58 protein-coding genes and 1 riboswitch (2 of these 59 only partly in view) are annotated in these 55,384 nt (G+C 66.5%); of the genes, 49 read left to right on the top strand and 9 right to left on the bottom strand.

Annotation, left to right across the window (positions count from 1 at the left end):
- The 18 genes from rplE to dsbD form a co-directional block, all read left to right on the top strand.
- On the top strand, positions 1–117 hold the 3' end of the coding sequence (gene rplE / locus ABFO07_RS00840) for a 50S ribosomal protein L5 (RefSeq protein WP_006482882.1). The gene continues 423 nt to the left of window position 1, outside the view; the window shows 117 of its 540 coding nt (coding positions 424–540); its start codon lies beyond the left edge, outside the window; its stop codon occupies positions 115–117.
- Between the two features lie 7 nt (positions 118–124).
- Positions 125–430, top strand: coding sequence for a 30S ribosomal protein S14 (gene rpsN, locus ABFO07_RS00835; protein ID WP_059558293.1), 306 nt, complete (start codon positions 125–127; stop codon positions 428–430).
- Positions 431–444: 14 nt separating this feature from the next.
- Entirely contained in the window at positions 445–840 is a 396-nt protein-coding gene (gene rpsH, locus ABFO07_RS00830; protein ID WP_012734366.1) for a 30S ribosomal protein S8, read from the top strand.
- A gap of 18 nt (positions 841–858) precedes the next feature.
- Positions 859–1,389 (top strand): 50S ribosomal protein L6, encoded by a 531-nt coding sequence (gene rplF, locus ABFO07_RS00825; protein WP_059558296.1) that lies wholly within the window; start codon positions 859–861, stop codon positions 1,387–1,389.
- A gap of 12 nt (positions 1,390–1,401) precedes the next feature.
- A complete protein-coding gene (rplR, locus tag ABFO07_RS00820) occupies positions 1,402–1,767 on the top strand; it encodes a 50S ribosomal protein L18 (RefSeq protein ID WP_006400645.1) in 366 nt (121 codons plus the stop codon).
- Positions 1,768–1,781: 14 nt separating this feature from the next.
- On the top strand, positions 1,782–2,300 hold the full coding sequence (gene rpsE / locus ABFO07_RS00815; protein WP_006482895.1) for a 30S ribosomal protein S5: 519 nt from the start codon (positions 1,782–1,784) through the stop codon (positions 2,298–2,300).
- A 15-nt stretch (positions 2,301–2,315) separates the two neighbouring features.
- A complete protein-coding gene (gene rpmD / locus ABFO07_RS00810) occupies positions 2,316–2,498 on the top strand; it encodes a 50S ribosomal protein L30 (protein WP_006400644.1) in 183 nt (60 codons plus the stop codon).
- A gap of 26 nt (positions 2,499–2,524) precedes the next feature.
- A complete protein-coding gene (gene rplO / locus ABFO07_RS00805) occupies positions 2,525–2,959 on the top strand; it encodes a 50S ribosomal protein L15 (RefSeq protein WP_006482880.1) in 435 nt (144 codons plus the stop codon).
- 44 nt (positions 2,960–3,003) lie between these two features.
- The gene (gene secY / locus ABFO07_RS00800) at positions 3,004–4,353 is read left to right on the top strand and encodes a preprotein translocase subunit SecY (RefSeq protein ID WP_026045042.1); all 1,350 of its coding nucleotides are present in this window, start codon (positions 3,004–3,006) and stop codon (positions 4,351–4,353) included.
- Positions 4,354–4,362: 9 nt separating this feature from the next.
- Entirely contained in the window at positions 4,363–4,581 is a 219-nt protein-coding gene (gene infA / locus ABFO07_RS00795; protein ID WP_004521905.1) for a translation initiation factor IF-1, read from the top strand.
- Positions 4,582–4,602: 21 nt separating this feature from the next.
- Entirely contained in the window at positions 4,603–4,719 is a 117-nt protein-coding gene (gene rpmJ / locus ABFO07_RS00790) for a 50S ribosomal protein L36 (RefSeq protein WP_004199844.1), read from the top strand.
- Between the two features lie 38 nt (positions 4,720–4,757).
- Complete coding sequence (gene rpsM / locus ABFO07_RS00785; RefSeq protein WP_006400641.1) at positions 4,758–5,123, top strand: 30S ribosomal protein S13; 366 nt, start codon at positions 4,758–4,760, stop codon at positions 5,121–5,123.
- Between the two features lie 28 nt (positions 5,124–5,151).
- On the top strand, positions 5,152–5,553 hold the full coding sequence (gene rpsK, locus ABFO07_RS00780; protein ID WP_010092939.1) for a 30S ribosomal protein S11: 402 nt from the start codon (positions 5,152–5,154) through the stop codon (positions 5,551–5,553).
- A 140-nt stretch (positions 5,554–5,693) separates the two neighbouring features.
- Positions 5,694–6,317, top strand: a complete 624-nt coding sequence (rpsD, locus tag ABFO07_RS00775) for a 30S ribosomal protein S4 (RefSeq protein ID WP_012362893.1) — start codon at positions 5,694–5,696, stop codon at positions 6,315–6,317.
- A gap of 124 nt (positions 6,318–6,441) precedes the next feature.
- On the top strand, positions 6,442–7,419 hold the full coding sequence (locus ABFO07_RS00770; protein WP_006765411.1) for a DNA-directed RNA polymerase subunit alpha: 978 nt from the start codon (positions 6,442–6,444) through the stop codon (positions 7,417–7,419).
- 137 nt (positions 7,420–7,556) lie between these two features.
- The gene (gene rplQ, locus ABFO07_RS00765; protein ID WP_059558298.1) at positions 7,557–7,952 is read left to right on the top strand and encodes a 50S ribosomal protein L17; all 396 of its coding nucleotides are present in this window, start codon (positions 7,557–7,559) and stop codon (positions 7,950–7,952) included.
- Between the two features lie 173 nt (positions 7,953–8,125).
- The gene (gene cutA, locus ABFO07_RS00760; protein WP_059558301.1) at positions 8,126–8,452 is read left to right on the top strand and encodes a divalent-cation tolerance protein CutA; all 327 of its coding nucleotides are present in this window, start codon (positions 8,126–8,128) and stop codon (positions 8,450–8,452) included.
- Positions 8,445–10,307, top strand: coding sequence for a protein-disulfide reductase DsbD (gene dsbD / locus ABFO07_RS00755; protein ID WP_347468056.1), 1,863 nt, complete (start codon positions 8,445–8,447; stop codon positions 10,305–10,307). The genes cutA and dsbD overlap by 8 nt, the downstream gene beginning before the upstream one ends.
- 90 nt (positions 10,308–10,397) lie before the next feature.
- Here dsbD and hemB read toward each other — a convergent pair whose 3' ends face one another.
- Both hemB and yihA read right to left on the bottom strand, forming a co-directional pair.
- A complete protein-coding gene (hemB, locus tag ABFO07_RS00750; protein WP_059883744.1) occupies positions 10,398–11,396 on the bottom strand; it encodes a porphobilinogen synthase in 999 nt (332 codons plus the stop codon).
- 252 nt (positions 11,397–11,648) lie between these two features.
- Positions 11,649–12,308, bottom strand: coding sequence for a ribosome biogenesis GTP-binding protein YihA/YsxC (gene yihA / locus ABFO07_RS00745; protein WP_059883743.1), 660 nt, complete (start codon positions 12,306–12,308; stop codon positions 11,649–11,651).
- A 214-nt stretch (positions 12,309–12,522) separates the two neighbouring features.
- On the opposite strand from yihA, the gene ABFO07_RS00740 reads away from it, so the two are divergent.
- The 3 genes from ABFO07_RS00740 (at position 12,523) to ccsB (ending at position 16,702) form a co-directional block, all read left to right on the top strand.
- Positions 12,523–13,176 carry a c-type cytochrome gene (locus tag ABFO07_RS00740; RefSeq protein ID WP_060027752.1) on the top strand — a complete coding sequence of 218 codons (654 nt, stop codon included), beginning with the start codon at positions 12,523–12,525 and terminating at the stop codon, positions 13,174–13,176.
- A gap of 120 nt (positions 13,177–13,296) precedes the next feature.
- The gene (locus tag ABFO07_RS00735) at positions 13,297–15,507 is read left to right on the top strand and encodes a cytochrome c biogenesis protein ResB (protein WP_059996445.1); all 2,211 of its coding nucleotides are present in this window, start codon (positions 13,297–13,299) and stop codon (positions 15,505–15,507) included.
- A gap of 4 nt (positions 15,508–15,511) precedes the next feature.
- Complete coding sequence (gene ccsB / locus ABFO07_RS00730) at positions 15,512–16,702, top strand: c-type cytochrome biogenesis protein CcsB (protein WP_059907793.1); 1,191 nt, start codon at positions 15,512–15,514, stop codon at positions 16,700–16,702.
- Positions 16,703–16,723: 21 nt separating this feature from the next.
- Here the strand turns inward: ccsB and ABFO07_RS00725 are convergent, their stop codons facing one another.
- The gene (locus ABFO07_RS00725) at positions 16,724–16,867 is read right to left on the bottom strand and encodes a hypothetical protein (protein WP_155636129.1); all 144 of its coding nucleotides are present in this window, start codon (positions 16,865–16,867) and stop codon (positions 16,724–16,726) included.
- On the opposite strand from ABFO07_RS00725, the gene msrP reads away from it, so the two are divergent.
- Both msrP and msrQ read left to right on the top strand, forming a co-directional pair.
- The gene (gene msrP, locus ABFO07_RS00720; protein ID WP_060016991.1) at positions 16,866–17,861 is read left to right on the top strand and encodes a protein-methionine-sulfoxide reductase catalytic subunit MsrP; all 996 of its coding nucleotides are present in this window, start codon (positions 16,866–16,868) and stop codon (positions 17,859–17,861) included. The two genes, ABFO07_RS00725 and msrP, sit on opposite strands and share 2 nt — an antisense overlap.
- A gap of 19 nt (positions 17,862–17,880) precedes the next feature.
- A complete protein-coding gene (gene msrQ / locus ABFO07_RS00715) occupies positions 17,881–18,555 on the top strand; it encodes a protein-methionine-sulfoxide reductase heme-binding subunit MsrQ (protein ID WP_059883738.1) in 675 nt (224 codons plus the stop codon).
- Between the two features lie 76 nt (positions 18,556–18,631).
- Here the strand turns inward: msrQ and lptM are convergent, their stop codons facing one another.
- Positions 18,632–18,925 carry an LPS translocon maturation chaperone LptM gene (gene lptM, locus ABFO07_RS00710; RefSeq protein ID WP_059883737.1) on the bottom strand — a complete coding sequence of 98 codons (294 nt, stop codon included), beginning with the start codon at positions 18,923–18,925 and terminating at the stop codon, positions 18,632–18,634.
- Between the two features lie 36 nt (positions 18,926–18,961).
- On the opposite strand from lptM, the gene cyaY reads away from it, so the two are divergent.
- Complete coding sequence (gene cyaY / locus ABFO07_RS00705; protein WP_059803082.1) at positions 18,962–19,288, top strand: iron donor protein CyaY; 327 nt, start codon at positions 18,962–18,964, stop codon at positions 19,286–19,288.
- 67 nt (positions 19,289–19,355) lie between these two features.
- Here cyaY and ABFO07_RS00700 read toward each other — a convergent pair whose 3' ends face one another.
- Positions 19,356–21,746 carry a penicillin-binding protein 1A gene (locus ABFO07_RS00700; RefSeq protein WP_124482771.1) on the bottom strand — a complete coding sequence of 797 codons (2,391 nt, stop codon included), beginning with the start codon at positions 21,744–21,746 and terminating at the stop codon, positions 19,356–19,358.
- 225 nt (positions 21,747–21,971) lie between these two features.
- Here ABFO07_RS00700 and ABFO07_RS00695 point away from each other — a divergent pair, with 225 nt between their 5' ends.
- The 12 genes from ABFO07_RS00695 to ugpQ all read left to right on the top strand — a co-directional run bounded on the left by ABFO07_RS00695 (position 21,972) and on the right by ugpQ (position 34,095).
- The gene (locus ABFO07_RS00695) at positions 21,972–22,898 is read left to right on the top strand and encodes a competence protein ComA (protein WP_347468051.1); all 927 of its coding nucleotides are present in this window, start codon (positions 21,972–21,974) and stop codon (positions 22,896–22,898) included.
- Positions 22,895–23,545 (top strand): hypothetical protein, encoded by a 651-nt coding sequence (locus tag ABFO07_RS00690; protein ID WP_059883735.1) that lies wholly within the window; start codon positions 22,895–22,897, stop codon positions 23,543–23,545. The genes ABFO07_RS00695 and ABFO07_RS00690 overlap by 4 nt, the downstream gene beginning before the upstream one ends.
- Positions 23,542–24,387: a hypothetical protein gene (locus tag ABFO07_RS00685; RefSeq protein WP_060288856.1), complete on the top strand. Its 846-nt coding sequence runs from the start codon at positions 23,542–23,544 to the stop codon at positions 24,385–24,387. Before ABFO07_RS00690 ends, ABFO07_RS00685 begins: the two co-directional genes overlap by 4 nt.
- Complete coding sequence (locus ABFO07_RS00680; RefSeq protein ID WP_375861556.1) at positions 24,384–26,015, top strand: type IV pilus secretin PilQ; 1,632 nt, start codon at positions 24,384–24,386, stop codon at positions 26,013–26,015. Before ABFO07_RS00685 ends, ABFO07_RS00680 begins: the two co-directional genes overlap by 4 nt.
- A gap of 41 nt (positions 26,016–26,056) precedes the next feature.
- The gene (gene aroK, locus ABFO07_RS00675) at positions 26,057–26,611 is read left to right on the top strand and encodes a shikimate kinase AroK (protein ID WP_059558441.1); all 555 of its coding nucleotides are present in this window, start codon (positions 26,057–26,059) and stop codon (positions 26,609–26,611) included.
- The gene (gene aroB, locus ABFO07_RS00670; RefSeq protein WP_347468048.1) at positions 26,608–27,687 is read left to right on the top strand and encodes a 3-dehydroquinate synthase; all 1,080 of its coding nucleotides are present in this window, start codon (positions 26,608–26,610) and stop codon (positions 27,685–27,687) included. Before aroK ends, aroB begins: the two co-directional genes overlap by 4 nt.
- A 41-nt stretch (positions 27,688–27,728) precedes the next feature.
- The gene (locus ABFO07_RS00665; RefSeq protein ID WP_059803106.1) at positions 27,729–28,937 is read left to right on the top strand and encodes a deoxyguanosinetriphosphate triphosphohydrolase; all 1,209 of its coding nucleotides are present in this window, start codon (positions 27,729–27,731) and stop codon (positions 28,935–28,937) included.
- Positions 28,938–29,025: 88 nt separating this feature from the next.
- Positions 29,026–30,360: a sn-glycerol-3-phosphate ABC transporter substrate-binding protein UgpB gene (gene ugpB, locus ABFO07_RS00660; RefSeq protein ID WP_059920550.1), complete on the top strand. Its 1,335-nt coding sequence runs from the start codon at positions 29,026–29,028 to the stop codon at positions 30,358–30,360.
- Between the two features lie 96 nt (positions 30,361–30,456).
- On the top strand, positions 30,457–31,341 hold the full coding sequence (gene ugpA, locus ABFO07_RS00655) for a sn-glycerol-3-phosphate ABC transporter permease UgpA (RefSeq protein ID WP_059803071.1): 885 nt from the start codon (positions 30,457–30,459) through the stop codon (positions 31,339–31,341).
- Positions 31,338–32,183 (top strand): sn-glycerol-3-phosphate ABC transporter permease UgpE, encoded by an 846-nt coding sequence (gene ugpE / locus ABFO07_RS00650; protein WP_059883732.1) that lies wholly within the window; start codon positions 31,338–31,340, stop codon positions 32,181–32,183. The genes ugpA and ugpE overlap by 4 nt, the downstream gene beginning before the upstream one ends.
- A gap of 32 nt (positions 32,184–32,215) precedes the next feature.
- Positions 32,216–33,301 carry a sn-glycerol-3-phosphate import ATP-binding protein UgpC gene (locus ABFO07_RS00645; RefSeq protein ID WP_059803067.1) on the top strand — a complete coding sequence of 362 codons (1,086 nt, stop codon included), beginning with the start codon at positions 32,216–32,218 and terminating at the stop codon, positions 33,299–33,301.
- Between the two features lie 20 nt (positions 33,302–33,321).
- Positions 33,322–34,095 (top strand): glycerophosphodiester phosphodiesterase, encoded by a 774-nt coding sequence (gene ugpQ, locus ABFO07_RS00640; protein WP_060027746.1) that lies wholly within the window; start codon positions 33,322–33,324, stop codon positions 34,093–34,095.
- 154 nt (positions 34,096–34,249) lie between these two features.
- On the opposite strand, the gene ABFO07_RS00635 is transcribed toward ugpQ, so the two are convergent.
- Positions 34,250–34,981 carry an OmpW/AlkL family protein gene (locus ABFO07_RS00635; protein WP_059558345.1) on the bottom strand — a complete coding sequence of 244 codons (732 nt, stop codon included), beginning with the start codon at positions 34,979–34,981 and terminating at the stop codon, positions 34,250–34,252.
- 191 nt (positions 34,982–35,172) lie between these two features.
- Between ABFO07_RS00635 and ABFO07_RS00630 the strand changes: the two genes are divergently transcribed.
- From ABFO07_RS00630 to ABFO07_RS00620, 3 genes are all read left to right on the top strand, one after another.
- Positions 35,173–35,886, top strand: coding sequence for a transposase (locus ABFO07_RS00630; RefSeq protein WP_059558347.1), 714 nt, complete (start codon positions 35,173–35,175; stop codon positions 35,884–35,886).
- A 290-nt stretch (positions 35,887–36,176) separates the two neighbouring features.
- The gene (locus ABFO07_RS00625) at positions 36,177–40,880 is read left to right on the top strand and encodes a glutamate synthase-related protein (RefSeq protein ID WP_059883731.1); all 4,704 of its coding nucleotides are present in this window, start codon (positions 36,177–36,179) and stop codon (positions 40,878–40,880) included.
- A gap of 89 nt (positions 40,881–40,969) precedes the next feature.
- The gene (locus ABFO07_RS00620) at positions 40,970–42,436 is read left to right on the top strand and encodes a glutamate synthase subunit beta (protein WP_059558351.1); all 1,467 of its coding nucleotides are present in this window, start codon (positions 40,970–40,972) and stop codon (positions 42,434–42,436) included.
- Between the two features lie 148 nt (positions 42,437–42,584).
- Here the strand turns inward: ABFO07_RS00620 and ABFO07_RS00615 are convergent, their stop codons facing one another.
- A complete protein-coding gene (locus ABFO07_RS00615; protein WP_347468042.1) occupies positions 42,585–42,959 on the bottom strand; it encodes a hypothetical protein in 375 nt (124 codons plus the stop codon).
- Between the two features lie 58 nt (positions 42,960–43,017).
- Entirely contained in the window at positions 43,018–44,157 is a 1,140-nt protein-coding gene (locus tag ABFO07_RS00610) for a lipid II-degrading bacteriocin (protein WP_230951404.1), read from the bottom strand.
- A 415-nt stretch (positions 44,158–44,572) separates the two neighbouring features.
- Here ABFO07_RS00610 and ABFO07_RS00605 point away from each other — a divergent pair, with 415 nt between their 5' ends.
- Positions 44,573–46,060, top strand: a complete 1,488-nt coding sequence (locus ABFO07_RS00605; protein WP_059803059.1) for an alanine/glycine:cation symporter family protein — start codon at positions 44,573–44,575, stop codon at positions 46,058–46,060.
- 2 nt (positions 46,061–46,062) lie between these two features.
- Positions 46,063–46,629, top strand: a complete 567-nt coding sequence (gene thpR / locus ABFO07_RS00600) for an RNA 2',3'-cyclic phosphodiesterase (protein WP_059883728.1) — start codon at positions 46,063–46,065, stop codon at positions 46,627–46,629.
- A 175-nt stretch (positions 46,630–46,804) separates the two neighbouring features.
- Here thpR and ABFO07_RS00595 read toward each other — a convergent pair whose 3' ends face one another.
- Positions 46,805–48,565, bottom strand: a complete 1,761-nt coding sequence (locus ABFO07_RS00595; RefSeq protein WP_059558446.1) for an ABC transporter ATP-binding protein/permease — start codon at positions 48,563–48,565, stop codon at positions 46,805–46,807.
- A 273-nt stretch (positions 48,566–48,838) separates the two neighbouring features.
- A riboswitch (TPP riboswitch) is annotated at positions 48,839–48,960 on the top strand.
- Positions 48,961–49,179: 219 nt separating this feature from the next.
- Here ABFO07_RS00595 and ABFO07_RS00590 point away from each other — a divergent pair.
- The 8 genes from ABFO07_RS00590 to ABFO07_RS00555 form a co-directional block, all read left to right on the top strand.
- Positions 49,180–50,316 carry an FAD-dependent oxidoreductase gene (locus ABFO07_RS00590; protein ID WP_059892593.1) on the top strand — a complete coding sequence of 379 codons (1,137 nt, stop codon included), beginning with the start codon at positions 49,180–49,182 and terminating at the stop codon, positions 50,314–50,316.
- A 35-nt stretch (positions 50,317–50,351) separates the two neighbouring features.
- Positions 50,352–50,549, top strand: a complete 198-nt coding sequence (gene thiS / locus ABFO07_RS00585) for a sulfur carrier protein ThiS (protein WP_017333584.1) — start codon at positions 50,352–50,354, stop codon at positions 50,547–50,549.
- A gap of 38 nt (positions 50,550–50,587) precedes the next feature.
- Positions 50,588–51,403 (top strand): thiazole synthase, encoded by an 816-nt coding sequence (locus ABFO07_RS00580; RefSeq protein WP_059883725.1) that lies wholly within the window; start codon positions 50,588–50,590, stop codon positions 51,401–51,403.
- Entirely contained in the window at positions 51,400–52,506 is a 1,107-nt protein-coding gene (gene thiE / locus ABFO07_RS00575) for a thiamine phosphate synthase (RefSeq protein WP_347468038.1), read from the top strand. The genes ABFO07_RS00580 and thiE overlap by 4 nt, the downstream gene beginning before the upstream one ends.
- Positions 52,507–52,605: 99 nt before the next feature.
- Positions 52,606–53,427, top strand: coding sequence for an ABC transporter ATP-binding protein (locus tag ABFO07_RS00570; RefSeq protein ID WP_059558363.1), 822 nt, complete (start codon positions 52,606–52,608; stop codon positions 53,425–53,427).
- Positions 53,424–54,191, top strand: coding sequence for a lipid asymmetry maintenance ABC transporter permease subunit MlaE (mlaE, locus tag ABFO07_RS00565; RefSeq protein WP_059558366.1), 768 nt, complete (start codon positions 53,424–53,426; stop codon positions 54,189–54,191). The genes ABFO07_RS00570 and mlaE overlap by 4 nt, the downstream gene beginning before the upstream one ends.
- Positions 54,192–54,202: 11 nt before the next feature.
- On the top strand, positions 54,203–54,730 hold the full coding sequence (mlaD, locus tag ABFO07_RS00560) for an outer membrane lipid asymmetry maintenance protein MlaD (protein ID WP_059907782.1): 528 nt from the start codon (positions 54,203–54,205) through the stop codon (positions 54,728–54,730).
- Positions 54,731–54,763: 33 nt separating this feature from the next.
- Positions 54,764–55,384, top strand: partial view of an MlaA family lipoprotein gene (locus ABFO07_RS00555; RefSeq protein ID WP_059803053.1) — the 5' portion only. It continues 303 nt past the right edge of the window; 621 of the gene's 924 nt are visible here — the first part of the coding sequence; its start codon is at positions 54,764–54,766; the stop codon falls past the right edge of the window.

Genomic DNA, 55,384 nt, shown 5'->3' with positions numbered 1-55,384 from the left:
GATTACGACAAGATCGACGCGCTGCGTGGGCTGAACATCAGCATCACGACGACCGCGAAGACCGACGACGAAGCAAAGGCACTGCTCGCCAGCTTCAAGTTCCCGTTCAGAAACTGAGGTTACCGTGGCTAAACTGGCACTGATCGAACGTGAAAAGAAGCGCGCCCGCCTGGTCGCGAAGTTCGCAGCAAAGCGCGAAGCGCTGAAGGCGATCATCGAAGACCAAAGCAAGTCGGACGAAGAGCGCTACGAAGCACGCCTTGAGCTGCAGCAACTGCCCCGCAACGCAAACCCGACCCGCCAGCGCAACCGCTGCGCGATCACGGGCCGTCCGCGTGGCACGTTCCGTAAATTCGGCCTCGCGCGTAACAAGATTCGTGAAATCGCATTCCGTGGCGAGATTCCTGGCCTGACCAAGGCGAGCTGGTAATAGGAGAAACGTAAATGAGCATGAGTGATCCTATCGCCGATATGCTGACTCGCATCCGCAACGCGCAGATGGTCGAGAAGGTATCGGTCGCGATGCCCTCGTCGAAGGTCAAGGTTGCAATCGCGCAAGTCCTGAAGGACGAAGGTTATATCGACGATTTCGCGGTGAAGACCGAAGGCGCGAAGGCTGAGCTGAACATCGCGCTGAAGTACTACGCTGGTCGTCCGGTCATCGAGCGCCTCGAGCGCGTGTCGAAGCCGGGCCTGCGCGTGTACCGCGGCCGTAACGACATTCCGCAGGTCATGAACGGCCTCGGCGTGGCAATCGTGTCGACGCCGAAGGGCGTGATGACCGACCGCAAGGCGCGCGCTACGGGCGTCGGCGGTGAAGTCATCTGCTACGTCGCTTAAAGCCGAGGAGAGAGAAACATGTCTCGAGTAGGTAAGAGCCCGATCGCGCTGCAAGGCGCGGAAGTCAAGCTGGCCGACGGTGCGATCACCGTCAAGGGCCCGCTGGGCACCATCACGCAAGCGATCAATCCGCTCGTGAACGTGGCGAACAACGACGGCACGCTGAACCTGTCGCCGGCGGACGAAAGCCGCGAAGCAAATGCACTGTCGGGCACGATGCGCGCGATCATCGCGAATGCCGTGCACGGCGTGACCAAGGGTTTCGAGCGCAAGCTGACGCTGGTTGGCGTCGGTTATCGTGCGCAAGCGCAAGGCGACAAGCTGAACCTGTCGCTGGGTTTCTCGCACCCGGTGGTGCACCAGATGCCGGAAGGCGTCAAGGCCGAAACCCCGACGCAAACCGAAATCGTGATCAAGGGGATCAACAAGCAACAAGTCGGTCAAGTGGCTGCGGAAGTCCGCGGTTACCGTCCGCCGGAGCCCTACAAGGGCAAGGGCGTGCGCTATTCCGACGAGGTTGTGATCCTCAAAGAAACGAAGAAGAAGTAAGGGTGCGCAATCATGGATAAGACTCAATCTCGCCTGCGCCGCGCTCGCCAGACGCGTATCAAGATCGCTGAGCTGCAGGTCGCGCGTCTCGCCGTGCATCGCACGAATACGCACATCTACGCTCAAGTGTTCTCGCCCTGCGGCACCAAGGTGCTCGCCAGCGCGTCGACGCTCGAGGCGGAAGTGCGCGCTGAGCTCGCCGACAAGTCGGGCAAGGGTGGCAACGTTGCTGCTGCGACGCTGATCGGCAAGCGTATTGCCGAGAAGGCCAAGGCCGCCGGCATCGAATCCGTCGCCTTCGACCGCTCGGGCTTCCGCTACCACGGCCGCGTGAAGGCGCTGGCTGAGGCAGCTCGCGAAGCTGGGCTCAAGTTCTAAGGAAGGAATTCGTCATGGCAAAGATGCAAGCGAAAGTTCAGGCTGACGAGCGCGACGACGGCCTTCGTGAAAAGATGATTTCGGTCAACCGCGTGACCAAGGTCGTGAAGGGTGGCCGTATTCTCGGCTTCGCCGCACTGACCGTGGTTGGCGATGGTGATGGCCGCATCGGTATGGGCAAGGGCAAGGCGAAGGAAGTGCCGGTCGCTGTCCAGAAGGCAATGGAACAAGCTCGCCGCAACATGTTCAAGGTGCCGCTCAAGAACGGTACGCTGCAACACGAAGTGCACGGCAAGCACGGCGCATCGGCAGTCCTCCTCGCTCCGGCGAAGGCAGGTACCGGTGTGATCGCCGGCGGCCCGATGCGCGCAGTGTTCGACGTGATGGGCGTTCAGAACGTCGTGGCGAAGAGCCACGGTTCGACGAACCCGTACAACCTCGTTCGCGCCACGCTGGACGGCCTGCGCAAGCAGTCGACCCCGGCAGACATCGCGGCGAAGCGCGGCAAGTCCGTCGAAGAAATTTTGGGCTAAGCCCGGGTGGTCACCATGTCTGAAAAAACTGTCAAGGTTCAGCTCGTCAAGAGCCTGATCGGGACCCGCGAATCGCACCGCGCGACCGTGCGTGGCCTGGGCCTGCGCCGACTCAACTCGGTCAGCGAGCTGCAGGACACGCCGGCGGTCCGCGGCATGATCAACAAGGTCTCGTACCTCGTTAAGGTCATCGCGTAAGCGGCCCTACGGATCAAGGAGTTGATATGGAATTGAATAACCTGAAGCCGGCAGCCGGCGCCAAGCACGCCAAGCGTCGCGTCGGCCGTGGCATCGGTTCGGGCCTCGGCAAGACGGCTGGCCGTGGTCACAAGGGTCAGAAATCGCGTTCGGGCGGCTTCCACAAAGTCGGTTTCGAAGGCGGTCAGATGCCGCTGCAACGTCGTCTGCCGAAGCGCGGCTTCACGTCGCTGACGAAGGAATTCGTCGGTGAAGTGCGCCTGGGCGACCTCGAGAAGCTGCCGGTCGACGAAATCGATCTGCTCGCACTGAAGCAAGCCGGCCTGGTCGGCGAGCTGACGAAGAGCGCGAAGATCATCGCGACGGGCGAACTGAAGCGCAAGATCGTCGTGAAGGGTCTCGGCGCCACCAAGGGTGCGCGCGCAGCGATCGAAGCGGCTGGCGGTTCGTTTGCCGAGTGACACGCCTAGCGCGTCGTCACTAGCATTTGCATCGGAGAAGGTACTTGGCTAACAGCCCGAGTCTTGCAAAACCCGGTCGAAGCACGGCGAAGTTCGGCGATCTGCGCCGGCGAGCGATGTTCTTGCTCCTGGCGCTGATCGTCTATCGCATCGGCGCGCACATCCCCGTGCCGGGCATCGATCCGGATCAACTGGCGAAGCTGTTCCAGAGCCAGGCGGGCGGCATCCTTGGCATGTTCAACATGTTCTCGGGTGGCGCGCTTTCCCGCTTCACGATCTTCGCGCTGGGGATCATGCCGTACATCTCGGCGTCGATCATCATGCAGCTGTTGGCGATCGTCTCGCCGCAGCTCGAGGCGCTGAAGAAGGAAGGGCAGGCAGGGCAACGGAAGATCACGCAGTACACGCGGTATTTCACCGTGGTGCTCGCGACCTTCCAGGCGTTCGGTATCGCGGCTGCGCTGGAAAACCAGCCGGGCCTCGTCACCGATCCCGGCATGCTGTTCCGGCTGACCACGGTCGTGACGCTGGTGACCGGCACGATGTTCCTGATGTGGCTGGGTGAGCAGATCACCGAGCGCGGTCTGGGCAACGGTATCTCGATCATCATCTTCGGCGGGATTGCAGCAGGGTTCCCGAATGCCGTCGGTGGGTTGTTCGAGCTGGTGCGTACGGGTTCGATGAGCATCATTTCGGCGATCATCATCGTCGTTCTGATTGCCGCGGTGACTTACCTGGTCGTGTTCATCGAACGCGGTCAGCGCAAGATCCTCGTGAACTATGCAAAGCGTCAGGTCGGCAACAAGATCTACGGCGGGCAGTCGTCCCACCTGCCGCTGAAGCTGAACATGTCGGGCGTGATTCCGCCGATCTTCGCATCGTCGATCATCCTGTTCCCGGCAACGATTCTCGGCTGGTTCAGCACGGGGCAGCCGTCGGGGAGCTGGTTCTCCAACACGCTGCATAACGTGGCGGAGGCGCTGAAGCCGGGTCAGCCGGTCTACGTGCTGCTGTACACGCTGGCAATCGTGTTTTTCTGCTTCTTCTACACCGCGCTGGTGTTCAACAGCAGGGAAACGGCGGACAACCTGAAGAAGAGCGGCGCGTTCGTGCCGGGCATCCGTCCGGGTGAGCAGACCGCACGATATATCGACCGCATCCTCACGCGTCTGACGCTGGCCGGTGCGATCTACATCGTCTTCGTGTGTCTGCTGCCGGAATTCCTGGTGCTGCGCTGGAATGTGCCGTTTTATTTTGGTGGAACGTCGCTGCTGATCATTGTCGTCGTCACGATGGACTTCATGGCGCAGGTGCAGTCGTACGTTATGTCGCAACAGTATGAGTCGCTGCTCAAGAAGGCAAACTTCAAGGGCGGCAACATCCCAATGCGTTAAAAAGGACCTATGGCCAAGGACGATGTAATCCAGATGCAGGGTGAGGTGATCGAAAACCTTCCGAATGCGACCTTCCGCGTGAAGCTGGAAAACGGCCATGTCGTGTTGGGGCATATCTCCGGAAAGATGCGGATGCACTACATCCGCATCCTCCCGGGCGACAAGGTGACGGTTGAATTGACGCCTTACGATCTGTCGCGTGCGCGGATCGTGTTCCGGGCGAAGTGATTTGGAAAAAAGGGTAATATCATGAAAGTGATGGCATCGGTTAAGCGCATTTGCCGCAATTGCAAGATCATCAAGCGCAAAGGCGTCGTTCGCGTGATCTGCAGCTCGGATCCGCGCCACAAGCAGCGCCAAGGCTGACCGCGCGTTTGTTTGCGCTTTTTGTTTGAGGAAAAACAATGGCTCGTATCGCAGGGGTTAACATCCCGAATCACCAGCATACCGAGATCGGCCTGACGGCTATCTTTGGTATCGGCCGCACCCGTTCGCGCAGCATCTGCGTGGCAGCTGGCGTCGATTTTTCGAAGAAGGTCAAGGATCTGACCGACGCAGACCTGGAAAAGCTGCGTGAAGAAGTGGGCAAGTTTGTCGTCGAAGGCGATCTGCGCCGTGAAGTGACGATGAACATCAAGCGCCTGATGGATCTCGGCTGCTACCGCGGCGTTCGTCATCGCAAGGGTCTGCCGATGCGCGGTCAGCGTACGCGTACGAACGCACGTACTCGCAAGGGTCCGCGTCGTGCAGCGCAAGCGCTGAAGAAGTAAGCGGAACTGACAGTTACAGGAAAACGTAATGGCTAAGGCTTCGAACACCGCGGCGCAACGCGTTCGCAAGAAGGTCAAGAAGAACGTCGCTGAAGGCGTGGTTCACGTTCACGCGTCGTTCAACAACACGATCATCACGATCACCGATCGCCAAGGCAATGCCCTGGCGTGGGCGACGTCGGGCGGCCAGGGCTTCAAGGGCTCGCGCAAGTCGACGCCGTTCGCTGCTCAGGTTGCTGCTGAGTCGGCCGGTCGCGTGGCGATGGAATACGGCGTGAAGAATCTGGAAGTGCGGATCAAGGGCCCGGGCCCGGGTCGCGAGTCGGCAGTGCGCGCACTGCACGGCCTCGGCATCAAGATCACCGCGATTTCGGACGTCACTCCGGTTCCGCACAACGGCTGCCGTCCGCCGAAGCGTCGCCGCATCTAACGATGCGTTGGCGCAATGCCTGTCGCCGCTTAGCGTCGACGGGCTGTGCTTTTTTGATTGACTAAGCCCACCGTTCGCCCCAAAGGGCGCGAACTAGCGCGGATTTCGGTTCGCGTGACTGATTGATAAAGGAATGCAAAGTGGCACGTTATATCGGCCCTAAGGCCAAGCTGTCCCGCCGTGAAGGCACCGACCTCTTCCTGAAGAGCGCGCGTCGCTCGCTCGCAGACAAGTGCAAGCTCGACAGCAAGCCGGGCCAGCACGGCCGTACCTCGGGCGCCCGTACGTCCGACTACGGCACGCAGCTGCGTGAGAAGCAGAAGGTCAAGCGCATCTATGGCGTGCTGGAGCGTCAGTTCCGCCGCTACTTCGCTGAAGCCGACCGCCGCAAGGGCAACACGGGTGAAAACCTGCTGCAACTGCTTGAGTCGCGCCTCGACAACGTCGTGTACCGCATGGGCTTCGGCTCGACCCGCGCTGAAGCGCGTCAGCTGGTGAGCCACAAGTCGATCACCGTGAACGGCGTCGTCGCAAACGTCCCGTCGCAGCAAGTGAAGGCTGGCGACGTGGTCGCGATCCGTGAAAAGGCGAAGAAGCAGGCGCGTATCGTCGAAGCGCTGTCGCTGGCCGAGCAAGGCGGCATGCCGAGCTGGGTTGCAGTCGATGCGAAGAAGTTCGAAGGTACGTTCAAGCAAATGCCGGAGCGCGCCGACATCGCCGGCGACATCAACGAAAGCCTGATCGTCGAATTGTACTCGCGTTAATCCGATTGACAGCCGAGGTACCCCGATTGCGTTCCGCAAGGAGGGGCCTCGGCTGTTTATTTTCAGGGTGTTACCGGTCAGCCTTATCGGTGTAACGAGCCGAGGGTATTGAAAAGGAAAACCTATGCAAACCAGTTTGTTGAAACCCAAGATCATCGCCGTGGAATCGCTGGGCGAGAACCACGCGAAGGTGGTCATGGAGCCGTTCGAGCGCGGCTACGGCCACACCTTGGGCAATGCGCTCCGCCGCGTGCTGCTGTCGTCGATGGTGGGCTACGCGCCGACCGAAGTGACGATCGCGGGCGTGGTGCACGAGTATTCGACGCTTGATGGTGTGCAAGAGGACGTCGTCAACCTGCTGCTGAACCTGAAGGGCGTGGTGTTCAAGCTGCACAACCGCGACGAAGTGACGGTGACCCTGCGCAAGGAAGGCGAAGGCGTCGTCACGGCCGGCGATATCGAGCTGGCGCACGATTGCGAAGTCATCAACCCGAATCACGTGATCGCGCATCTGTCGAAGGGCGGCAAGCTCGACGTTCAGATCAAGATCGAGAAGGGCCGTGGCTACGTGCCGGGCAACGTTCGCCGCTACGGCGAAGATACGGCCAAGATCATCGGCCGCATCGTGCTCGACGCATCGTTCTCGCCGGTTCGCCGCGTGAGCTACGCAGTCGAAAGCGCACGTGTCGAGCAGCGTACCGACCTCGACAAGCTCGTGATGAACATCGAAACGAGCGGCGTGATCACGCCGGAAGAAGCGATCCGCCAGTCGGCACGCATCCTGGTCGACCAGCTGTCCGTGTTCGCGGCGCTGGAAGGCACGGAAACGGCTGCCGAGGCTCCGTCGCGCGCGCCGCAGATCGACCCGATCCTGCTGCGTCCGGTGGACGATCTCGAGCTGACGGTCCGTTCGGCGAACTGCCTGAAGGCCGAGAACATCTACTACATCGGCGACCTGATCCAGCGCACGGAAAACGAGCTGCTGAAGACGCCGAACCTCGGTCGCAAGTCGCTCAACGAGATCAAGGAAGTGCTCGCTTCGCGCGGTCTCACGCTGGGCATGAAGCTCGAGAACTGGCCGCCGGCTGGTCTCGACAAGTAAGCCCGGCTGTAGCTGAAGTTGGCAAAGATGCGGATTTTCCTTTAAAATCCGCATCTTGCTTTTTTCGTTACCGGCCCGTGCGCCCCTTCGGGTGCGATAGAAGAGCTGGATCAAAACTTTGAATCAAGGAAACTGAAATGCGCCATCGTCATGGTCTGCGGAAACTGAACCGCACGAGCAGCCACCGTCTGGCAATGCTCCGTAACATGTCCAACTCGCTGATCGAGCACGAAGTCATCAAGACGACGCTGCCGAAGGCGAAGGAACTCCGTAAGGTCGTCGAGCCGCTGATCACGCTCGGCAAGAAGCCGTCGCTCGCAAACCGTCGCCTGGCATTCAACCGCCTGCGCGATCGTGACTCGGTCACGAAGCTGTTCGACGTGCTCGGCCCGCGTTTCGCGAATCGTCCGGGCGGCTACCTGCGCATCCTGAAGTTCGGCTTCCGCGTCGGCGACAACGCACCGATGGCACTGGTCGAGCTGCTGGATCGTCCGGAAGTCGAGGAAACGGAAAACGTGCAAGAAGCTGAATAAGCTTCCCCGTACGTGGCAGTAACAAGAAGGGCTAAGCGAATGCTTGGCCCTTTTTGCTTTTGGGGTGCCATCGGGATGCGATCGATTGTCGCAGTCCGGCTCGCCGGCACCGTCTCACAGGGTGCGCTACGATACGAGGCAACACGCCGGTGAACGAATCTGGGGGGACGCGTATGGTCGTGGTGCTGATGCTGACGACGGTGCCGGATGCGGCGACCGCCGACGCGCTCGCCGACGGCGCGCTGGCCGCGCGGCTCGCCGCCTGCGTGTCGGAACTCGGTGCGATCAAGTCGCGCTATCACTGGCAGGGCAAGGTCGAAACGGCCCGCGAGATCCAGCTCCTGTTCAAGACGAGCCCGATGCGCGCGCTCGAGCTGGAGCGATTCATTCAGTCGCATCACCCGTACGACACGCCGGAAATCGTCTCCTGGCAGGCCGCGGCGTCGCCGGCATACGGCCAGTGGGTGACCGGCGAAACTCAACGTCTATTTCATGTTTAACGGTATGGCTCCTCGCTTGCGCTTCCCCGTGCTGCGGTTCCTCGCGTTCCTGCTGTCGCTCGCGTTCGCGCTCGGCGGCATGTCGCTCGCCCGGGCGGCGGACGATTTCCTCGATCCGTCGGTCGCGTTCAAGTTCAGCGCCAGCGAGTCGCCGGGGCGGGTCGACGTGCGCTTCAAGGTCGCGGACGGCTATTACCTGTACCGCGAGCGGTTCGCGTTCGCAGTCAAGAGCGGCCAGGCGACGCTCGGCGAGCCGCAGTTGCCGGCCGGCCATGTGAAATTCGACCAGACCTTCCAGAAGAACCTCGAGACCTACCGCGGCGAGGTCGTGATCCACGTGCCCGTCAAGCAGGCGTCCGGGCCATTTGAGCTCGCGGTGACGTCGCAAGGCTGCGCGGACGAAGGCATCTGCTATCCGCCCGCCGAGCATGTCGTGAAAGTCAGCGGCGACGCGCTGGGTGCGGCGACCTCGACGGCGGCGCCGTCCCGCGGCGAGGCGGCGGCCGGCAGCTGGTTCGACAAGGTCACCAGCGCCGACTACGCGCAATCCTTGCTCGAAGGCCAGGGCTTCCTCACGATCGTCGCGCTGTATTTCGTGGCGGGCGTTGTGCTGAGCCTGCTGCCCTGCTCCTATCCGATGATTCCGATCGTGTCGGCGATCATCATCGGCCAGGGCACCCGCGCGACGCACACGCGCGGCTTCGCGCTGTCGCTGACCTACGTGCTCGGCATGGCGCTCGTCTATACCGTGCTCGGCATCGCCGCGGCACTGGTCGGGCAGGGTCTCGGGGCATGGCTGCAGAACCCGTGGGTGCTGGGCAGCTTCGGCGTGCTGTTGACGGTGTTCGCGGCATCGTTGATTTCCGGCATCGACATCGCCTTGCCGCAGCGCTGGCAAAACGGCGCGGCCAGCGCGTCGAGCGGCCGCAAGGGCGGCCACTTCGCGGCAGTTGCCGCGATGGGCGCACTGTCCGCGCTCGTCGTCGGCGCTTGCATGACGGCGCCGCTGTTCGCGGTGCTCGCGTTCATCGCGCATACCGGCAACGCGCTGCTCGGCGGCGCGGCGTTGTTCGCGATGGGGCTGGGGCTCGGCGTGCCGCTGCTGGTCGTCGGCGTCGGCGCGGGCGCGCTGCTGCCGCGCGCGGGCATGTGGATGGACGGCGTGAAGGTGTTCTTCGGCATCGTGCTGCTTGCGGCCGCGCTGTGGATCGTCTGGCCGGTGCTCGGCGGTGCGTTCAGGATGATGCTGGCGGCGTTGTGGCTGCTCGTCGCGGCTGCCGCGCTTGGCCTGTTCTCGCCGCATGCGGGCGCACCGTCGATCTGGCGGCGCCTCGGGCGCGGGCTCGGCGCCGCGCTGGCGATCTGGGCGGCGACGCTGCTGGTTGGGCTCGCGGCGGGGTCGACCGACCCGGTCAAGCCGCTCGCGGTGCTCGCCGCGCGCACGACCGCATCCGTCGCGGGTTCGGCCGCCGCCGGCGCGCCGGCCACGCAGGAAGGCCCGGTATTTGCCTCGGTGGGGTCAAATGCCGAGCTCGATACGCTGCTGAAGACGGCGAGCCGGCCCGTGATGCTCGATTTCTACGCCGACTGGTGCGTGAGCTGCAAGGAGATGGAGCATCTGACCTTTACCGATGCGCGCGTACAGGCGAGGCTGGCGCAGCTGCACCTGGTGCGCGCGGACGTCACCGCGAACAACCCGGCTGACCAGGCGCTGCTCAAGCGCTTCAACCTGTTTGGCCCGCCCGGGATCATCTTCTTCGACCGCAACGGCAACGAAATCGGCCGCGTGGTCGGTTACCAGGCCGCTGAGACGTTCCTGCGCAGCCTCGATCGCGCGGCGGTGCCGACGGTCTGAGCGCACGCCGGTCGCGCAACCAACCTGCAAGAAAAAACGGCGACGCACCGAAGTGCGTCGCCGTTTTGCTTTGCGCGCAGGGGGCGCGGATCAGCGCTGCGCTTTCAGCAGGCGCGCGGCATCGAGCGCGAAATACGTCAGCACGCCGTCGGCGCCGGCCCGCTTGAACGCGAGCAGCGATTCGAGCACGACCTTGTCGTGATCGAGCCAGCCGTTCATCGCGGCGGCCTTCAGCATCGCGTATTCGCCGCTCACCTGGTACACGTAGGTCGGGAAGCGGAACTCGTCCTTCACGCGGCGCACGATATCGAGGTACGGCATGCCGGGCTTGACCATCACCATATCCGCGCCTTCGTCGATGTCGAGGCGCACTTCGCGCAGCGCCTCGTCGCTGTTCGCCGGATCCATCTGGTAGGTCATCTTGTTGCTCTTGCCCAGATTGGCCGCCGAGCCGACCGCGTCGCGGAACGGGCCGTAGAACGCCGACGCGAACTTGGCCGAATAAGCCATGATGCGCGTGTGGATGTGGCCGTCGCTTTCGAGCATCTCGCGGATCGCGCCGATGCGGCCGTCCATCATGTCCGACGGCGCGACGATGTCGACGCCGGCCTCGGCCTGCGCACGCGCCTGCTCGATCAGGATCTCGATGGTGTCGTCGTTGATCACGTAGCCGTTTTCGTCGAGCACGCCGTCCTGGCCATGGCTCGTGTACGGATCCAGCGCGACGTCGGTCAGCACGCCGAGCTCCGGGAAGCGCTTCTTCAGCTCGCGCACCGCGCGCGGGATCAGGCCTTCGGGGTTGGCCGCCTCGCGGCCGTCGGGCGTCTTCAGCGACGGATCGATGGCCGGGAACAGCGACAGCACGGGCACGCCCAGCTCGACGCACTGCTCGGCGACGTGCATCAGCAGGTCGACCGACACGCGCTCGACGCCCGGCATCGACGGCACCGGCTGGCGCTCGTTCGTGCCGTCGACGACGAAGACCGGGTAGATCAGGTCGTCGGTGGTCAGATGGTTTTCGCGCATCAGGCGGCGGGAGAAGTCGTCGCGGCGCATCCGGCGCGGACGATGAAGCGGATGGAAGCTCATGGCAATTTGGCAGAAATCAGGGCAGTAAGGGCCTTACGGAACCCTTAGGTTATTTTCTGGAGCGTTGGTATATGATAGCGATCGAGTGTCGCGCCTGGCGCGATGCTCCCCGCTTCTCCTCCCTGAGCGGGTGCCTGTCGTTATTCGATTAGGCTGTTTGACCCGCCGTTAAACGGCGGGTTTTTTTATGAGCCGGCCGAATCGCAGGCGCCGTCAGGTGCGCGCCGCCGATCCCGGCCGCGCGTTGCCCGATCATTTTGCTACAGGCTCGTCTTTCGCGTCGGCGACGGACGGCCGCACCCAGCTCTCGATCAGCGCATGGGCCTCGTCGAGCCCCGTGCGCTTGAGCGCCGAGAACAGCTGGACGGTCAGCTTGCCTTCCACGCCCGAGTCGCGATACGCATCGAGCCCCTTTTGCGTCGTCCGCAGTGCATTGATGCTTTCCTGCCGCGTCAATTTGTCGCATTTGGTCAGCAGCGTGTGGATCGGCTTGCCGGTCGGCGCGAACCACTCGATCATGCGGCGGTCGAGGTCGGTCAGCGGGCGGCGCGAATCCATCATCAGGATCAGGCCGCAGAGCTGCGAACGGGTCGCGAGGTAGCTCGACAGCAGCATCTCCCAGTGCGCCTTGGCGGCGCCGGGCACTTCCGCGTAGCCGTAGCCGGGCAGGTCGACGAGATTCGCGACGGGTTCGTCGGCCGGGCCGACCGAAAAATAGTTGATGTGCTGCGTGCGGCCGGGCGTCTTTGACGCGAACGCGAGCCGCTTCTGGTTGCACAGCACGTTGATCGCCGTCGATTTGCCGGCGTTCGAGCGGCCCGCGAACGCGACTTCCGGCTGCACCGTCGGCGGCAGGTCGCGCAGGTGGTTGACGGTCGTGTAGAAGCGGGCTTGATGGAGCAGAAAGGCCATGGGAACCGATGGGACGGGCGGCGCGAGCCGCTTGGTGGAGGCGGGGTAGCCCCGATAGGCGCGGGGGCTTTCAGCGCGATATTGTACAATACGGCGGTTTTGCCGAAGGCCTCCGGGCGCCTGCCTCGCGCGCTAGTGCGGCTTCTGCGGTAGACTGATCGCCGTCGTTTTTTGCAGAACCTCAAATTCCCACAAGACGAAACAGGGTGTGCGAATGAATCGACTGTGCAAGTCTCTGATGGTGCTTCAGGTTGCAGCAGGGTTCGTAGGTTTCGTAGCAGAGGCAAGGGCGGCGGATGCGGCAAAGCCGGATCTCGACCGCGGCAAGGCGATCGCGGCGCAAGTCTGCGCATCGTGTCACGGTGCCGACGGCAACAGCGCATCGGGCGGTTTCCCGAAGCTCGCCGGCCAGCATCCCGAGTATCTGGTCAAGCAGCTGAACGATTTCAAGGCGCAGCCGGGCGCGAAGGGGCCGGCGCGCAACAACCCCGTGATGGTCGGGTTCGCGAGCGCGTTGAGCACGGACGACATGCGCAACGTCGCGGCGTATTACGGTTCGCAGGCGACGAAGCCCGGCACCGCGCACGTCGCGGCCACCGTGCCGCTCGGCCAGAAGATCTACCGCGGCGGCGTCGCGGAGAAGGGCGTGCCGGCCTGCGCGAGCTGCCACGGGCCGACGGGGCAGGGGTTGCCGATCCAGTATCCGCGCCTGTCCGGGCAATGGTCGGATTACACCGTCGCCCAGTTGACGGCGTTCCAGCAGGGAGCGGGCGCCCGCAACAACAACGAGGCGATGCGTCAGATCGCGGTGCGTCTGTCGGACAGCGAGATCAAGGCCGTGGCGGACTACATCGCCGGGCTGCGCTGAGCGCCAGTCGCGAACGGAGTGACCGGGCGCCCGCAGGGCGGCCGGAGTCAGAACAAGAAAAGGGTGGGGCGCCGCAGCGTTGCGGCCGCCCGCCCTTTTTTGTTGTCAGTCGGAGTTTGAATGAGCGTTACCACGTCGGGGTTGCAGTCGAAGTCGGGCCAGGGCGCCACGAAGCGCGCGGTCGAGTTGTTGAGCTCGATGCGCTTCGCGATCGCGCTGCTGGTGGTGTTGTCGATCGCGAGCATCGTCGGCACCGTCCTGACCCAGGATGACCCGTATCCGAATTACGTGAACCAGTTCGGGCCGTTCTGGGCCGACATCTTCCGCGCGCTCGGCCTGTACAACGTGTACAGCGCTTGGTGGTTCATGCTGATCCTGATCTTCCTCGTCGTGTCGATCTCGCTGTGCGTGATCCGCAATGCGCCGAAGATGCTCGCCGACGCGAAGAGCTGGAAGGACAAGGTCCGCGAAGGCAGCCTGCGCGCGTTCCATCACAAGGCCGAATATTCCGCGGGCGGCACGCGCGCGGCGGCCACCGCGACGCTCGCCGCGTTCGTCACGAAGGCCGGCTACAAGCACGTCGTGCGCGAGACCGACGGCGCGACGCTGATTTCCGCGAAGCGCGGCGCGTTGACGAAGTTCGGCTATATCTCCGCGCACCTCGCGATCGTCGTGATCTGCGTCGGCGGCCTGCTCGACAGCAACCTGCCGATCAAATTCCAGATGTGGATGTTCGGCAAGAGCCCCGTCAACACGAGCGCGACGATCAGCGAAATCTCGCCCGACCATCGCCTGTCCGCGTCGAACCCGACGTTCCGCGGCTACGCGTGGGTGCCGGAAGGCCAGTTCGTGTCGACCGCGATCCTCAACCAGCCGAACGGCTCGCTGATCCAGGACCTGCCGTTCTCGATCCAGCTCAACAAGTTCATCGTCGACTACTACACGACGGGCATGCCGAAGCTGTTCGCGAGCGACATCGTCGTGATCGATCGCGAGACGGGCCGGAAGATCCCGGCGCGCGTGGAGGTCAACAAGCCGTTCACGTACAAGGGCGTGTCGATCTACCAGTCGAGCTTCCAGGATGGCGGCTCGCAGATGCAGATGACCGCCTACCCGATGACGGGCAGCACGCTGAAGCCGTTCCCGGTGCAGGGCGCGATCGGCAATTCGGTGCCGCTGCAGATGCCGGGCGCCGACGGCGAGTCGATCGAATTCTCCGATTTCCGCGCGATCAACGTCGAGAACATGGCCGACGCGAACGGCAAGCCGGACGTGCGCGGCGTCGCGAAGACCACGACGCTGAAGGAAGCGTTCGACGAGCGGCTCGGCTCGGGCGCGAAGTCGTCGAAGCCGACGCAGCTGCACAACATCGGCCCGTCGGTGCAGTACAAGGTGCGCGGCAAGGACGGCCAGGCGCGCGAATTCAACAACTACATGCTGCCCGTCGACATGAACGGCGAGCGCGTGTTCCTCGCCGGCGTGCGCGCGAGCCCGAACGATCCGTTCCGCTACATGCGGATTCCGGCGGACAGCCAGGATTCGATCGGCGAATGGATGCGCCTGCGCGCGGCGCTCGAAGATCCGGCGGTGCGCGCGGATGCGGCCGCGCGCTTCGCGCAGCGTTCGCTGCCGGGCACCGACGCGTCGCTGCGCGGCCGCCTGCAGGACAGCGCATCGAAGGTGCTGACCCTGTTTGCGGCGAGCGACGACAGCGTCGGGCGCGGCGCGGACGGCCAGCCGGTGGGCGGCTTCCAGGCCGTCGCGACGTTCATCGATCGGTCGGTGCCGAAGGCCGAGCAGGAAAAGGCGGCCGGCCTGCTGCTGCGGATGCTCGAGGGCTCGATGTGGGAGGTCTGGCAGATCGCGCGCGCGCGCGCCGGCGAGGCGCCGCTCCAGCAGGGCGCGGAGTCGATCCGGTTCGTGCAGAATTCGATCAACGCGCTGTCCGACAGCTTCCTGTACGGTTCGCCGGTCTATCTGCAGCTCGACTCCTTCAAGCAGGTGCAAGCTTCGGTATTTCAGCTGACGCGCGCACCGGGCAAGAATCTGGTGTATCTTGGCAGCCTGCTGCTCGTTGCCGGCATCTTCGCGATGTTCTACGTGCGCGAGCGGCGCCTCTGGTTCTGGCTCAAGGACGCCGGCCCCGGCGTCGATGTGGTGATGGCGATGTCCACGGCCCGCAAGACCTTCGATTTCGAGAAAGAATTCGTGCAGACGCGCGACGCGGCCGGCGCCGCATTGCACGCAGCACCTCGCGATGCCGCGCCCGCCGGTGCGGCGTCGGCTTCCCGCCCGCCGGCTGGCGGCGGTTCCGAGGATTCCACCCGGTAACATCATGGATCTCACTCAAGTTTCCCCGTCCCGCGACGTGTCGGCTCAGGCCCCGATTCCGGCGCCGCTGTTCGACGACCGTCCGTTCCTGGCGCGCCTGTCGCCGTTCGACTGGCTGTTCGCGCTCGCGCTCGTGCTCGGCGCAGGCTATGCGTTCGTGCACTACAGCGCGCACATGGATTACTACGACAAGGCGGTGCTGATCGGCACCGTGCCGGCGCTCGCCGTGCTCGGCTGGCGCTGGAAGCCGGCCCGGCTGCTGATGGCGGCGATCGCGGCGCTGTCGCTGCTGTCGATCCAGATCTACCAGGGCGACCTGGCACGCGCGGATTCGGCGTTCTTCCTCAAGTATTTCCTGTCGAGCCAGTCGGCGATCCTGTGGATGAGCGCGCTCTTCGTGCTCGCGACGATCTTCTACTGGATCGGCACGCTGACGCGTTCGGTGACGGGCGGCGCGATCGGCCAGAAGCTCACCTGGGTCGCGGTGCTGATGGGCTTCACCGGGTTGATGGTGCGCTGGTACGAGTCGTACCTGATCGGCGCCGACGTCGGCCATATCCCGGTGTCGAACCTGTATGAAGTGTTCGTCCTGTTCAGCCTGATCACCGCGCTGCTCTACCTGTATTACGAAGGCCACTACGGCACGCGCGCGCTCGGCGCGTTCGTGCTGCTGATCATCAGCGCCGCGGTCGGTTTCCTGATGTGGTACTCGATCGCGCGCGACGCGCAGCAGATCCAGCCGCTCGTGCCGGCCCTGCAGAGCTGGTGGATGAAGATCCACGTGCCCGCGAACTTCATCGGCTATGGCAGCTTCGCGTTGTCGGCGATGGTGTCGGTCGCGTACCTGATGAAGGAGCGCGGCGTGCTCGCCGATCGCCTGCCGGCGCTCGAGGTGCTCGACGACGTGATGTACAAGTCGATCGCGGTCGGCTTCGCGTTCTTCACGATCGCGACGATCCTCGGCGCGCTGTGGGCGGCCGAAGCGTGGGGCGGCTACTGGAGCTGGGATCCGAAGGAAACCTGGGCGCTGATCGTGTGGCTGAACTACGCGGCGTGGCTGCACATGCGCCTGATGAAGGGCCTGCGCGGCACGGTCGCGGCCTGGTGGGCGCTGACGGGCCTGATCGTCACGACCTTCGCGTTCCTCGGGGTCAACATGTTCCTGTCCGGGCTGCATAGCTACGGCAAGCTGTAAGATTTCCGACGCTCGTCCGACTCAATACCGCCGGCGCACTCGCGTGCCCGGCGGTTTTGTTTTGTAACGAGCGGGCGGCGCGTGCGGCGAACGGCGCATGATGATCCGGATCGAACGCTCATGAGCGCGTGTCGGCACGCGCGCAGCAAGGAGGAACAGCAGCATGTGGATCAAACGTCCTTTCCGGGGCGCATTGCGCGGCGACGACATCGCGCGCAGCGAAATCACGCCGCGCGCGGTGTTCGAGAACCGTCGGCGCGTGTTGCAGACGGCCGGCATCGCGGCGGCGGGCGGCCTGCTGGGCGGCAGCGGCGCGGCGTTCGCCGCGTATGCGTCGCCCGACGCAAGGGCCGCGAAGCTGGCGGCGAAGACCAATCCGACATTCGTCGTGGCCGACAAGGTGACGCCGTTCAAGGACATCACCTCGTACAACAATTTCTACGAGTTCGGCACCGACAAGGGCGACCCGGCGCAGAACGCCGGCACGCTGCGGCCGCGCCCATGGCGCGTGAGCGTCGAGGGCGAGGTGCAGCATCCGAAGGTGTTCGACCTCGACGATTTGCTGAAGCTCGCGCCGCTCGAGGAGCGCGTCTACCGGCTGCGCTGCGTCGAGGGATGGTCGATGGTGATTCCGTGGATCGGCGTGCCGTTGGCGGAGCTGATCCGACGCGTGCAGCCGACCGGTAACGCGAAATACGTGCAGTTCGTCACGCTCGCCGACCCGTCGCAGATGCCGGGCCTGTCGACGCCGATTCTCGACTGGCCGTATTCCGAGGGCCTGCGGATGGACGAGGCGATGAATCCGCTGACGCTGCTGACGATGGGCGTCTACGGGCAGGTGCTGCCGAACCAGAACGGCGCGCCGGTGCGGATCGTCGTGCCGTGGAAGTACGGCTTCAAGAGCGCGAAGTCGCTCGTGAAGATCCGTTTCGTCGACCGTCAGCCGCCGACCAGCTGGCACACCTACGCGCCGAACGAGTACGGCTTCTACTCGAACGTCAATCCGGCCGTCGACCACCCGCGCTGGAGCCAGGCCACCGAGCGGCGCATCGGCGAGGACGGCTTCTTCACGCCGAAGCGCAAGACGCTGATGTTCAACGGCTATGGCGAGTTCGTCGCGTCGATGTATCAGGGCATGGACCTGAAGAAGAACTTCTGACGCGCCGGTGAGGAACGACATGCCCCCTTCGATGCTCACGCCCGCGCGCGCCGCGGATGCCGCCGCACGGCCACCGGACAGGGTCCGCAACGCCGCGCCGCGCTGGCTCGCACCCGCCAGGGCACTGGTGTTCGCGGCCGGCCTGTATCCGCTCGCGCGCGTCGTGCTGTTCGGCCTGACTGACCGCCTCGGCGCCAATCCGATCGAATTCGTCACGCGCTCGACCGGCCTGTGGACGCTCGTGATGCTGTGCGTCACGCTCGGCGTGACGCCGCTGCGGCGGATGACCGGCGTCGCCGCGCTGCTGCGCTTGCGCCGGATGCTCGGCCTGTTCGCGTTTTTCTACGCGACGCTGCACTTCACGACCTACCTCTGGTTCGACAAGTGGTTCGACCTGGCGGCGATCCTGAAGGACGTCGGCAAGCGGCCGTTCATTACCATCGGCTTTGCCGCGTTCGTGTTGCTGATCCCGCTCGCCGCGACTTCGCCGCGCGCGATGGTGCGCAGGCTCGGGCGCCACTGGGCGACGCTGCATCGCACGATCTACGCGGTCGCGCTGTTCGGCGTGCTGCACTTCTGGTGGATGAAGGCCGGCAAGCACGATCTCGCGCAGCCGAAGCTGTATGCGGCGATCGTCGCGGCGCTGCTCGGCTGGCGCCTCGCCGCATGGGGATGGCGGCGCGTGCGAGGCTGATGGGGCGCGCTTCGCTGCGCGCCAAAAAGAAAGGCGATGACCGTGTGGTCATCGCCTTCTCAGTGCGCGGCGCGGGTTACTGCACGCTCGCCGGGCCGGAGGCGGGCGCCGGCTTGCCCGTCGATGAGGCGCCGCTCGACAGCTCCGGCGACAGCGTCAGCGGCGTGCCGGACGTATCGGGCATGCTGGCGGACGAGGAAGCGGTTTCGTCGTCCGGCTTGACGTCGGCAGGCGGCGCGTCCTGCTGCTGCTCGATCGGCTTCGGCGGCAGCGGCGGCACATTGGGCAGATAGAGCGGACCGCGCTGACCGCAGCCTGCAAGAATCGCCAAAGCCGCTACAATCGCGCTCATCCGGAAAACCACTCGCATGATCGTCCCTGAACAATTGAACCGATAGAGTTTAGCATGTCCGATACCGATTACCTGACCCGTGCCGAGGCCGTGCTGGCGGCCGTCGAGCGTACCGTGGATGCCGCGAACGACGGCGATCACGACATCGACCTGGAGCGCAACGGCAGCGTCCTGACGCTGACGTTCGAGAACGGCTCGAAGATCATCGTCAACCTGCAGCCGCCGATGAAGGAAGTGTGGATCGCCGCGAAGGCGGGCGGCTTCCATTACCGCTACGTGGACGGCGCGTGGCGCGACACCCGCACCGGCACGGAATTCTTCTCGGCGCTCAGCGACTACGCGACGCAGCAGGCGGGGATGCCGATCACGTTCAGCGCCTGAGCGGATCGAACCGCCGTATCAATGAAAAAGCGGCCCGCGGGCCGCTTTTTCGTGTCTGCGCGGAACGTCAGTGGCCGCGGAACAGGTTCATGATGTCCTGCTTTTCCTGTTCGTCGACGTGCGGCGCCTCCTCCTCACCTGCATCCTGCGCCGCCGGCGCCTGAGCCACGCCGACCGTCGACACGAAGCCATGCCCCGGCGTGAACTCGGCGAAATACAACTCGCTGCCGAGCGTCGTGACGTCGTCCGGCATCGCCGGCTTGAATTCGGGCACGCTCTTGAGCGCGGCGCCCATGTAATCGATCCACACCGGCAGCGAGAGGCCGCCGCCGGTTTCGCGGTCGCCGAGGCTGCGCGGGTTGTCGTAGCCGATCCATGCGATCGCGGCGAGCGAATGCTGGTAGCCGGCGAACCACGCATCGTGCGAGTCGTTGGTCGTGCCGGTCTTGCCCGCGAGGTCGGTGCGCTTGAGCATGTTGGTCTTCGCGCCGGTGCCGCGCTGCGCGACGCTCTGCAGCAGGCTGTTCATCACGTACGCATTGCGCGCGTCGATCGCGCGCGGCGCGTTCTGCTCGGCGACGAGCGGCTGCGCGCGCGCGACGACCGCGCCGTTCGGATCGGTCACCTCGGCGATCAGGTACGGATTGACGCGGTAGCCCCCGTTCGCGAACACCGAGTACGCGCCGGCCATCTGCAGCGGCGTGACGAGGCCCGCGCCGAGCGCCATCGGCAGGTAGGCCGGGTGGCGCTCGGCGTCGAAGCCGAAGCGCGTGATGTACTGCTGCGCGTATTTCGTGCCGATGTGGTTGAGGATCCGGATCGACACGAGGTTGCGCGAGCGCTGCAGCGCGGTGCGCATCGACATCGGCCCCTCGAAGCCGCCGCCGTAGTTCTTCGGTTCCCACGGCTGGCCGCCCGTTTCCGCGGCGCTGAAGAACAGCGGGCCGTCGTTGATGACCGTCGCCGGGCCGAGGCCCTTGTCGAGCGACGCCGAGTAGATGAACGGCTTGAACGACGAACCCGGTTGCCGCCACGCCTGCGTGACGTGGTTGAACTTGTTCTTGTTGTAGTCGAAGCCGCCGACGAGCGAACGGATCGCGCCGTCCTGCGGAACGATCGAGATGAACGCGCCTTCGACCTGCGGCAGCTGCGTGATCGTCCATTTGCCGTCGTCGTTCTTCACGACGCGCACGATGGCGCCCGGACGGATGCGCCGGTTCGGCTGCGCATTGGCCGACAGCGCGCTGGCGGCGAAGCGCAGGCTGTCGCCTTCGAGCGTCGCGCTGCTGCCGTCGATGAAGGCGATCGTGATCTGGCGCGGGGCCGCCGCGGTCACGACCGCCGCGATCAGCTCGCCGTTGTCCGGGTGTTCGAGCAGCGCGTCGTCGATCGCCTGCTCGCGATCGTCGGCGCCGGCCGGCAGCTCGATGAAGCCTTCCGGCCCGCGATAGCCGTGGCGCCGCTCGTAATCCATGATCCCCTTGCGCAGCGCGCTGTAGGCGACCTGCTGATCGGCGGAATCGACCGTCGTGACGACGTTGAAGCCGCGCGTGTACGTTTCCTCGCGGTACTGCGCGTACATCATCTGGCGCACCATTTCCGCGACGTATTCCGCGTGCACGCTGAACTCGCGGCCGGCGCCCTTGACGACGAGCGGCTGGGCGATCGCCTCGTCGTATTGCTCGCGCGAGATGAAGTTCAGCTCGAGCATGCGCTGCAGGATGTACTCCTGGCGCACCTTCGCGCGCTTCGGATTGACGACCGGGTTATACGCGGACGGCGCTTTCGGCAGCCCGGCCAGCATCGCGGCTTCCGCGAGCGTGAGGTCCTTCAGGTCCTTGCCGAAATAGACGTGCGCGGCGCTCGCGAAACCGTATGCGCGCTGGCCGAGATAGATCTGATTCATGTAGACCTCGAGAATCTGATCCTTCGTCAGCGCGCGCTCGATCCGGTACGCGAGCAGCATCTCGTAGATCTTGCGCGTGTAGGTCTTTTCGCTCGACAGGAAGAAGTTGCGCGCGACCTGCATCGTGATCGTGCTCGCGCCCTGCGACGCATGGCCGTTCGTCAGCGCGACGAAGCCGGCGCGGATGATCCCGGTGAGATCGACGCCGCCGTGGTCGTAGAAGCGCGCGTCCTCGATCGCGAGGATCGCCTTCTTCAGCGAATCGGGCACGTCCTTGAAGTGGACGATGTCGCGCCGTTCCTCGCCGAATTCGCCGATCAGCACGTGATCGGACGTGTAGATGCGCAGCGGAACCTTCGGACGATAGTCCGTCAGCGCGTCGAGCGACGGCATGTTCGGCGACGCGACGACGAGCGCGTAGCCGAGCACGAGCGCGCCGCACAGGACGAGCGCCACGCACACCGCAGCGAAGCCGAGCAGGACTTTCAGCCACCAGGGGCGTTTCTTCGGCTCCGGGGCGGGGGGCGGGGACGTAGGGGACGTGGATTGCATAGGCATACCGGAAAACAGTCCCGCGATTATAGCTGCCCGGTATGACCGGTCCTGACGCGGGCGACGGGCCGCGCACGGGCGCGGGTTGCCGTGCTTCCAGCATAGCGCGCCGGTGCGCGCGGAGCGCGACGTTGGCCGTTCGGCCGACTGTCGGCGGCCCGCGCCGCTGCGCAGAATGCAAGCCTGGGATTGCGGCATGGGCCGCAGCGATGGCGGGAGGCTTGGATGGCCGGACGATGGGCGGTGCGACGCGCGATGGGCAGGCGCACGGCGACGGGGATCGACGTCGCCGCGGGTGACGTGAGGGTGGTGGTGGTGAGCCGGCGGCGGCGCGGCATGGACGTGCGCGTCGAAGGCATCGACACGGAACCGCTCGGGCAGCCGGACGGGCCCGACGACGTGCGCTGGGTGGCGGTCGGGCGCGCGCTGTCCGCCGCCGTGTCGCGGCTGTCGGCGCGCGGGGTGCGGTGCGACGTGTCCGGCGTGATGGCGCTGCGCGACGACGAGATGCGCACCGCGACGCTCGACCTCGCCGGGCGCGACGATATCCCCGATGCCGCGCGGCAGGCCGCCGAGCGTATTTCCGGGCTCGCGCCGGACAGTCTCGCGTTCGACTGGCGGCCCACGGACGGCGCGCGGCTTGGCGAGATCGCGATCGCCGCCGCGCCGCAGGCCGCCTTGCAGCGGCGGATCGAGGCGGCAGCGGCGGCGGGTGTCGATCTGACGGGGGTCGACTGCGAGCCGATCGCCGCGCTGCGGGCGTTGCGCTTTGCCGCGTTGTGCGAACCGGACGCGCACGAACCCTGTTTCGCACTCTGGTTCGCCGATGCCGGCGTGCGCGGCTGGTTGCTGGACCGCGGCGCCGCGGTGCAGCAGTTCGCGTTCCCCGATCGCGCGCACGGCGCGCTGCCCGATGCGCTGCGCGCGTTGGCGCGCGGCCCGGCCCGGTGCACGGTGGTCGGCGGCGATACGCGGTATCTCGCTCGGTTCGGCACCTCCGTCGCGGAGGTCGGTGACTTGCTCGGCGCGATCGTTCTGCCGTTCGATTGTGCGCGCTGGGCCGGCGGCGGCCCAGTGGCGCGATCCGGCTCGACGGACGGGCCCGCGTTCGCGGTCGCGTTCGGACTCGCGCTGCGCGGGGTGTGGGAATGAGGGCGCGCGGCGTGCCTGCGGACGCGTCATGGGGGCCAGCTGCCGGGCAGGCATGGCTTGACGGGTTCAACCTGCTTCCGTACCGCGACCGTCTCGCCCGCGCGATGCGCCGGCGCCGGGCCGCGCAATGCGGCGCGGCAATCCTGCTCGGGGCGGCGGGCGTCGGGATATGGACGGGCAGCGCGGCGTGGCTGCGGGTACGAACGGACGCCGAACGCGCGCGTGTCGAGGCGGGCCTGTTGCGGCGGCAGCCGCAGGTGGACGCGGCGACGCGCGCTGCCCGGCAGGCCGCGGCCGCCGCGCAGCGCGATGCGCAGGCGGCGGCGCTCGCGGCGCCTTACCGGCAGGCGGCCGGGCTGCTCGCGCTGCTGGTGCGCGTGCGCGACGACGAAGTCCGGCTGGACGCGCTGCGCACGACATCCGCCGGCGCGGTGCTGGATGCGCGGGCTGCGAGCTACCGGGCGGCGGCGCGCTGGCTCGCGCGGATCGCGCGCGAGCCACATGGATGGCGCGTCGACGTCGACGCGCTGACGCCCGCTCCGCCCGACCCGGCGGGCGCGGTGCGCATGCCGTTCCGGTTCTCGGTGAAGTTGAACTGGCAGGCGGCTTCGCCGCGCCAGGAGGCCAAGCCGGAGGCGCGGAAATGACGGCGCTCGCGAATCGATTCGGTTATGACGGCGTCTCGCGGCCGGTCGTCATGCACGTTGCGGGCTGCGCGCTGGCATTCGGCGCGGTGCTGGCGGGCGGCATCCATCTGGCGGACAGCGCGGACTGGGGCGGACTCGCACGCAGCCGCGCGTCGCTGGAGGCGGCCATCGCGCGCGCGGCTACGGCCGAACGGGTGCTTGCCGACGCGTCCCGCCATCGCGCGGCCCGCGCCGAGACGGGCGACAGCAGCGGCGCGCCGGCTGCACCAGGCTGGCCGGCGGTGCTGCTCGAACTGGCGGAACTGGCTGCGTCGAGCGGGCTGCAGGTCGTCGCGCTCGAGCCGCAGGCCGGGCAGGACGCGAAGCCGGAGGGCCGGCGCACGGTGCGCATCGACGCAAACGGAGGTTTCCCCGCGCTGCGGCGGATGATCGACGGGCTGGCGGCATTGCCGGTGCTGGTCGTGCCGGCGGCGATACGGGTCGAGCGCGATAGCCGGACGGCGCGCGTGGCGCTCTCGCTCGATGTGTTCCCCGCGTTGCGCGGCGGCGAGGCGGCATATGGCGAAGGGCGGCGCCATGAGGATACGGCGGATGCCGATCCGTTCGGGGCGCCGGCGGCGCCCGGGGCGGGCAGCGTGCTGCCGTCCCGGCTGGCCGGCGTGATGCGGGATGCGCGCGCCGGGCTTGCGCTGTTCGATGACGGCATGGGCGCGATCATGGCGGTCGCGGCCGGGGAGGCCGTTGGCGCGATGCGTGTGATGCGCGTCGAGCCGGACGCCGTGATGCTCGCCACGGCGTCCGGGGCGCGCAGGATGGTGCTGGACGACGGAGGTGCGCAATGATGATCAGCATGGGGCGGCGAGCGCTCGTCGGGATCGGGCTTTATGCCGCAGCGGCATCCGGCGCGCTGCCGCCGCCGGTGCCGCCTGAGTGGCCGCCCGTGGCGTCGCGTGCCGACGGGCCGCACGTGCCGTTGCCGCAGGGTGCTGTCGACGGCAGCGAGATCGCGTCGTCGGCGGTGGAGCCGCCATTGCAACTGGAGCCGGCGCCGCGCGCCGCGCCTTCGGCGCCGGTCGCGACGCCCGCGCTCGAAGGTCCGCCGATCCCGCTGCCGCCGCCCGTGCGCATGAGCGACGCGGCCGCGCGGCGCCCGGGCGATGCCGACGACGCGCGGCGGATCTCGCTGAACCTGCAGGGCGTGAGCCTCGCCGCCGCGTTCGATGCCTTCGCGCGGTTCACCGGGCTCAACATCATCGTCAGCGAACAGGTGCGCGGCACGGTGTCGTTACGTCTGAACAATGTGCGCTGGCGGGCCGCGTTCGATACGCTGCTCGATACGCACGGGCTCGCGATGTCCCGTCGCGACGACGTGATCTGGATCACGCCGGCGGCAGAGCTGGCCGCGCGGGAGCGCGAACGCTTCGAGGCGCATGCGCGTGCGGCGGAACTCGAGCCGCTAGCCAGCCGCACCTTCGTGCTGCGCTATCCGCGCGCGCAGGACGTGCAGCGGCTCCTGACCGGCGGTGCGGGGCAGCGCCTGCTGTCGAAGCGCGGGGCGGCGGCGGCCGATGCGCGCACGAACCTGCTGTTCGTCACCGACCTCGCGCCGCGCATTGCACAGATCGCCGGCCTGATCGACGAAATCGACCGGCCGTCGCGGCAGGTTCGGATCGAGGCCCGGATCGTCGAAGGCGAGCAGGGTTTCTCGCGCAACCTGGGCGCCCGCGTCGCGCTGCGCGCCCAAGGCCGCACGGCGACAGGCGGCGATGGCGCGGCGGGCGCCGCTGCCGAGCGCAACGCACTCGATCTCGCGGCGCGGCCGCTCGGCGGCTTCGAAGCCGCTACGGCCGGGTTCACGCTGTTCGCCGCGCCGCTGAGCCGCGTGCTCGACATCGAATTGAGCGCGCTCGAGGCGCAAGGGCGGGGGCACATCGTGTCGAGTCCGCGCGTCGTGACGGCCGATCGCGCCAAGGCGATCGTCGAACAGGGCGCGGAGCTGCCCTATCAGGCCAAGGTCGGCAATGGCGTGAGCGGCGTGCAGTTCCGCCGGGCGACGCTGAAGCTCGAGGTCGAGCCGCAGATCACGCCGGACGGGCGCGTCGTGCTCGACCTGGACGTCACGAAGGACAGCGTCGGCGAGCCGACGGCGGCCGGCCCGGCGATCCACACGAAGCATGTGCAGACGCGCGTCGAGGTGGAGGATGGCGGGACGGTCGCGATCGGCGGGATCTACGAGCAGTTGCGCCGGGACGATGTGACGCGGGTGCCGCTCTTGGGCAAAATACCAGTTCTGGGCGCGCTGTTCCGGCATCGCGCGCAGCGCGACCAGCGCAGCGAGCTGGTCGTCTTCATCACCCCGACGGTCGTCGGTTCGCGTTGCGACGCGACCGGCACGGCCGGCGAGGATGCCCGTGAAACGGGGCCGGAAGCCGCCGGCGCAGGCTCGACAAGGCAGCCGCTTTGCCAGTAAGCTGCGCCACACACCAGCAAGATTGAAGCAGAGGAATGCCGTTGCAAGCGCGGGACCCACACGCAAACGTATTTTTCGTCGGCCTTATGGGAGCGGGTAAGACCACCGTGGGCCGGGCGGTCGCGCGCCGGCTCGACAGGGCATTCTTCGACTCCGACCACGAGATCGAGGCACGCACGGGCGCACGCATTCCGGTGATCTTCGAGATGGAAGGCGAAGCCGGGTTTCGCGACCGCGAATCGCAGGTGATCGCCGAGCTCACGCAGCGCGAGAACGTCGTGCTCGCGACGGGCGGCGGCGCGGTGCTGCGGCCCGAAAATCGCGAATTCCTGAAGGCGCACGGCATCGTCGTCTATCTGCGCGCCAATCCGCACGATCTGTGGCTGCGCACGCGCAAGGACAAGAACCGGCCGCTGCTGCAGACCGAGGATCCGAAGGCGCGTCTCGAGGCGCTCTATGAAGTGCGCGATCCGCTGTATCGCGAATGCGCGGATTTCGTCATCGAAACCGGCCGCCCGTCGGTCAACGGGCTCGTCAACATGGTGCTGATGCAGCTCGAACTGGCGGGTGTCGTCGCCAAGCCATTACAAGCATGATTACTGTCAACGTCGATCTGGGCGACCGCGCCTACCCGATTCATATTGGCGCCGGCCTGATCGGCCGCACCGAGCTGTTCGCCCCGCACATCAAGGGCTCGTCCGTCACGATCGTCACGAACACGACGGTCGATCCGCTATACGGCGACGCGCTGCGCGCCGCGCTCGCGCCGCTCGGCAAGCGCGTGTCGACGGTCGTGCTGCCGGACGGCGAGGCGTACAAGAACTGGGAAACGCTTAACCTGATCTTCGACGGCCTGCTGACCGACCGCGCGGACCGCAAGACCACGCTCGTCGCGCTCGGCGGCGGCGTGATCGGCGACATGACCGGCTTCGCGGCCGCGTGCTACATGCGCGGCGTGCCGTTCATCCAGGTGCCGACCACGCTGCTGTCGCAGGTCGATTCGTCGGTCGGCGGCAAGACCGGCATCAACCACCCGCTCGGCAAGAACATGATCGGCGCGTTCTACCAGCCGCAGGCGGTGATCGCGGACATCGGCGCGCTGACGACGCTGCCCGACCGCGAGCTGGCGGCCGGCATTGCCGAGATCATCAAGACCGGCGCGATCGCCGACGCCGCGTTCTTCGACTGGATCGAGGCGAACGTCGACGCACTGAACCGCCGCGAGCCCGGCGCGCTTACCGAGGCCGTCAAGCGCTCGTGCGAGATCAAGGCGAGCGTGGTCGCGGCCGACGAGCGCGAAGGCGGCCTGCGCGCGATCCTCAATTTCGGCCACACGTTCGGCCACGCGATCGAGGCCGGGCTCGGCTACGGCGAGTGGCTGCACGGCGAGGCGGTCGGCTGCGGGATGGTGATGGCGGGCGACCTGTCGGTGCGGCTCGGCCTGCTCGACGAAGCGTCGCGGCAGCGCCTGGATGCGGTGATCGCGGCCGCGCACCTGCCGACTCGCGCGCCCGCGCTCGGCGACGCGCGCTACATGGACCTGATGCGCGTCGACAAGAAGGCCGAGGCGGGCGCGATCAAGTTCATCCTGCTGAAGCGCTTCGGCGATACGCTGATCACGCCTGCGCCCGACGAAGCGGTGTTCGCTACACTGGCGACGACGACGCAATAACCCCGGCCCGGCTGCCCGGCGCCCTTGACGTGGAGGAGACGGTGAGCGAGACATCCAGCAGCAAGTTGCCACGCCAGCCCCGGAGCGCGTCCGCTCCGGTGGCCGAGCCGCCGACCCTGGCGGCGCTGGAGGCCCATCTCGCCCCGTATGCCGCCCACGCGTCGCAATCGCGCGGCCGGCGCCACCCCGAGCCGCCGCCGGCGGCGCGCACCGAATTCCAGCGCGACCGCGACCGCATCGTCCACTCGACCGCGTTCCGCCGGCTCGAATACAAGACCCAGGTCTTCGTCAATCACGAAGGCGACCTGTTCCGCACCCGTCTCACCCACAGCCTCGAAGTCGCGCAGATCGCGCGTTCGGTCGCGCGCAACCTGCGGCTGAACGAGGATCTCGTCGAGGCGATCTCGCTCGCGCACGATCTCGGCCATACGCCGTTCGGCCATGCGGGGCAGGACGCGCTGAACGCATGCATGCGCGAGCATGGCGGCTTCGAGCACAACCTGCAGAGCCTCGCCGTCGTCGACGAGCTCGAGGAGCACTATGGCGCGTTCAACGGCCTGAACCTGTGCTTCGAGACGCGCGAAGGCATCCTCAAGCACTGTTCGCGCGACAACGCGCGCAAGCTCGGCGCGCTCGGCGAGCGGTTCCTGCAGGGCCGCCAGCCGTCGCTCGAGGCGCAGCTCGCGAACATCGCCGACGAAATCGCGTACAACAACCACGACGTCGACGACGGCCTGCGTTCCGGGCTGGTCACGATCGAGCAGCTCGCGGAAGTCGAGCTGTGGCAGCGCCATTACGCGGCGGCGCTCGCCGAATTCCCGCATCTCGAAGGCCGGCGTCTCGTGCACGAGACGGTGCGCCGCATCATCAACACGCTGATCGTCGACCTGATCGACGAGACGACGCGCAATCTCGCGCGCGTCGCGCCCGCGTCGCTCGACGACGTGCGCGCGGCGCCGCCGCTCGTGTCGCACAGCGAAGCCGTCGCCGCGCAGGCGGCGGCCCTCAAGCGCTTCCTGTTCAAGAACCTGTATCGCCACTACAAGGTCATGAGGATGGCGAACAAGGCGCAGCGCATCGTCACCGGTCTGTTCGACGCGTTCATCGACGATCCGCGCCTGCTGCCGCCGCAGTACCAGTCCGAGGACGCGTCGAAGCAGCCGCGCCTCGTCGCGCATTACATCGCCGGCATGACTGATCGTTTCGCCGTGAAGGAATACCAGCGTTTGTTCGTCGTCAGCGACAACTGACTGTCACAAACGATCACTAGACTGCGCCGGTTCGCTGGCGACGGGAAAGGTGTACCCGCCGTTGGTATCGTTTTCATAGGAGAGGTCGATGGAGAAGAAGCCCGTAGGGACGCTGGTTCGTTCGCTCGCGCTCGGGGGCGCGCTGATGTTCGGCGCGCAGCATGCGGCATTCGCGGCGACGGAGATCCAGTTCTGGCATGCAATGGAAGCCGCGCTCGGCGAGCGGGTGAACGAGATCGCGGCGCAGTTCAACGCGTCGCAGAGCGACTACAAGATCGTGCCGGTGTTCAAGGGCACCTACGACCAGGCGCTCGCCGCGGGCATCGCCGCGTATCGCAGCGGCAACGCGCCGGCGATCCTGCAGGTCTACGAGGTCGGCACCGCGACGATGATGCAGGCGAAGAAGGCGGTGGTGCCGGTCTACGACGTGTTCAAGCAGGCCGGCGTGCCGTTCGACGAGAAGGCGTTCGTGCCGACCATCGCGAGCTACTACAGCGACGCGAAGACGGGCCACCTCGTGTCGATGCCGTTCAACAGCTCGACCCCGGTGCTGTATTACAACAAGGACGCGTTCAAGAAGGCCGGGCTCGACCCGAACCAGCCGCCGAAGACCTGGGCCGAGGTCAAGGCCGACGCGGAGAAGCTGCGCCAGTCGGGCATGGCGTGCGGCTTCACGACCGGCTGGCAGGGCTGGATCCAGCTCGAGAACTACAGCGCGTGGCACGGCCTGCCGTTCGCGAGCCGCAACAACGGCTTCGACGGCGCCGACGCGGTGCTCGAATTCAACAAGCCGCAGCAGGTCGCGCACGTCCAGTTCCTGCAGCAGATGGCGAAGGACGGCACGTTCACGTATGCGGGCCGCAAGGACGAGGCGTCGGCGAAGTTCTATAGCGGCGACTGCGGGATCATGACGACGTCGTCGGGCGCGCTCGCGACGCTGCACAAGTTCGCGAAGTTCGATTTCGGCACCGGCATGATGCCGTACGACGCGGACGTGAAGGGCGCGCCGCAGAACGCGATCATCGGCGGCGCGAGCCTGTGGGTGCTGGCCGGCAAGGATCCGGCGACCTACAAGGGCGTCGCGAAATTCCTCGCGTTCCTGGGCTCGCCGGCCGTCGCCGCGAAGTGGCACCAGGACACGGGCTACCTGCCGGTCACGACGGCCGCGTACGACCTGACGCGCCAGCAGGGCTTCTACGCGAAGAACCCGAGCGCGGAAACCGCGATCAAGCAGATGCTGAACAAGGCGCCGCTGCCGTACACGAAGGGGCTGCGGCTCGGCAACATGCCGCAGATCCGCACGATCGTCGACGAGGAGTTCGAGCAGGTCTGGGCGCAGAAGAAGTCGCCGAAGGACGCACTCGATTCCGCAGCGAAGCGCGGCGACGAGCTGCTGCGACGCTTCGAGAAGTCGGGCAGCTGAGCGCGCGTCGCGCCGTGCCGCCGGCCGCGTCGCGCGCATCCGCGCGGCGGCCGGCGGCCGTTCATCCCTCCCGTTTGGCCTGACCGGATCCTTGCGATGCAATCCCGTTCCCGTTTCGGTACGAGCCTGCTGCCGTACCTGCTGATCGCGCCGCAGCTCGCGATCACCGGCGTGTTCTTCCTGTGGCCCGCCGGCGTCGCGCTGTGGCAATCCACGCAGATGCAGGATGCGTTCGGCACGTCGAGCGAGTTCGTCGGCATGGCGAACTTCACGCGCCTGTTTGCCGATCCGCTGTATCTCGACTCGTTCCGCACGACGCTCGTGTTCAGCGCGCTCGTCACGGTGAGCGGGCTCGTCGTGTCGCTGCTGCTCGCCGCGTGCGCGGACCGCGTGGTGCGCGGCGCGCGCGCATACCGCACGCTGCTGATCTGGCCGTATGCGGTCGCGCCGACGATCGCGGCCGTGCTGTGGGCATTCCTGTTCAACCCGAGCATCGGCCTGATCACCTTTGGGCTCGCGAAAGCCGGGATCGTCTGGAACCACGCGCTGAACGGCGGGCAGGCGATGTTCCTGATCGTGCTCGCGTCGGTGTGGAAGCAGGTGAGCTACAACTTCCTGTTCTTCTACGCGGGGCTGCAGGCGATCCCGCGCTCGCTGATCGAGGCGGCCGCGATCGACGGCGCGGGCCCGGTGCGGCGCTTCTTCCACGTCGTGCTGCCGCTGCTGTCGCCGACGAGCTTCTTCCTGCTGGTCGTGAACCTCGTGTACGCGTTCTTCGACACGTTCCCGGTGATCGATGCCGCGACCGCGGGCGGCCCCGCGCAGAGCACCAAGACGCTGATCTACAAGATCTTCACGGAAGGCTTCCAGGGGCTCGATATCGGCAGCTCGGGCGCGCAGTCGGTCGTGCTGATGGCGATCGTCGTCGGGCTCACGGTGATCCAGTTCCGCTTCGTCGAACGCAGGGTGCAATACGCATGATCGAGAATCGCAAGGGTTTCGACCTGTTCTGCCACGCGGTGCTGATCGCGGGTGTCGCGCTGCTCGTGTTTCCCGTCTACGTCGCGTTCTGCGCGGCGACGATGAGCGCGCAGGAAGTGGTCAGCGTGCCGCTGTCGCTGGTGCCGAGCACGCACCTCGTCGAGAACGTCGCATACATCTGGCGGCACGGCAGCGGCGGCACGACCGCGCCGTTCGGCCGGCTGCTCGCCAACAGCCTCGCGATGGCGCTGGGCATCGCGATCGGCAAGATCGCGGTGTCGATCCTGTCCGCCTACGCGATCGTCTATTTCCGCTTCCCGTTCCGGAACACGGCGTTCTGGCTGATCTTCGTCACGCTGATGCTGCCGGTCGAGGTGCGGATCTTCCCGACCGTGCAGGTCGTGTCGACGCTGCAGATGACCAACTCGTACGCGGGGCTCACGCTGCCGCTGATCGCGTCGGCCACCGCGACCTTCCTGTTCCGCCAGTTCTTCATGACACTGCCCGACGAGCTGATGGACGCGGCGCGCATCGACGGCGCGGGGCCGCTGCGCTTTTTCTGGGACGTCGTGCTGCCGCTGTCGAAGACGAGCATCGCGGCGCTGTTCGTGATCACCTTCATCTACGGCTGGAACCAGTACCTGTGGCCGATCCTGATCACGACGGAGGCGTCGCTGTCGACGTCGGTGGTCGGCATCAAGACGATGATCGCGAGCGGCGATGCCGCGACCGAATGGCAATACGTGATGGCGGCGACGCTGCTGGCGATGATTCCGCCGCTCGTCGTCGTGCTGGCGATGCAGCGCTGGTTCGTGCGCGGCCTCGTCGATTCTGAAAAGTAACCACGGACACGCTACGAGGAGAAGGACGACGTATGGCTGCGCTGAGCTTGAGGGGCGTCAGGAAATCCTATGACGGAAAGCAGCAGGTGTTGCACGGCATCGACGTCGAGATCGCCGACGGCGAATTCATCGTGCTGGTCGGGCCGTCCGGCTGCGGCAAGTCGACGCTCTTGCGGATGATCGCGGGGCTCGAGAGCGTGACGGACGGCGAGATCGCGATCGGCGAGCGGGTGGTGAACGCGCTCGAGCCGAAGGATCGCGACATCGCGATGGTGTTCCAGAACTATGCGCTGTATCCGCACATGACGGTGGCGCAGAACATGGGCTACGGGCTGAAGATCCGCGGCCTCGAGCGCGCGACGATCGACGCGCGCGTCGCCGCGGCCGCGAAGATCCTCGAGCTCGAGCCGCTGCTCGCGCGGCGGCCGCGCGAGCTGTCGGGCGGCCAGCGGCAGCGGGTCGCGATGGGGCGCGCGATCGTGCGCGAGCCGTCGGTGTTCCTGTTCGACGAGCCGCTGTCGAACCTGGACGCGAAGCTGCGCGTGCAGATGCGGCTCGAGATCCAGCGGCTGCATGCGCGGCTCGCGACGACGAGCGTGTACGTGACGCACGACCAGATCGAGGCGATGACGCTCGCGCAGCGCGTGATCGTGATGAACCGCGGCTACGCGGAGCAGATCGGCGCGCCGGTCGACGTGTACGAGAAGCCGGCGACGGTGTTCGTCGCGGGCTTCATCGGCTCGCCGGCGATGAACCTGCTGCAGGGGCGGCTGTCCGCGGACGGCGCGACGTTCACCGTCGCGGGCGGCGGGCCGGACCTGCCGGTCGCGGACGCGCCGGGCCTCGGCACGGAGATCGCGACGGGCCGCGACTGGGTGCTCGGCGTGCGCCCGGAGCACATGACGCCGCAGCCGGGCGTGCCGCATGCCACACTGCCGGTCGATTCGTGCGAACTGCTCGGCGCGGACAACCTCGTGCACGGCCGCTGGGGCGCGCACGACGTCGCGGTGCGCCTGCCGCACGCGGACCGCCCCGCGCGCGGCACGGCGCTCGCGGTCGCGCTGCCCGCGCACCGGCTGCATTTCTTCGATCCCGAGACCGGCAAGCGCGCCGGCTGAATCCGCTGCGAGGCCTACTGATGACTTTCCGCCCTGACTGGCCCTATCCGCGCGTCGTCGCCCATCGCGGCGGCGGCGCGCTCGCGCCGGAGAACACGCTCGCCGCGCTCGCCGAAGGCGCGCGGCGCGGACACACGATGGTCGAATTCGACGCGAAGCTGTCGGCCGACGACGTGACCTTCCTGCTGCACGACGACACGGTCGACCGGACCTCGAACGGCCACGGGCCCGCGGCGACAATGCGCTATGCGGAACTCGCGGCGCTCGACGCCGGCGCGTGGTTCGACGCGCGCTTCGCGGGCGAGCGGATGCCGACGTTGGAAGCGGCGGCGGCGCGCTGCATCGCGCTCGGGCTGGCGGCGAACGTCGAGATCAAGCCGTGCCCCGGCCGCGAGCGCGAGACCGGGCGGCGCGTGGCCGCGGATGCCGCGGCGCATTGGCGCGACGCCGCGGTGCCGCCGCTGCTGTCGTCGTTTTCGTTCGATGCGCTGCAGCATGCGCGCGAGGCCGCACCCGGCCTGCCGCGCGGGATGCTGTACGAGGCCGTGCCGGACGACTGGCGTGCGCAGGTGGTCGATGCGCTCGGCTGCGTGTCGCTGCATGCGGACCACACGCGGCTCGACGAGCCGCTGGTGCGCGCGATCAAGGCGGCCGGGCTGCGGATCCTCGTCTATACGGTCAACGACCTCGAACGGGCGCGGCAGCTCGTGAGCTGGGGCGTCGACGCGGTCTGCACGGACCGCATCGACCTGATCGGCCCGCACGCGCTGGATGCGATCGTGCAGCGCGCATGATCGGCAACGATGGCTCGGAAACGAGCCTGACGCGAAAAAATCGACGCCCCGGCGGCCTTCCGTCCGGGGCGTTTTGCATCGTGGGGCGTTACGCCAGGAAAAATCCGCTACAAATTGCAGCAGGATTAACCATTCCCCAAATATTCGACTACGCTTAGAAGCGGTAGCCGACGTTCAGGTAGGTGACGATCGGGTTGAGCGAGATCTTCGCCTTCGACGTCTCGGTCAGGGTGCCGACCTGGGTCCGCTTGGCGGTCGTGAAGGTGGCGGTGACACTCACCGGGATGTACGAGATCGACAGGCCGGCGAACCAGTGATCGGTAAAGTTGTACGTGAAGCCGGCGTTGAAGACGGGCGCCCACTGGTTGCTGGTCTGTGCGCTGGTCGGGCCGCCGAGCACGCCGTTCTCGAACGCGCCGTTCGTGATCTTCGCGCCGGTGAACCACACGTAGGTCGCACCGATGCCGACATACGGCCGGAATTTGGCGTTGGCGTCGTTGAAGTGGTAGCGAAGCAATACCGCGGGGCTCCACTGGTATGCACGGCCGAGTACGCCGAACTTTTCGAACTGACCCTTGCCGGTGATGTCGAACTTCGGCGGGATCCCCATGACGAGCTCGGTGGAGATGTGGTCGGTGACGAAGTAGCCGGCTGCCAGCCCAAACGTATCGGCGTCGTTGATGCCGGCGCCGGTGTTGGGAATCGACTGGTTGACTGGCGTGCCGCCGACGCCGTACAGGAACAGCGGGTCGCTGCTGTCCTGTGGCGACAGGTGCAGCCAGCCGGTGCTGACGTAGAAGCTACCTGCGGATTGCGCATGTGCCGCACTGCCCGCAAACGTAAATGCGAGCGCTGCGGCCCCCGTAATGGCCAGTTTTCGTTTCATTGTGTCTCCTCCGATCATAGGCGTGCTCATTATGACGACTGCGTTTAAAACCAAACAAGCTCGTAAGTTAGAGTTTTCTCCCTAGGATTCGCACGACCGTACGTTTCAGCGCCGCGGGCGAAAGGATTCTACGCAAGTGCGCTTCATCGGACCTTCGGGTATTTCCTAACGCGATCAAACGGACATTCAGCATGGCACGGTTAGCACGACTCTACGTTCCCGACCAGCCGCAGCACGTGATACTGCGCGGCCTGGATCAGCAACCCGCGTTCGTCGACGACCAGGACTACGAACTCTTCATCGATTGTCTGAAGGCCGCGGCGCGCGATCATCACCTGGCGGTGCACGCGTACGTGCTGCTGCCGCGCCAGGTGCAGCTTCTCGTGACGCCGAGCGACGAGGCCAGCCTGCCGAAAGCGATGCAGGCGGTCGGGCGCCGCTACGTCGCACACTTCAACCGGCGCTATTCGCGGCGCGGCACCCTCTGGGAAGGCCGCTACCGCGCGACGGTGATCGAGGGCGAGCGGTATTTCCTGCTCGCGAGCCGGGTAGTCGAGCTCAGCCCGGTGCGCGCGCAGCTGGCCGCCACCCCCGACGCCTACCGCTGGTCGAGCTACCGGCACCACATCGGGCTCACGGTCGACAGCCTGATCACCGACCACCCGCTCTACTGGGCGCTCGGCAATACGCCGTTCGAGCGCCAGCGCGCGTACAAGGAGCTGTGCGAGCAGCCGCTCGACGAGCGGCAGGCCGACCAGCTGCAGCAGGCGACGCTGAAGGGCTGGGTGCTCGGCGGCGACACCTACCGCGAATGGGCGGCCCGCACCGCGAACCGGCGCGTATCGCCGCTGCCGCGCGGGCGCCCTCGCAAGGTGCGTGAGAACACGCCGCCGATCCAGCAATAGACGCTGGCAGGCAGGCGAACAGGCGGCGCCGCGGGCGCCGCTTCTTTTTGCACCAAAACGATACGGCCCCAATAAAACGGCACCAGATCGATGCATTGGTTTAATTGGGGTTCGATCATCGAGTTTTTGTTGCTATTCCATTGATTCGTCGCGTATATTCCGAATTCCGGTGGCCGGGCGAAGCATGCCTGACCCACCGTCGGCCGCGCCGCGTCCTGCCGGGAGGCGGGAAGCGCGGCAACAAGAAAATGGTTCAACGGCCCTCGAGGCCCCTTTACGACGGTGTCCCCATGAACGACCACCAGCAGCCGCTCACCGCGGTGCCCGCCGCGCAAGGTCTGTATGACCCGCAAAACGAACACGACGCCTGCGGCGTCGGCTTCGTCGCTCATATCAAGGGCAAGAAGAGCCACGAGATCATCGAACAGGGTCTGAAGATCCTCGAGAATCTCGACCACCGCGGCGCGGTCGGCGCCGATCCGCTGATGGGCGACGGCGCGGGCATCCTGATCCAGATTCCGGACGCGTTCTACCGCGAGGAGATGGCCAGGCAGGGCGTGACGCTGCCGCCGGCCGGCGAGTACGGCGTGGGGATGATCTTCCTGCCGAAGGAAAACGCATCGCGGATCGCGTGCGAGCAGGAACTGGAGCGCACCGTGAAGGCCGAGGGCCAGGTGGTGCTGGGCTGGCGCGACGTGCCGGTCGACCACGCGATGCCGATCTCGCCGACCGTGAAGGCCACCGAGCCGCTGATCCGCCAGATCTTCATCGGCCGCGGCAAGGACATCATGGTGACGGACGCGCTCGAGCGTAAGCTCTACGTGATCCGCAAGACCGCCAGCCACCGCATCCAGGCGCTCAAGCTGAAGCACGGCAAGGAATACTTCGTGCCGTCGATGTCGGCGCGCACGGTCGTCTACAAGGGCCTGCTGCTCGCCGGCCAGGTCGGCGTGTACTACCGCGACCTGCAGGACGCGCGCGTCGTGTCGGCGCTCGCGCTCGTGCACCAGCGCTTCTCGACCAACACGTTCCCGGCATGGGAACTCGCCCACCCGTACCGGATGATCGCGCACAACGGCGAGATCAACACCGTGAAGGGCAACGTCAACTGGCTGAACGCCCGCACCGGCGCGATCGCGAGCCACGTGCTCGGCGACGACCTGCCGAAGCTCTGGCCGCTGATCTACCCGGGCCAGTCGGATACGGCTTCGTTCGACAACTGCCTCGAACTGCTCGTGATGGCGGGCTACCCGCTCGTGCACGCGGTGATGATGATGATCCCGGAAGCGTGGGAACAGCACACGCTGATGGACGAGAACCGCCGCGCGTTCTACGAATATCACGCCGCGATGATGGAGCCGTGGGACGGCCCCGCCGCGATCGCGTTCACCGACGGCCGCCAGATCGGCGCGACGCTGGACCGCAACGGCCTGCGCCCGGCCCGCTACATCGTCACGGACGACGATCTCGTCATCATGGCGTCGGAAGCCGGCACGCTGCCGATCCCCGAATCGAAGATCGTCAAGAAGTGGCGCCTGCAGCCGGGCAAGATGTTCCTGATCGACATGGAACACGGCCGCATCATCGACGACAAGGAGCTCAAGGACAACCTCGCGAACGCGAAGCCGTACAAGAGCTGGATCGACGCGGTGCGCATCAAGCTCGATGAAATCGAGCCGAAGGCCGAGGAAGTCGCCGCGGGCCGCACCGTCGGCGCCGCGCTGCTCGATCGCCAGCAGGCGTTCGGCTATACGCAGGAAGACCTGAAGTTCCTGATGGCGCCGATGGCGCAGCAGGGCGAGGAAGCGGTCGGCTCGATGGGCAACGACTCGCCGCTCGCGGTGATGTCGAACAAGAACAAGACGCTCTATCACTACTTCAAGCAGCTGTTCGCGCAGGTCACCAACCCGCCGATCGACCCGATCCGCGAGAACATGGTGATGTCGCTCGTGTCGTTCATCGGCCCGAAGCCGAACCTGCTCGACACCAACAACATCAACCCGCCGATGCGGCTCGAAGTGTCGCAGCCGGTGCTCGATTTCAAGGACATCGCGAAGATCCGCGCGATCGACCAGTACACCGGCGGCAAGTTCAGCTCGTACGAGCTGAACATCTGCTACCCGGCCGGCTGGGGCAAGGAAGGCATCGAGGCGCGCCTCGCGTCGCTGTGCGCGGAAGCCGTCGACGCGGTGAAGTCGGGCTACAACATCCTGATCGTGTCGGATCGCAAGACCGACGCCGAGCACGTCGCGATTCCCGCGCTGCTGGCGACCTCGGCGATCCACACGCACCTCGTCCAGCAGGGCCTGCGCACGAGCACGGGCCTCGTCGTCGAGACGGGCTCGGCGCGCGAGACGCACCACTTCGCGCTGCTCGCCGGCTACGGCGCGGAAGCCGTGCACCCGTACCTCGCGATGGAAACGCTCGCGCAGATGGCCGACGGCCTGAAGGGCGACCTGTCGCCGGAAAAGGCGGTGTACAACTTCACGAAGGCGGTCGGCAAGGGCCTGCAGAAGGTCATGTCGAAGATGGGCATCTCGACGTACATGTCGTACACGGGCGCGCAGATCTTCGAAGCGGTCGGCCTCGCGACCGATCTCGTCGAGAAGTACTTCAAGGGCACGGCGTCGAAGGTCGGCGGCATCGGCCTGTTCGAGGTCGCGGAAGAGGCGATCCGCCTGCACCGTGACGCGTTCGGCGACAACCCGGTGCTGCGCGACATGCTCGACGCGGGCGGCGAGTACGCGTACCGCGTGCGCGGCGAAGACCACATGTGGACGCCGGATTCGATCGCGAAGCTGCAGCACGCGACGCGCAGCAACTCGTACCAGACGTACAAGGAATACGCGCACCTGATCAACGATCAGACGAAGCGCCACATGACGTTCCGCGGCCTGTTCGAATTCAAGGTGTCGCCGGCGAAGGCGATCCCGATCGACGAAGTCGAGCCGGCGAAGGACATCGTCAAGCGCTTCGCGACCGGCGCGATGTCGCTCGGCTCGATCAGCACGGAAGCGCACGCGACGCTCGCGATCGCGATGAACCGGATCGGCGGCAAGTCGAACACCGGCGAAGGCGGCGAGGACGAGAAGCGCTACCGCAACGAGCTGCGCGGCATTCCGATCAAGTCGGGCGAATCGCTGAAATCGGTGATCGGCGACGAGATCGTCAGCGACATCCCGCTGAAGGACGGCGATTCGCTGCGCTCGAAGATCAAGCAGGTCGCGTCGGGCCGCTTCGGCGTCACGGCCGAGTACCTGGCATCGGCCGACCAGATCCAGATCAAGATGGCGCAGGGCGCGAAGCCGGGCGAAGGCGGCCAGCTGCCGGGCCACAAGGTGTCGGAATACATCGGCAAGCTGCGCTACTCGGTGCCGGGCGTCGGCCTGATCTCGCCGCCGCCGCACCACGACATCTACTCGATCGAGGATCTGGCGCAGCTGATCCACGACCTGAAGAACGTGAACCCGAGCTCGAGCATCTCGGTGAAGCTCGTGTCGGAAGTGGGCGTCGGCACGGTTGCGGCCGGTGTCGCGAAGGCGAAGGCCGATCACGTCGTGATCGCCGGCCATGACGGCGGCACGGGTGCGTCGCCGCTGTCGTCGGTCAAGCACGCGGGCACGCCGTGGGAGCTCGGCCTTGCCGAAACGCAGCAGACGCTGGTGCTGAACCGCCTGCGCGGCCGCATCCGCGTGCAGGCCGACGGCCAGATGAAGACGGGCCGCGACGTCGTGATCGGCGCGCTGCTCGGCGCGGACGAGTTCGGCTTCGCGACGGCGCCGCTCGTCGTCGAGGGCTGCATCATGATGCGCAAGTGCCACCTGAACACGTGCCCGGTCGGCGTCGCGACGCAGGACCCGGTGCTGCGCGCGAAGTTCTCGGGCCAGCCGGAACATGTCGTCAACTACTTCTTCTTCGTGGCCGAGGAAGTGCGCGAGATCATGGCGCAGCTCGGCATCGCGAAGTTCGACGACCTGGTCGGCCGCGCCGACCTGCTCGACACCCGCAAGGGCGTCGAACACTGGAAGGCGAAGGGCCTCGACTTCTCGCGCGTGTTCTACCAGCCGGAAGACTGCGAGGACGTCGCGCCGCGCCACGTCGACGTGCAGGATCACGGCCTCGAGCGCGCGCTCGACCACGTGCTGATCGAGAAGGCGAAGGCCGCGATCGAGAACGGCGAGCACGTGTCGTTCATCCAGCCGGTGCGCAACGTGAACCGCACGGTCGGCGCGATGCTGTCGGGCGTGATCGCGAAGAAGCACGGCCACGACGGCCTCGACGACGACGCGGTGCACATCCAGCTGAAGGGCACGGCCGGCCAGAGCTTCGGCGCGTTCCTCGCGAAGGGCGTGACGCTCGACCTCGTCGGCGACGGCAACGACTACGTCGGCAAGGGCCTGTCAGGCGGCCGGATCATCATCCGTCCGACCAACGACTTCCGCGGCAAGTCCGAGGAAAACATCATCTGCGGCAACACGGTGATGTACGGCGCGATCGAAGGCGAATCGTTCTTCCGCGGCGTCGCGGGCGAGCGCTTCTGCGTGCGCAACTCGGGTGCGACGGCGGTCGTCGAGGGCACCGGCGACCACGGCTGCGAATACATGACGGGCGGCACGGTCGTCGTGCTCGGCGAGACGGGGCGCAACTTCGCGGCCGGCATGTCGGGCGGCGTCGCGTACGTGTACGACCCGGACGGCACGTTCGCGGCGAAGTGCAACAAATCGATGGTTGCGCTCGATCCGGTGCTGCAGCAGGCCGAACAGGAGCGCACGGTCGACCGCGCGCTCTGGCACGCGGGCGCGACGGACGAAGCGCTGCTCAAGGGGCTCGTCGAGCGTCACTTCCAGTTCACCGGTTCGCCGCGCGCGAAATCGCTGCTGGAAAACTGGGACGCGGCGCGGCGCCAGTTCGTGAAGGTGTTCCCGAACGAATACAAGCGCGCGCTGGGCGAGATCGGTGCGAAGAAGGCGGCGAAGGAAGAACTGGCCGCCTGAGCGACGAACGACACAGCAGAGGCCGCGCGCGCCTGACCATCAGGCCGCGCGGCTCCCCCACCCGATACACGGAATCAGAAGAGCACCTTATGGGCAAGGCAACCGGTTTTCTGGAGTTCGAACGCCGCCACGAGGCGTACGAAGCACCGCTCACGCGCGTGAAGCACTACAAGGAATTCGTCCAGGCGCTGTCCGACGCGGACGCGAAGGTGCAGGGCGCGCGCTGCATGGATTGCGGCATCCCGTTCTGCAACAACGGCTGTCCGGTCAACAACATCATCCCGGACTTCAACGACCTGGTGTATCGCCAGGACTGGCGTCAGGCGATCGAGGTCCTGCACTCGACCAACAACTTCCCGGAGTTCACGGGCCGCATCTGCCCGGCGCCGTGCGAGGCCGCGTGCACGCTCGGGATCAACGACGACCCGGTCGGCATCAAGTCGATCGAGCACGCGATCATCGACAAGGCGTGGGCGGAAGGCTGGGTTGCGCCGCAGCCGCCCGCGCACAAGACGGGCAAGAAGGTCGCGGTGGTCGGCTCGGGCCCCGCGGGCCTCGCGGCCGCGCAGCAGCTCGCGCGCGCCGGCCATGACGTGACGGTGTTCGAGAAGAGCGACCGGATCGGCGGCCTACTGCGCTACGGGATCCCCGACTTCAAGCTCGAGAAGTGGCTGATCGACCGCCGGATGCGCCAGATGGAGGCGGAAGGCGTGACGTTCCGCACCAGCGTGTTCATCGGCAAGGATGCGCTGCCGGATTCGATCGGCAACATGGCGAAGGAAACCCTCTCGCCGGAGACGCTGAAGGAAGAATTCGACGCGGTCGTGATCGCGGGCGGATCGGAAACGCCGCGCGATCTGCCGGCGCCGGGCCGCGAGCTGGCCGGCATCCATTTCGCGATGGACTTCCTGCCGCAGCAGAACCGCGTGAATGCCGGCGACAAGCTGGCCGACCAGCTGCTCGCGAAGGGCAAGCACGTCGTCGTGATCGGCGGCGGCGATACGGGCTCGGACTGCGTCGGCACGTCGAACCGTCACGGCGCGAAGGGCGTTACGCAGTTCGAGCTGCTGCCGCAGCCGCCGGAAGAGGAAAACAAGCCGCTCGTGTGGCCGTACTGGCCGATCAAGCTGCGCACGTCGTCGTCGCACGAGGAAGGCTGCGAGCGTGACTGGGCGGTCGCGACCAAGCGCTTCGAAGGCCGCAACGGCAAGGTCGAGAAGCTGATCGCGGCGCGCGTCGAGTGGAAGGACGGCAAGATGCAGGAAGTGCCGGATTCGGAGTTCGAGATCAAGGCCGATCTCGTGCTGCTCGCGATGGGCTTCACGCAGCCGGCCGCGCCGGTGCTCGAGGCGTTCGGCGTCGCGAAGGACGCGCGCGGCAATGCGCGTGCGGCGACCGAAGGCGATCGCGCGTACTACACGTCGGTCGACAAGGTGTTCGCGGCGGGCGACATGCGCCGCGGCCAGTCGCTCGTCGTGTGGGCGATCCGCGAAGGCCGCCAGTGTGCGCGGTCGGTCGATGCGTATCTGATGGGGCATTCGGAATTGCCGCGATAAGTAGCGCAAGCGGGTTTCGATGAAAGCCGGGCGTCCGAGAGGGCGCCCGGTTTTTTTTGTGTGGTAGCCGTTGACGATCCGGTTTCGCGATCGAGCCAAAGCGCTGCTTTTTCCGAACGTGCCGAGTGCTTTATGTTCCGATATACGATCAATTGTCTGGAGATGAGGGGGCGTGCAGTGGTTCTATGACCTGCCCATAGCTTGTAATTTGCTCGTTACAATCGATCATCGCGATGTACTTTGTTCCATCGACAAGCAAAGGGAATTCCCAGACCCCGAGTTTCCACGCGTGATACTGCGGGGCACCATCGAACTGGATGCGATTGGATTGAACTCCTCGCTCTTTGATGTATGCGAGGACCTTCCCACGGAATACCTCGATGGATGCATCCGGGCAACTGCCTTCCGTCCTCTCATACCGAGACATCGCCACGACGACGAACAGCAATACGAATGCGCCAATGGCGGCGGCGATAATCCAGAGGAAGCAACGCATCACAAAGCACAAGACTGTCGAAAGCATGATCGGATTCGAAGTGTGTTGGTTGTCGAGAATGCGCGTACGGCAGGGACTCTCGATCCTAGAAGCGGCCGGGACGCATCAAGCCGCCAAATGACGGCCTATGGACGGCCTCCGGGGGGCGTATTCCGGCATTTCGCACAGGCCTTTGGCCAGAGAACGAGATGTTCTTTTCGCCGGTGAAGATTATCCGGTAATCCGTATGCCCTAGCGCCGAGCCGAGTTTCGCCAGAAACGTGGTAGCTGCCTCTTGAAAAAATGGTCGATTTGATGGGTCGGCATCAAACTTGTCTGGATTGATTGTGTAATATCCATTGAATCGATATGTGTTATCAGCGAGTAGTTCCAATGTTCCTTGGAGGCGGCCGGATATTCGTCCTAAGACTGTTGCGCTCCACAGATCCTGAGTTCCATGGTTGAAGATGTTTATGCTGAATTCGTGGTTGATTGGGTAAATGCCGGGGCCATATCCTGGATTCTCGATGGCTCGAGATAAGTCTCCGAAATCGCTAACATTCATTTTTAAGTTGAGGGATTCGATGTTGATGGAGCGTTGAACTCCGTTTCCGTGTATCCAGTGGTTGACCGCCTCAATGAACATCAGTGGGTTGCCATAAAAATCGAATTTCAATGTGGGTGGGGTTTTGTTCAATTGGCCGACGTAGATGCCAAATAGCGCAGAAACGTTTGCATAATGTCCAGGTGCGAAATTAAAACCATATTGGTTGGTGCCGGGTAAGTACCTGTAGCCGCCCATGGCCAGCCATGGCGTGAATCCGCCGACCAGAACAAGCTGGCTGCGCCAGAAATTTAGGTCGTTGCGCCCGATTGCCGGCAAATATTTGAAGAACATTTCGGTTGCGCGAACCATGTTGCCCGTATTCGCAAAAAGGAGCATGTAGTTGGACGCACAATATTGATTGAAGCAGACCGACGGGGGCGGTATCCCTGCCCCGATGTTGGCGCCGGGTATTTGGTTCGCATTGATGTTGAAATCGCCAAAGTTGAAGTCGGGCGGTCGCGGCGTGGTAATGGAAATCGGCGGCAGGACATTGGATTGTGCCGCGCTCGTTGTATGTTTCAACAAGGTTCCGAGCGGCAGTGCTGTCGAAGCAATCAGGAAGCGACGCCTGTTCTGGTGTTGCCGTTGGTCGTCGTCATTCATGACATTTGCAGATACCAGCGTGTCGCGCTTGAGCATTTCTCACCCCGTTTGGTTGTCTTTCGGTAATTGATTCGTATTGCGAAAGACATAGCGTTTGTCTTTTTGAGTTGTTCTGCAAGGATTTTGTATGGTGCTCATCCGCTTGCCAGCGTCGGGCGGTGCCCCTCATGCGCCGAATGCGAGGCGAGGCAACGTCCAGCCGAAGCTGTACCGCGAGACGCGTCCTCCACGCTTGGCAGTTCGAACAACGTTTCCAAACGTCAAAGCCCATTGCGCCGAACATGGCTCTGCGTGTGATGAGTCGCATAATCTTGAGGCGTTGGCAGGCCAACTAGCGTCGCGCCACATAGCTTTCGTTTTGTAATGTTCCTTGCGAATTGTCATATCATGTTGTCCCTCCGGCGCGCCACGCGCGCCCCTACATGACTGACCCCATTTAAAAGGACACTGGATGGAAGCACTCGCAAGTGGGCTGATCGATGCCGTCAACGGCGTGTTGTGGAACTACGTGCTGATCGCGCTGCTGCTCGGCGCGGGCGCGTGGTTCACGCTGCGGTTCCGGATGATCCAGCTGAAGGCGCTGTTCCTCAGCATGAAGCTGGTCGGCAGCAAGGGCGAGCCGGGCAGCATCTCGTCGTTCCAGGCGTTCGCGACCGGGCTCGCGAGCCGCGTCGGCACCGGCAACATCGCCGGCGTTGCGGTTGCGCTGACGGTCGGCGGGCCGGGCGCGATCTTCTGGATGTGGATGACGGCGCTCGTCGGCATGTCGTCCGCGTTCGTCGAGGCGACGCTCGCGCAGATCTTCAAGGTGTCGCACCACGACGGCACCTATCGCGGCGGCCCCGCGTACTACATCCAGACGGGCCTGCGCTCGCGCGGCTTCGGCGTGCTGTTTTCGCTGTCGCTGATCCTCGCGTTCGGCTTCGTGTTCAACGCGGTGCAGGCCAACGCGATCGCCGATGCGTTCCACACGTCGTTCGGCTGGAACCGCGCGACGGTCGGCCTCGGCCTCGTGCTGCTCACCGCGCCGATTATCTTCGGCGGCATCCGCCGGATCGCGACCGTCGCGCAGGTAATCGTGCCGCTGATGGCGATCGGCTACCTCGCGCTCGCGGTGTACGCGGTCGCGACCCATATCGCGTTGGTGCCGGACGTGATCGCGCTGATCGTGAAGAGCGCGTTCGGCCTCGAGCAGGCGGCCGGCGGCCTGACCGGTTATGCGGTCAGCCAGGCGGTCGCGATGGGCGTGAAGCGCGGGCTGTTCTCGAACGAAGCCGGCATGGGCAGCGCACCGAACGCGGCGGCGACGGCCAGCACCCGGCATCCGGTCGTGCAGGGGCTGATCCAGATGCTCGGCGTGTTTGTCGATACGATCGTGATCTGCAGCGCGACCGCCTTCGTGATCCTGTTGTCGGGCCAGTACGAGATCGGCACCGGCATGCAAGGCGCGGCCCTGACGCAGCGCGCGATCGCAAGCCATGTCGGCGACTGGGGCGCGATCTACATGGCGGTCGCGATCTTCTTCTTCGCGTACTCGTCGGTGATCGGCAACTACGCGTATGCGGAAGGCAACGTCGACTTCATCACCAAGCGGCGCGGCGTGCTGCCGCTGTTTCGCATCGCGGTGCTCGGGATGGTGATGTTCGGCAGCGTCGGCCAGCTGCCGCTCGTGTGGGCGATGGCCGACACCAGCATGGGCCTGATGGCGATCATCAACCTGGTCGCGATCCTCGCGCTCGGCAAGTACGCGCATGCGGCGTGGCGCGATTACCGCCGCCAGCGCGCCGCGGGCGTCGCCGATCCGGTGTTCACGCGCAATACGATTCCCGAACTCGCGCGCGTGCTGCCGAAGGACGTCTGGGGCGAGCACGGCCCGCTGCCGCAGCGTCCGGCGGCCATGCCGGAAACCCGTGTCGCGACGAGCGTCGCGGCCAACTGACCATGGACGGCGACCGGCTCCGTGCATTCGTCGCGCTGATGCCCGATGCGGCGTCGCGCGACGCGCTGCACGCGTTGCCGGTCGCGCGCGGCGCGCGGCGCACGCACGCCGACCACCTGCACGTGACGCTTGCGTTTCTCGGCGCGATCGAGCGCGGCGCGTGCGATGCGCTGGCCGCGCGGCTGCCCGGGCTCGCGGCCGCGCATGCGCTGCCGCTGCAGGCCGTCGAGCGGCTCGCGTGGTGGCCGAGCCTGCCGAAGGCGCGCCTGATCGTCGCGGAGCTGGGCGTCGAGCCGGCGCTGGTCGCGCTGAACGACGCACTCGTGGCGGCATTGCGGGATCTCGGCCTGCCGACCGATCGCCGCCCGTTCCGGCCGCACGTCACGCTCGCGCGGCTGCCGCACTATGCGGTCGGGCAACCGGCGCACGGCGGCGCGTTGCATGAACCGGTCACGCTGCATTTCGATGCGCTCACGCTGTTCGAAAGCCAGTTGTCGCACGAGGGCGTGTCGCATCGGCCGATCGTGTCGGCGCCGGTTGCGCTGGCGGATGCGGGGGACCGGGAGTAGGGGCCGGCCGCGATGGCGGGCGGCGTCGCGAAGACGCGGCGGCTTCGGCGCGGGGTGCGGCGCGCACCGCACCGTCATTTCATTCGGAATACGGCAGGCAAAGCCTGTCGCGCATGCGAGCGGGCACCGGCGGCGGGCGGGTCGCACATCGCGCCGGCCGCCCGCTCGCGGCCTGTTACGCGGCGACCTTGTCGCTGTCGTTCACGCGCTCGACGCGGATCGTGCCGCCGTGGAACGCGGCCAGCGCTTCGCGGTGCGCGATGCTGACGATCGCGGCCTGCGGCAGCCGCTCGTTGAACAGGTGATAGAGGCGCGCTTCGTTGTCGGCATCGAGCGCGCTGGTCGCTTCGTCGAGGAACAGGAAGTCCGGCTTGTGCAGCAGCACGCGTGCGCCCGCGAGACGCTGCTGCTCGCCCGGCGACAGCACGCGGGTCCAGTGGCCAGTTTCGCCGAGCCGATCGACGTACTCGTCGAGCCGGCACGCGCGCAGCGCGTCGCGGCACGCGTCGTCGCTGTACGCGTCGGCGCCGGCCGGGTAGGTGAGCGCGGCCTTCAGCGTGCCGATGGGCAGGTAGCTCGTCTGCGGCACGAACATCATCCGCGCGCTGACCGGCGCATCGATCGCGCCGTCGCCGAACGGCCAGAGGCCCGCGAGCGCGCGCATGAACGTGCTCTTGCCGGAACCCGACTTGCCGACCACGAGCCAGCGCGAGCCGGGCTCGATGGTGACGCTGCCGATGTCCGCGAGCGCGTTGCCGTTCGGCAGCGCGAGCTTCAGCGACGACGTCGACAGCCGCTCGGCATCGACGTAATGCAGGTTGATGCCGCCGTGCTCGGTCGCGGGCGACACGCTTTCCTTCAGGTGCGACGCGCTCATCACGCGTTTGAATTCGCGCAGACGGTTGACGGTCGCGCGCCATTCGACGAGGGTGGCGTAACTGTTGATGAACCAGGAGAACGAGTCGCTGACGGTGCCGAACGCGGACGAGATCTGCATCAGCACGCCGAACGAGAACGCGCCCGCGAAGTAGCGCGGCGCGGCGACGACGAGCGGGAAGATGATCGCGATCTGGCCGTAGAAGCTCAGCACGAACGTGAGCCGCTTCGTGTACTTCATCACGCGCCACCAGTTGTCGCGGATGCGCATGAACAGGTTGCGCGCGTTGCCGTTCTCGGTGGTTTCGCCGTCGTAGAACGCGATCTGCTCGGCGTTCTCGCGCACGCGGATCAGCCCGAAGCGGAAATCCGCCTCGACGCGCTGCTGCTGGTAGTTGATCGACACGAGCGGGTGGCCGACCTTCTGGATGATCAGCGAGCCGACCACCGCGTACAGCGCGGCCGCCCACACCATGTAGCCGGGGATCGCGATCGGCGTGGCGCCGAGCGTGACCGTCAGCGCACCCGCGAGCGACCACAGGATCGTGATGAACGACACGAGCGTGACGACCGTCGACAGCAGGTCGAGCGACAGCGACAGGGTGGTCGTCGCGAACGACTGCAGGTCGTCGGTGATCCGCTGGTCGGGGTTGTCGGCGAGGCGGTCGCGTTCGATCCGGTAGAACGCGCGATCGCCGAGCCACTGGCCGAGAAAGCGCTCGGTGAGCCACTGCCGCCAGCGGAAGCCGAGCATCTGGCGCAGGTAGCGGCCGTACACGGCGAGGATGATGAACGCGAACGCGAGCGCCGAGAATTGCAGCAGCAGGTTCGGGAAATCGTGGACGTCCTTCGATTGCAGCGCGTTGTAGAACTGCGCGTTCCACTTGTTGAGCCGCACGTTGATCCAGACGACGCAGAGGTTGATCGCGATGATCGTGACGAGCAGCCCCCACGCGACCTTCCATTCGGACGAGACCCAGTAGGGCTTGACGAGGCTCCACGCGGATACCTGGCGCTCGTCCTGCGGTGCGTCGTGGGCGGTATGGGGCGATTGGGTCATGTGCTTCCTGATGTGTGGCCGGCGCGCACGCCGGTGAGGCCGGGCGCGCGCCGCGAAACAGGCGGGCCGGACAAAACGTGCCGCATGACGGCGGGCGCTGCGGATTGTGGCGCGCCCGTCTTAAACGGCACTTAACGGCCCGCGGTAGGACGGCAACCGGCGCGCGATCGCGCGCCGGCCTGCGGGCATTGTGCCAGAGCGGCGCCCGGCATCGGTGAAATTGCCGACGGGGGACAGTTTGCGGCCGTTTCCGCTTTTATGGTCTAATGGCCGTCGACGAAACAGGGGTGCTTCGTGCGTGGCCGGCGGTGTTCCGGGCGGCGCGGCGAGGCTGAGAGAGACCCTTCGCACCCGATCCGGGTAATACCGGCGCGGGAAGTTTCCGATCCCGCCGGGCCGCGCTGGCTGCTTCCCCATTTGTCAGCGCCCTGTCCCGCCCGGCCGGCCTTTGCTGCCGGTTTCGTCCTTTTGGGTACGCGCGCTCGCTGCGCGTTGCGGAAGGATGCAATGACCGTTCAATCTTCAGTCTTTTGTCCCGCCCCGCGTGCGTTCGCACGAGGTCGCGTTTGCGCGTGCGCGCCGCATCGGCATGTGTTTCGCGAGGAGGGCGTGCGATGAGCGTCGTGACTGCACGGCCCGATTTCGCGGTGCTGGGCGGCGGCCTCGTCGGCCGCCTGATCGCGTGGCGGCTCGCGGGCGACGGCCACCGCGTCGCGCTGTACGAGCGCGGCGGCCCGGACGGCGAGCAGTCCGCCGCGTGGGTTGCGGCCGCGATGCTCGCACCGCTCGCCGAGGCGGCCAGCGCGGAACTGCTGATCACCGAGCTGGGCGCGGCGTCGCTCGCGCGCTGGCCGCAGTGGCTCGCCGAACTCCCCGAGCCGGTGTTCTTCCAGCAGCACGGCACGCTCGTCGTCTGGCATCACGCGGATCGCGCCGAGGCGCCGCTGTTCGAGCGCCGCGTGCGCGCGAACGCGCCGGCCGGCCTGCTCGACGGTGGCTTCGTGTCGCTCGCCGGCGCGCAGGTGGATGTGGCCGAACCGGCGCTCGCGGGCCGCTTCGCACGCGGGCTGCTGCTGCCGCGCGAAGGCCAGCTCGACAACCGCCAGGCGCTGCGCGCGCTCGCGGCGGGCCTCGCCGAGCGCGGTGTCGACACGCACTGGCACGTCGCCATCGACGCGAACAGCCTGCCCGACGCCCATTTCACGATCGACTGCCGCGGGCTCGGCGCGAAGCCGGCGCTGCCCGCGCTGCGCGGCATCCGCGGCGAGGTGGCGCGCGTGCATGCGCCCGGCATCGGCCTCACGCGGCCGGTGCGGCTGCTGCATCCGCGCTATCCGCTGTACATCGCGCCGAAGCAGGACGACCTGTACGTGATCGGCGCGACCGAGGTGGAGGGCGAGGACATGTCGCCCGTCAGCGTGCGATCCGCGCTGGAGCTGCTGAGCGCCGCGTTCTCCGTGCATCCGGCGTTCGGCGAGGCGCGCATCCTCGAGCTGAATGCGCAGTGCCGCCCGACGCTGCCCGATCATCGCCCGGCGCTGATCTGGGACGGTGCGGCGACGCTCGCGGTCAACGGCCTGTACCGGCACGGCTTCATGATCGCGCCGGAAGTCGCGCATGCCGCGGCCGCGCTCGCGCAGGCGGCGCTGTCCGGCACGCTGGGCGGCGCGGACGCATTCGCCGCGTGGCGCGGCGCGGCGCGCTGGCCCGATCTCCTTCATCACCGCGACGACGCGCGCCAGCCGGCCTGACGCGCGCCGCGACCCGAATTCGACGAAGCAAGCCCATGGATATCCAGATCAACCAACAGACCCTCGCGCTGCCCGACGGCGCGACGGTGGCCGACGCGCTCAGCGCGTACGGCGCGCGCCCGCCGTACGCGGTCGCGCTGAACGGCACGTTCGTCGCGCGCACGCAGCATGCGGCGCGCGCGCTCGCGGCGGGCGACAAGCTCGACGTCGTGCACCCCGTCGCGGGCGGCTGAAGGCCCCGGCGCATCCCCGATCTTTCCAGGAACACGAGATGACGTCCCCCACTTGCGCCGATGCGCTGACGCTGTACGGCGAAACCTTCGCGAGCCGCGTGCTGCTCGGCACGTCGCGCTATCCGTCGCTGCAGTCGCTGTCCGATTCGATCGCGGCCGCGCGGCCCGGCATGGTGACGGTGGCGCTGCGCCGTCAGATGACGGGCGGCACCGCCGAAGCCGGCTTCTTCGACCTGCTCAAGCGCCACGCGGTGCCGCTGCTGCCGAACACGGCCGGCTGCCAGACCGTCGCCGAGGCGCTGACCACCGCGCACATGGCGCGCGAGGTGTTCGAGACCGACTGGATCAAGCTCGAATTGATCGGCGACGACTACACGCTGCAGCCCGACCCGGTCGGCTTGATCGAGGCGGCCACGCAGCTCGTCAAGGACGGTTTCAAGGTGCTGCCTTATTGCACCGAGGATCTCGTGATCGGCCGGCGCCTGCTCGACGCCGGCTGCGAGGCGCTGATGCCGTGGGGCGCGCCGATCGGCACCGGCAAGGGCGTCGTGAACCCGTACGGGCTGCGCGTACTGCGCGAACGGCTGCCGGACGTACCGCTGATCATCGACGCGGGGCTCGGCGTGCCGTCGCATGCATGCCAGGTGATGGAGTGGGGCTTCGACGGCGTGCTGCTGAACACGGCGGTGTCGCAGGCGACCCATCCGGAGATCATGGCGCGCGCGTTCGCACAGGGCGTCGAGGCCGGCCGCGCCGCGTACCTCGCGGGCCCGATGGACGCGCGCGAGACCGCGCACGCGAGCACGCCGGTCGTCGGCATGCCGTTCTGGCACCAGGACGGAGGCGCCGCGTGAGCGCCGGGTTTGCCGCGACGTTCTGGCCGCCCGCGGACGAACTGACGGAGGCGGCCGAGCGGATCCGCGCGCGGCTCGGCGACTGGCCGCGCGACGCGGCGGCGCGGCGGCTGTGCGTCGCGCTGCCCGGGCTGCCGGCCGACGGCGACGTGCTGATCGTGTCGGAAGGCGACCATGCGGCGCGTGCGCTGGCATCCGCCGCGTCGCGGCCGGCGGCGCCGGACGTGGCCGTCATCGAATTCGGCGAGCGCCGCGCGGTGCTGCACGGCGCGGGCGCGCGGGTGGCGTTCGACGCCACGCACCCGCTCGCGGACGACTGGATTCCGGCATTCGCCGCGTTCCTCGATTGCGGCTTCGCGCCGGTCGACGCGCTGGTGCTCGCGCTCGCGTGGCGCGACGGCGACGAGGCGGCGGACGACGCATGGCCGGCCGACGCCGCGCGGTTTCCGCGCGTCGCCGGGCTGCCGGCCGCGCCGGAGCCCGCGTTTGCGCCATGCCCGGCGCGGCTCGGCCTGTATCCGGTGGTGCCGAGCGCGGAATGGGTCGAGCGCGTGCTGGACTGCGGCGTGCGGACCGTGCAGCTGCGCGTGAAGGGCGCCGCGCCCGACCAGCTGCGCGCGGAAGTCGCGCGCGCGGTCGCCGCGGGGCGCCGCTATCCCGATGCGCGCGTGTTCATCAACGATCACTGGCAGATCGCCGCAGATGCCGGCGCGTACGGCGTGCACCTGGGCCAGGAAGATCTCGAGACGGCCGATCTCGCGGCGATCGCGCGCGCGGGCCTGCGGCTCGGACTTTCGAGCCACGGTTATTACGAAATGTTGCGCGCGCTGCACGTGCGCCCGAGCTACCTCGCGCTCGGGCCGGTGTTCGCGACCACGACCAAGGCAGTGGCCGCGCCGCCGCAGGGGCTCGCGCGAATCGCCCGCTACGCGCGCTTCGCGGGCCCGCTGGCGCCGCTCGTCGCGATCGGCGGGATCGGCCGGGAAGTGCTGCCGGCCGTGCTGGCAACCGGCGTCGGCAGCGTCGCGGTGGTCAGCGCCGTGACCGGCGCGGCCGATTATCGTGCGGCGCTTATTGCATTGCAGCAATTATTCCCCGGATAATTTGACAATCATTGACCGGACGGCCGACGGCGGGCTCGCGACATCATTCCGATGCAGGCCCTATAATTCGGCGTTCTGCGTATAAGGATTGTCAGATCCGTGAGCCCTTCTCCCCCCGAGACACTGCTGGAACTCCGCGACGTCGATTTCGGCTACGGCGATCGGCTCGTCCTGTCGAACCTGAACCTGCGCTTCGGGCGCGGGCAGGTGGTCGCGGTCATGGGCGGGTCGGGCTGCGGCAAGACCACCGTGCTGCGCCTGATCGGCGGGCTGGTGCGTGCGCGCCGCGGCCAGGTGCTGTTCGACGGCGCCGATGTCGGCGCGCAGACGCGCGACGGCCTGTACGCGCTGCGCCGCAAGATGGGCATGCTGTTCCAGTTCGGCGCGCTGTTCACCGACATGTCGGTGTTCGACAACGTCGCGTTCGCGCTGCGCGAGCATACCGATTTGCCTGAGGAGCTGATCCGCGACCTCGTGCTGATGAAGCTCAACGCGGTGGGCCTGCGCGGCGCGCGCGACCTGATGCCGTCCGAGGTGTCGGGCGGCATGGCGCGGCGCATCGCGCTCGCGCGGGCGATCGCGCTCGATCCGCAGCTGATCATGTACGACGAGCCGTTCGCCGGCCTCGACCCGATCTCGCTCGGCATCACCGCGAACCTGATCCGCACGCTGAACCAGGCGCTCGGCGCGACCTCGATCCTCGTCACGCACGACGTGCCGGAATCGTTCGCGATCGCCGACTACGTGTACTTCCTCGCCAACGGCGGCGTGCTCGCGCAGGGCACCCCCGACGAGCTGCGCGCGTCGACCGATCCGAGCGTGCGCCAGTTCATCGACGGCGCGCCGGACGGCCCGTTCAAATTTCACTATACGAGCCCGCCGCTCGGCGCGGATTTCGGGCTCGGCGGAGGGCGCGCATGATCAGCGCGATCGGACGTTTCGTCACTGGCGGCCTCACGCGCGCGGGCTATGGCGCCCGCCTGTTCGCACGGCTCGTGCTGGAATTCTTTCCGCTGCTGCGGCGGCCGCGGCTCGTCACGAAGCAGATTCACTTCCTCGGCAACTACTCGTTCGTGATCATCGCGGTGTCGGGGCTGTTCGTCGGCTTCGTGCTCGGCCTGCAGGGCTACTACACGCTGAACCGCTACGGCTCCGAGCAGGCGCTCGGCCTGCTCGTCGCGCTGTCGCTGGTGCGCGAGCTCGGGCCCGTCGTCACGGCGCTGCTGTTCGCGGGCCGCGCGGGCACGTCGCTCACCGCCGAGATCGGCCTGATGAAGGCGGGCGAGCAGCTCACCGCGCTCGAGATGATGGCGGTCGACCCGGTCAAGACGGTGATCGCGCCGCGCATGTGGGCCGGGATCATCACGATGCCGCTGCTGGCCGCGATCTTCAGCGCGGTCGGCGTGCTCGGCGGCTATTTCGTCGGCGTGATCCTGATCGGCGTCGATCCGGGCGCGTTCTGGTCGCAGATGCAGGGCGGCGTGGACGTGTGGAGCGACGTCGGCAACGGCGTGATCAAGAGCGTCGTGTTCGGGTTCGCCGTGACCTTCGTTGCACTGTTTCAAGGGTACGAGGCGAAGCCGACGCCTGAAGGCGTATCGCGCGCGACCACCAAGACGGTCGTGTACGCGTCGCTCGCCGTACTCGGCCTCGATTTCCTGCTGACCGCGCTGATGTTCAGCTAAGCCTTTTTGGGATGACGATGAAAAAGACTGCTCTCGACTTCTGGGTCGGCCTGTTCGTGGTGGTGGGCTTCCTCGCGGTGCTGTTCCTCGCGCTGAAGGTCGGCAACATGAGTTCGATCTCGTTTCAGTCGACCTACCCGGTCAAGATGAAATTCGACAACATCGGCGGCCTGAAGCCGCGCGCCGCGGTGAAGAGCGCGGGCGTCGTGGTCGGCCGGGTCGGCTCGATCGGCTTCGACACGAACACCTACCAGGCGCTCGTGACGATCGACGTGAACAAGCAATACCCGTTTCCGAAGGATTCCTCCGCCAAGATCCTGACGTCGGGCCTGCTCGGCGAGCAGTACATCGGCCTCGAGCCGGGCGGTGATTCCGAGATGCTGAAGGCGGGCGACACGATCGCGATGACCCAGTCGGCAATCGTGCTCGAGAACCTGATCGGCCAGTTCCTGTACAGCAAGGCGGCGGACGCGGGCGGCGCGAAGCCGGCATCCGGCTCGGCCGCCGTGGCGGCGCCCGCTGCGTCCGGCGCCCAATAACCACACGAGAGAACACAAGAGGGTAAGACCATCATGCAGACGATTCGCATCAGGCACGCCGCGCTCGCGGTGGCAGCGGCAGCCGCACTGAGCGGCTGCGCCACCGTGCAGACGCCGACCAAGGGCGATCCGCTCGAAGGCTTCAACCGGACGATGTACAAGTTCAACGACACCGTCGACACCTATGCGCTGAAGCCGGTCGCGCAGGGCTACCAGTACGTGGTGCCGCAGCCGGTGCGCGACAGCGTGACGAACTTCTTCTCGAACATCGGCGACGTCTACATCGCGGCGAACAACCTCGTGCAGCTGCGGATCGCCGACGGCGTCGGCGACATCATGCGCGTCGTGATCAACACGGTGTTCGGCGTCGGCGGCCTGTTCGACGTCGCGACGATCGCGAAGCTGCCGAAGCACACGGCCGACTTCGGCGTCACGATGGGCCGCTACGGCATGCCGTCGGGCCCTTACCTGGTGCTGCCGCTGCTCGGACCGAGCACGGTGCGCGACGCGGCGGGCCTCGGCGTCGACTATCTCGGCAACCCGCTCACCTACGTGAAGCCGGACGGCGTGAGCTATGGCCTGTTCGGCGTGAACCTCGTGAACACGCGCGCGAACCTGCTGGGCGCGGGCGACGTGCTGGAAGCGGCGGCGATC

The sequence above is a fragment of the Burkholderia stagnalis genome (assembly GCF_039848545.1).
GTDB lineage: Bacteria > Pseudomonadota > Gammaproteobacteria > Burkholderiales > Burkholderiaceae > Burkholderia > Burkholderia stagnalis.
This window is presented reverse-complemented; position numbering and strand designations above follow the sequence as displayed.

Excerpts from the sequence above, each read along its gene's own strand:
- ccsB (WP_059907793.1), top strand. The coding sequence starts at position 15,512 with ATGGATCTCACTCAAGTTTCCCCGTCCCGCGACGTGTCGGCTCAGGCC.
- thiS (WP_017333584.1), top strand. The coding sequence starts at position 50,352 with ATGGATATCCAGATCAACCAACAGACCCTCGCGCTGCCCGACGGCGCG.
- rpsK (WP_010092939.1), top strand. The coding sequence starts at position 5,152 with ATGGCTAAGGCTTCGAACACCGCGGCGCAACGCGTTCGCAAGAAGGTC.
- lptM (WP_059883737.1), bottom strand. The coding sequence starts at position 18,925 with ATGCGAGTGGTTTTCCGGATGAGCGCGATTGTAGCGGCTTTGGCGATT.
- ABFO07_RS00740 (WP_060027752.1), top strand. The coding sequence starts at position 12,523 with ATGAATCGACTGTGCAAGTCTCTGATGGTGCTTCAGGTTGCAGCAGGG.
- ABFO07_RS00690 (WP_059883735.1), top strand. The coding sequence starts at position 22,895 with ATGAGGGCGCGCGGCGTGCCTGCGGACGCGTCATGGGGGCCAGCTGCC.
- ABFO07_RS00630 (WP_059558347.1), top strand. The coding sequence starts at position 35,173 with ATGGCACGGTTAGCACGACTCTACGTTCCCGACCAGCCGCAGCACGTG.
- ABFO07_RS00580 (WP_059883725.1), top strand. The coding sequence starts at position 50,588 with ATGACGTCCCCCACTTGCGCCGATGCGCTGACGCTGTACGGCGAAACC.
- ugpA (WP_059803071.1), top strand. The coding sequence starts at position 30,457 with ATGCAATCCCGTTCCCGTTTCGGTACGAGCCTGCTGCCGTACCTGCTG.
- ABFO07_RS00770 (WP_006765411.1), top strand. The coding sequence starts at position 6,442 with ATGCAAACCAGTTTGTTGAAACCCAAGATCATCGCCGTGGAATCGCTG.
- rpsE (WP_006482895.1), top strand. The coding sequence starts at position 1,782 with ATGGCAAAGATGCAAGCGAAAGTTCAGGCTGACGAGCGCGACGACGGC.
- msrP (WP_060016991.1), top strand. The coding sequence starts at position 16,866 with ATGTGGATCAAACGTCCTTTCCGGGGCGCATTGCGCGGCGACGACATC.
- ABFO07_RS00685 (WP_060288856.1), top strand. The coding sequence starts at position 23,542 with ATGACGGCGCTCGCGAATCGATTCGGTTATGACGGCGTCTCGCGGCCG.
- rpmJ (WP_004199844.1), top strand. The coding sequence starts at position 4,603 with ATGAAAGTGATGGCATCGGTTAAGCGCATTTGCCGCAATTGCAAGATC.
- ABFO07_RS00635 (WP_059558345.1), bottom strand. The coding sequence starts at position 34,981 with ATGAAACGAAAACTGGCCATTACGGGGGCCGCAGCGCTCGCATTTACG.
- ugpQ (WP_060027746.1), top strand. The coding sequence starts at position 33,322 with ATGACTTTCCGCCCTGACTGGCCCTATCCGCGCGTCGTCGCCCATCGC.
- ABFO07_RS00590 (WP_059892593.1), top strand. The coding sequence starts at position 49,180 with ATGAGCGTCGTGACTGCACGGCCCGATTTCGCGGTGCTGGGCGGCGGC.
- yihA (WP_059883743.1), bottom strand. The coding sequence starts at position 12,308 with ATGGCCTTTCTGCTCCATCAAGCCCGCTTCTACACGACCGTCAACCAC.
- ugpE (WP_059883732.1), top strand. The coding sequence starts at position 31,338 with ATGATCGAGAATCGCAAGGGTTTCGACCTGTTCTGCCACGCGGTGCTG.
- ugpB (WP_059920550.1), top strand. The coding sequence starts at position 29,026 with ATGGAGAAGAAGCCCGTAGGGACGCTGGTTCGTTCGCTCGCGCTCGGG.
- ABFO07_RS00695 (WP_347468051.1), top strand. The coding sequence starts at position 21,972 with ATGGCCGGACGATGGGCGGTGCGACGCGCGATGGGCAGGCGCACGGCG.
- ABFO07_RS00595 (WP_059558446.1), bottom strand. The coding sequence starts at position 48,565 with ATGACCCAATCGCCCCATACCGCCCACGACGCACCGCAGGACGAGCGC.
- rpsH (WP_012734366.1), top strand. The coding sequence starts at position 445 with ATGAGCATGAGTGATCCTATCGCCGATATGCTGACTCGCATCCGCAAC.
- dsbD (WP_347468056.1), top strand. The coding sequence starts at position 8,445 with ATGTTTAACGGTATGGCTCCTCGCTTGCGCTTCCCCGTGCTGCGGTTC.
- aroB (WP_347468048.1), top strand. The coding sequence starts at position 26,608 with ATGATTACTGTCAACGTCGATCTGGGCGACCGCGCCTACCCGATTCAT.
- rplF (WP_059558296.1), top strand. The coding sequence starts at position 859 with ATGTCTCGAGTAGGTAAGAGCCCGATCGCGCTGCAAGGCGCGGAAGTC.
- rpsM (WP_006400641.1), top strand. The coding sequence starts at position 4,758 with ATGGCTCGTATCGCAGGGGTTAACATCCCGAATCACCAGCATACCGAG.
- ABFO07_RS00735 (WP_059996445.1), top strand. The coding sequence starts at position 13,297 with ATGAGCGTTACCACGTCGGGGTTGCAGTCGAAGTCGGGCCAGGGCGCC.
- rplO (WP_006482880.1), top strand. The coding sequence starts at position 2,525 with ATGGAATTGAATAACCTGAAGCCGGCAGCCGGCGCCAAGCACGCCAAG.
- mlaE (WP_059558366.1), top strand. The coding sequence starts at position 53,424 with ATGATCAGCGCGATCGGACGTTTCGTCACTGGCGGCCTCACGCGCGCG.
- rplQ (WP_059558298.1), top strand. The coding sequence starts at position 7,557 with ATGCGCCATCGTCATGGTCTGCGGAAACTGAACCGCACGAGCAGCCAC.
- ABFO07_RS00615 (WP_347468042.1), bottom strand. The coding sequence starts at position 42,959 with ATGCTTTCGACAGTCTTGTGCTTTGTGATGCGTTGCTTCCTCTGGATT.
- ABFO07_RS00680 (WP_375861556.1), top strand. The coding sequence starts at position 24,384 with ATGATGATCAGCATGGGGCGGCGAGCGCTCGTCGGGATCGGGCTTTAT.
- hemB (WP_059883744.1), bottom strand. The coding sequence starts at position 11,396 with ATGAGCTTCCATCCGCTTCATCGTCCGCGCCGGATGCGCCGCGACGAC.
- msrQ (WP_059883738.1), top strand. The coding sequence starts at position 17,881 with ATGCCCCCTTCGATGCTCACGCCCGCGCGCGCCGCGGATGCCGCCGCA.
- mlaD (WP_059907782.1), top strand. The coding sequence starts at position 54,203 with ATGACGATGAAAAAGACTGCTCTCGACTTCTGGGTCGGCCTGTTCGTG.
- ABFO07_RS00645 (WP_059803067.1), top strand. The coding sequence starts at position 32,216 with ATGGCTGCGCTGAGCTTGAGGGGCGTCAGGAAATCCTATGACGGAAAG.
- rplR (WP_006400645.1), top strand. The coding sequence starts at position 1,402 with ATGGATAAGACTCAATCTCGCCTGCGCCGCGCTCGCCAGACGCGTATC.
- cutA (WP_059558301.1), top strand. The coding sequence starts at position 8,126 with ATGGTCGTGGTGCTGATGCTGACGACGGTGCCGGATGCGGCGACCGCC.
- ABFO07_RS00605 (WP_059803059.1), top strand. The coding sequence starts at position 44,573 with ATGGAAGCACTCGCAAGTGGGCTGATCGATGCCGTCAACGGCGTGTTG.
- ABFO07_RS00610 (WP_230951404.1), bottom strand. The coding sequence starts at position 44,157 with ATGCTCAAGCGCGACACGCTGGTATCTGCAAATGTCATGAATGACGAC.
- rpmD (WP_006400644.1), top strand. The coding sequence starts at position 2,316 with ATGTCTGAAAAAACTGTCAAGGTTCAGCTCGTCAAGAGCCTGATCGGG.
- thpR (WP_059883728.1), top strand. The coding sequence starts at position 46,063 with ATGGACGGCGACCGGCTCCGTGCATTCGTCGCGCTGATGCCCGATGCG.
- ABFO07_RS00700 (WP_124482771.1), bottom strand. The coding sequence starts at position 21,746 with ATGCAATCCACGTCCCCTACGTCCCCGCCCCCCGCCCCGGAGCCGAAG.
- infA (WP_004521905.1), top strand. The coding sequence starts at position 4,363 with ATGGCCAAGGACGATGTAATCCAGATGCAGGGTGAGGTGATCGAAAAC.
- ABFO07_RS00725 (WP_155636129.1), bottom strand. The coding sequence starts at position 16,867 with ATGCTGCTGTTCCTCCTTGCTGCGCGCGTGCCGACACGCGCTCATGAG.
- ABFO07_RS00620 (WP_059558351.1), top strand. The coding sequence starts at position 40,970 with ATGGGCAAGGCAACCGGTTTTCTGGAGTTCGAACGCCGCCACGAGGCG.
- cyaY (WP_059803082.1), top strand. The coding sequence starts at position 18,962 with ATGTCCGATACCGATTACCTGACCCGTGCCGAGGCCGTGCTGGCGGCC.
- ABFO07_RS00625 (WP_059883731.1), top strand. The coding sequence starts at position 36,177 with ATGAACGACCACCAGCAGCCGCTCACCGCGGTGCCCGCCGCGCAAGGT.